Source organism: Acidobacteriota bacterium (assembly GCA_016208495.1).
Taxonomy (GTDB): Bacteria; Acidobacteriota; Blastocatellia; order Chloracidobacteriales; family Chloracidobacteriaceae; genus JACQXX01.
In genome coordinates, this window is the sequence record JACQXX010000074.1 from 1 (window position 1) to 48,501 (window position 48,501).

The window sequence follows — 48,501 nt, forward strand, 5'->3', positions numbered from 1 at the left end:
CCGATGGTGGCCTCAGCGGTCGTCGGGCTGATTCAATTTGGGCGGATCGTCGGATGACGATCCGCAAGGGCAGACGTGTGCCTACCGACAGGTAGGCAGCGGGAGCTTACCCCATTTTTACTTTATCGGATTATCTATTGGATATAAAAAGAGGGGAAATTTGAAGCACGCGGAAAGCAAATCCGTTCGAAACGAGACAAAGCAAAATTTACTTTGAAGGTAAGTCAAACACCAGTCGTGAACACCGTTGGACCTGGATCGTCAGGCTTGTCTACTGATAACTCCTGCTGGTGGCTCCCCTCGCGCGTGACCTCCTTCGTTCCTGGGAAAAACCCATTCTCCCTTCCCCCATAAACGCCAGGATAAGAAAAATTGAATTCCTTCCGTGGGTATCGAGCGACACAATTACCGGGGTTGGGTTTCGTCCTGACCGTGGCCGTGGGCTGGAACACCAGGGTTATTCAATGGCGACTTGCGTGCTTGAACCCTTTAGCTTGATACCTATAATGCGAATGAAGAGTTGAAATTGAGACTTCAAAATCAACAACTTACAGACAGCAGATTGAACGCCTGAAATTTGAGATTTTGATAAGCCCTTTGTTTTCAACGAACAATTTTTTCAACATTGAACTGGCATCTATAGGGTGACTCCAGCACTCCAGTCACGGTTGTTCTGGTATTAATGACACTGGAAGTTCAGCCTACATTTGCTGCCAAAAAACTGATATAAATTGAGAAACAGTCAGCAACTGGTTGGTGAACCAATCAAATTTCTTCGCGTGCAGAAAATCCAAAGGACTCACGATTTATGAGCCACGGCGTATTTGGTTCGCTCGGGGGAGGTTATTTGAAGGCATGTACCAGCCTTTTCCGCTATTCATCGCAGCAACGGTGGTTTATCCAGCCGTTTACGATGATGGTAGCGGTGATCTATGCTCCATTGCTCTTTATTGCCGCACTTGGATTCTACCTGTTTTTGATTTTTGATCTGCTTGGAACCCTGCTGGATCAGATTCGATCAAAACTGCTCAACCTCATCACCAGAATGGCTGACCGCACCGGGCACACCTTCAAGTACTTTTTCTGGGGGCCAATCGTGATATGTCTGGTGGCCCCACTGTTTTTATTGAGCTTGTTTATCCCGAAGTTCTCTTCCGAAGTCACGGTCGGGGTTTTAGCTGAATTTACTGATTTAACCGGAAACGGTGCCTTCAAAACCATGAATCAAGCCTGCTGGAAAGCCTCAGGTGAATTGTTCCGGTACATTGCACGCAAGCCATTTTATGTGATGCCGGTTTTGGCCATCATTGCCACGCTCTATTCATTCACCTTGCTGGGCATTGGATTGTGTTTTGTAATTCTGATTCCACTCGACTGGATCAGTGCCGTGATTGAAATGACCCGCCAACGGATTGTGGCCATCACCAATCGTTTTGGAAGCGAGATTGATCAAAGCCTGGGCCAGTTTCTTTATGTGCCTGTGGTACTGATATTTCTGGCACCGATTTTTCTCGCGGTATTGTTGATCCCAAAATTTGCCAGCAACTTTGACCCGGATTTTTTGTAAGACCGGATTGTGTGATGCCAGTTAGGGTTCAGGGTTCAAGAAAATACAATTCTTTCAATGGTTTAGCTTTCCTCTCTGTGTGCTGCGTATATTCCGGGGTTTCTCATTCTGAAAATCTGTGGCGCGGGGAAGCCAGCATTAGAAATTCCATATTTGATCAAGCGGTGTGCCACAAACAACACATTCAAACCACTTATCTTTGACGATATTTTTAGTGTGGCATTTGGTGCATAAACGAAAGACAAATTCGGTTGTGAACCCAGGTGGATGGGAAATCCCAGCCCGGTTCAGTGCTTCATCCACCGCTGGCCAGGAATCAGGTTCCGGGCAATATCCGAGCGATTGATTGCTGACTTCTGAAACAAAGATTTCTGTTTGGGAACAGTCGAAGGTTATTTCCCCGGCTGAACGCACATCCCTCCCGGCGGCACAGGCAAGGTGTTCGGAGTGACGATCTGCAATCCAGAACCATCCGTCTGTATCAATCACGAACGTAACGATGATTATTTGGCCCCAATCTGGCTTTTGTCTGGTTTGGCGAAGCCAGTTCCGCACATCTGAACTGGATGTAATCCGTATCCGCGTCGAATGCTCTGGATGGGCTTCGATGGCCTCTGGGTTCAGATGGCGGTAAATACGCATAAATAAAACGATTATTGCAAAAGTTGCCCTTGTTCGACCTGACCCGGTTGGGCAAACAGAACATGATTCTTGCCTTCAGTTTTGACCTGATACATCAAATTATCAGCCTGGTGGAGCATCACTTCGGGAGAATCCGGCGGACAGATAAACGAAACGACACCAATACTGAGGGTGACGATTGAATACTGCTCGGGGATTTGATTGAGAATGACTTCCCGAACCTTCAATATTGCTGTTTCGGCTGCGAGGTGGTCAGTTTCCGGGAGCAAAATCGCAAACTCATCTCCGCCCAGCCGCGCCAGGGTGTCTACTTTTCGGAGCGATTGGCGAATGGTACTGGCAATAAACTGCAACACTTCATCTCCGGCTTGATGGCCAAACTGGTCATTGATTGTTTTGAAGTTATCCAGGTCAAGGTAGGCCAGTGAAATCGGATGATGGTAGCGTTGCGAGCGGATGATTTCAGCCTGGAGAATATGGTGAAATTCGCGGGAGTTGGTCGCACCGGTCAAATAATCAGTTCGTGAAAGCTGACGTTCCCGGTCAAGCGTCGCTTTGACAATCTGGAGTAAGTTGATCGTCAAGGCAAAAAAGGCCAGTCGGAAAATGGCATTCCAGATTCGGATGACTTCGGATGAATACTGTTGACCCGCCAGCCGGTTGGAGATAACCCAAACGACAATGGTGAGGAGTGCCATAAACAAACCTGACCGACGGCTGGCATACCAGGTGACAAGAAAGACTGGTATCAAATAAAAGAAGGAAAACGAGATTTCGTAACCGGTAGCATAGTCAAACCAGCCCAGCCCCAAGGTTGCCAGCATTGAATATATCCAAATGCTTGCCGGGCGCATGGCGGTCATTTTTTGATCGAACTGGGCAAGGAAACGGTCCATGGGCATTATCTGTCGAGAAGGTCTGATCGGGTTGGCAGGAACATCGAAACTGGATCAAGATGAAGCAGCAGGATATGAAGCTATGGTAGGCGAGTGAGATAATGAAAGCAAATTCAACTGTTCTCGGGCCACTCTCCGGTTGAGTCGGTTGATTAACTCAAGTGAAGTCCTGTTCCAGGAGTTTATTGAGCTATTGAATTTGATAAGTGTTTGATTTTTTCCGTGTTTTCTGTGTTTTCCGTGGTTACAATGTCTGGAAACTTTCGGTGAGGTCCTTCAACTGGTTTGTGGAAACAGGCAGGTTGTTTTGATGGGAGGTTCCAAATGGCACCAACCTTGATCATTCGCCAGGATCATCCGGCCAGACGCTGCGAAGTCTGCCACCAGACCGATCAATTTGACCCGGACACCGGCCTCTGCACGCGATGTGCTGGGCTTTCGCTGGCGAATCTTTCCACACATGCTGATTCAGGGACGAAAAAGAACCCCAAATTTTTATATAAGAATGTTGATGACTGCCGAATGAGGGACCTGATGGGGTTGTGTTTTCTGATTTTGCTTTTTGGCGGTGCCGCAGTCCTGGCGTTCTCATCACAATACTGGATCACGGGTGCTTGTTTCGTGGTGTGGTTGATTGCCGTTCTTTTTACTTACCGGCAAAGCATTGAAGAAGTTGTCAGCCCAGATGGTCAAAATGTTGAAATCAAACGGTACTTCTCACGTGAATTCATTGAAACTGCCTCGATTGTGCGGATCCGACAGTTTCTATGGGGATATGGTGGCATAGAGCTTGAACTGAAATCCGGGAAGATCATTGCTCTTGACCTGGACCGGGCGGATCAGCAAAAACTGATTGAAGGTCTCAGACAAATCAACCCAGAACTGGAAATCCGATAAATCGGACCAATGAGGGGTCAGGACCATATGCGCCAGGATACCACAGTAAATGTACCTCGAAGAGGTCGCCAGAGGGTAGCCTGGGTGGCTTGTCACCCCCGTGCCATGAGAAAAAGCATTTCGGGCACTGCTTCGCGGTCGGCGTCCTCGCCAGCGCCTGACAGCGAGGGCAGGAGTTCAGATAGTGCTTTTCGTCGTTTTCCCGAATAACCCGCTCTTTGAGACCGACTCGATAAACCCTTCGTAGCCTTTTCCCACCAATGCCAACACTTCAGGGTCGTTTGAAAGAAGCGGTGCTCTGAGATTCAGAGTTTCCCACCTATACAGAGAATCTGCTCCCCGTGGTGGTAAATTGTTATTGGACCATCCTCTGAGATTTTAACTGCTATGCCAAAAATACTGGCATTCCATGCGGCCCTTGATCTAGCTCCAGAGAATGGCTTACTTTCGGTGTTTCCTGTGACAGCTTTTAGCTTTTCTGTGGTCGGCTGAGAGACCAAACAGCCCACATCAAGGAGTTTACCGGTTTTTGACAGAATTGTTGCGCCGTCAACTGATGCGGCGGCGGTGATAAGTTGTCGGCTCGACCACTCGTGTATGGATAAGTTCTTGAGACTATCACGAAGTTCACCATTGGCGCGTGTTTCAGTCTCGTGATCGGACACCATTTTGCCGATCTCAGAGTCTTCATCAAGAATGCACAAGAGTGCTCCTTTACGTTCGAACGAAAGATCGATTGCTACTCTCAGAATCTGTGTCACAATGGATTCACCAATCTGCTGTTTGGTAAGAAAGGTATGGGCATGATGGAAACTCAGATAGAACCAGGTCCCTTGGCTCTTCACGAATAGGCTTTCATTGGCAAATAGCCATAGATCGCCAGCAGGGGACACTGTCATGGCCACGCCATCGGAGCCAAGAAACCCCTGAAACCGGACAAGAGATTGGTGAGGTGCATAGGGTACTTTAGGGGATTCTTCTGGTAATCCTGAAAAAGCTAAAAGTCCCACGACGTATCCGCCAGGCTTGCTTGTCTCACACTCTTTGGGATTACCTATCGCAACGAGCGCGACGCGCTGGGAGTCAACGGCTTTGCGGATCCACTTCTGATGGAGTAGAGCATCATCTATTCCTAGTGGATTTGGGAATTTGACGAATAGATTTTCATTTTCAGGCCCAAGTCTATTCATTACGTCAGTTAAGCTTGTTGCGAAGAACACAGTATAACGGACAGATGACCCCTCATATGTTAGACTCATTGAGCTTTCGAGAAGGCGTAACCATTGTGATACATCACGGCTTGAGAATTGATGAACTGAGCGTGATATTGCTCTTGCGGTCCTTGACTCGGAGAGTATCTCCCAAAGCTCATCGCCTTCGGAACAGTTACAACGCACCAGATCCAGATTAAAAACGTCAGCAAGCTTAGTACAGAAATTCACGTCATTCTTGAGATCATCAGGTAACAAGTTGATCTGAGGAAAATTGACGCTTAGTCTTTGAACTACCTGCTTAGTCTCAGGGTTACGCACAAATACCACTATAGAATGCCCATCCAGGATGGCATTCTGATTATCATCAGGATAACTTATCTGCTGGATATCAGCCTTGTCGCTCTTGAGAACTTCTACGGTTGCACCCGTGGAGTGACTAAGCTCTTTACGAAGTGTGTCAGTTGCTTCTTTCATACAGTGATTTTCCATGTAATAGCCTCTCCGATTGGTTGTTTAACTTTTCCAAGATACATCCTTCACCTTTGTTATTGTTATATAATGAGTTACAAGGTTAAGAATGTATCACACCCCTCTCCCAAAAAAGCAACCCCCAGTCAACCCTGAACCCTGAACCCTAAACCCTAATGCCTTATGCTTGAAATTCGCCGAGCCGTTGAAACTGATTTTGATCAAATTTGGGAAATTTTCCATCCGGTCGCCAAGCGTGGCGATACCTATATGTATGCTCCCGACATTTCAAAAGACGATGCCCGTCGAATCTGGATGTCAAAAGATATGGCGACCTATGTGGCCTGTGACGGAGCGGAAATCGTCGGCACCTACATTTTAAGGCCCAACCAGCCGGTGCTTGGCGCCCACGTAGCCAATGCGGGCTATATGGTTAAGCCCAACACCCAAGGCAAGGGAATTGGGCGGGCAATGTGTGAACATTCGCTCCAGGAAGCTCGCCAAGCTGGTTTTCTAGCGATGCAGTTCAATGCCGTTGTGAGCACCAATGAAAACGCGGTCGCGTTGTGGAAAAAAATGGGATTCTCAATTGTCGGTACCGTCCCTAAAGCCTTTCAGCATAAAGAGTTGGGGCTGGTGGACATTTTCATCATGCATCGGTTTTTAGATTGAGGGCAGGTTCAATAGTTTCCTTGGTGGTGAGTTTTGTTTTGCTGAGTCACTGTTTAATGATATAACTAAATAATAAAAATGAGTTTTGTTGTTGCTGATGAGAAAGGTCCGGCTTAACCCAGTCCCAATGTCTTCAGCCCCAAGCCCCAAGCCCTGAGCCCTGGTATTCAAGCCCTGCTATGAAACAAGCCGCCTTGTTCAACTTTGCGCCTATCCCCTCGGTCATCGAAGTCCGGGAAGCTGTTCCACTGCCTGAATACCGGTATGTGAATCAGGCCGCAGCGTTGATTCCATTTCTTCCTGATTTATGTGCCGCGCCAGTGCTGGCGCTTGATACTGAAACCACGGGACTTGACCCGCTGACAGACCGGGTTCGGTTGCTCCAGGTTGCGGCGCCGGGGTTGCCGGTGCTGGTGCTGGATCTGTTTCAACTGGCGGAATTGGAGCCGGTTCGGCAGGTACTGGCGTCAAGCCACGTCAAAGTATTTCAGAATGCCAAATTTGACCTGAAATTCTTGTCCCGCGCTGGCCTGGAGGTTGGCGGGCAGCTTTTTGACACGATGCTGGCCGGACAAATCATCAGTTGTGGGTTATCCAATCAACGTCACTCGCTCGAAGCCCTGGTGGCACATTATTTAAAACAATCACTTTCCAAAACCGAGCAGATCAGTGACTGGTCAGCCCGCGAACTTTCACCCGAACAACTTCGCTATGCGGCGCTTGATGCGGCAGTCCTGTTGCCGCTCCGGGAAGCGTTGATTTCAAAGCTCAAAGCGGCTGACGTCATCAAATGCGCCAAAATTGAATTTGACTGTGTGCGAGCCGTTGCTGAAATGGAACTGGCCGGAATCAGCCTGGATCTGGATCGGTGGGAAGCGCTCCGCACACAAATCTCAACGGTTCGTGACACCCTTGCCGTTCGATTGCGCGAAGCCTTCGGCGGCGGGTTTTTAGGAGAAATCAACCTCGATAGCCCCACCCAGGTTCAGCGGGCGCTTGCCTTGCGTGGCATCCAGGTTTCGGGTACCAGCCGCTGGGAACTCTCACGCTTTAGTGACCACCCGGAAGTCCGGTTGTTTCAGGAATATCGCAAAGCGTCAAAGCTCTGCAGCGCCTTTCTGGACACGCTGCCGAAGTTTATCCATCCGCAAACCGGAAGGCTGCACCCGGTATATGAACAGTGTCTGGTGGTATCGGGACGGTTTAGCTGCCATTCGCCAAACTTGCAACAATTGCCGCACGACCGGGAATTTCGGGCTTGTTTTATCCCGGCGGAAGGTCATTCGTTTGTCATTGCCGACTATTCGCAGATTGAACTCCGGGTTGCGGCGCAGTTGAGCCAGGATGAACGGATGATGGATGCCTACCGCGCGAACCAGGATTTGCATTTGTTGACGGCGAGTTTGATTACCGGCAAACCGATAGGATCGGTGACTAAAGCCGACCGGCAGGCAGCCAAAGCCGTGAATTTCGGGTTGCTTTACGGGCAAGGCGCGCAAGGATTGAAAAGTTACGCCAAACAGAGCTACGGCGTAGATTTGACGCTGACTGATGCCGAACGCTTCCGTGACCGGTTCTTTCTTGCCTATCAGGGCATTGCTGCCTGGCACCGGCAGACAGCACACAACCAGAAGAAAATTCGTGAAACGCGGACATTGATTGGTCGAAGACGGTTGATTGAAAAACCGCTGGAACTCCCGACGCTGCTCAACCTGCCTGTCCAGGGAACGGCAGCCGACATCACCAAGCTGGCGCTGGCCAAAATACTGCCGCAGCTTGCACCGTTCGGATCGCGTATTGTTGGGTGTATCCACGATGAAATTTTGCTTGAAACCCCGACCGACCGTGCCCAGGAAGTCGCCCGGTTACTCTCTGACGCAATGGAAGCCGCCGGAAATGAATCACTTGGCGAAGTTCCAGTTGTCGCCGAAGCCAGCATTGGCCAAAACTGGGCGGAGAAGGGGTGAGAAAACCAGGGCTGAGGAAAGCGGGCTCAGGGCTCAGGGCCATAAGCGCCAGGATAAGGATTTCAGGCCCGGAGGGTCGTCGTGTAATAGCCGTGGTGCGAAGCCCACGGTCACGGCCAGGACGAGACCCAAACCCAACAAGAACATCGTTCAACACCAACGGAAAGGACACAGGGTTTCTTATCCTGGCGCTTATGGGGCTCAGGGCTCAGGGCTGAAGAATTGGTTTTCTTTCATCCCTTCTCCTTCATCCCTCATCCCTTCGATTGCTCCGAGCTTGCGAGTCTTTCTGCCCCAAGCCCTGAGCCCTGGTATTTTCAGCCCCAAGCCCGCTTTCTTCAGCCCCAATCACATCAGGTACAGGGTCCCGAAAACCGAAGAATTGAAACCTGCTTGCCGTGTTTGAATTTTAAAAATGACAGGAATTCATTTTCAGCGTCAGTCGGCGGGTTTTCCAAGCCTTGACCTGGAGTCAGTTTGACCGAACTCTTTAACCGAAACGCAATACCCGATTCTGAGAGTTCAAGCAACAGGTTGTCGACTTCGCATTCCAGATACACTTTGGTTTGATCAGGGGAAATACCAACTGGAACTGCCTGGAAGGGCATCACCCAGGTTCGCTGCACCTTTTTCAACGTCGGGTCAAGCAATGCCACCTCTTCAAAGAAAAAGTCCTGATTGCGTTTGATTGTGTAAGTTTGGCCCTGGTGAAGCAGATGGATTTCCTGTTTCGTAACGTTTGAACAGGAGATGGGAAAGAATTGCTCATCACACAAGCTGGTGGTTGGATCAGGGTCAAACTTCATCTCCAGTTTTATTGGTGCTCCGCTCTTTTGGGTTGCTTGATAGGTGACCAGTTTCTTTGAACTGCCTTTGATTGAGGTCACACTGCTCTTTTTGTTTTGATTCTCAACCATTCGCCAGCCGTCAAATTCGTAGGTAAACCCTTCGGTTTGAATGAGGGTATTGGCATACTCAACCAGATCTGCCGGGTTGAGTTTATTTTTCCCGGTTGCTTTTGCCTGAACCAGATCCATCGTGGATCGTGGCGCAACCTTGAGTTTGGTGATTTGGAGCGTCCCGGAAAACGTTGGTTGGATCCCGAATCCAAAATAGGCCAGCCCCAAAATGATAATCACACCAGTGATAATTCCAAAAGTTTTCGTCTTCATCGAAGTTCCTCTGTAAAGTTAAATGAGTTCATGGGGATTAAATTGCTTATACCAATTTGCACTGAAATCTTTGTATTAAAAAACAGTCAAGTGATTCAACCAAATAAACTTAGTGAACTACTGATTCCTGACTACAAACTGGTATTCGTTAAATTCAAATTGAATTGCATTTGGCTGGAGCCACACCATTCAGGTATTGAGCCGGGTCAATCGCGCGGCCTTTGTAGAAAACTCCAAAGTGCAAGTGAGGCGGCGTATGTTTGGCGTTTCCCGTATCACCAATCGTCGCAATCTGTTGCCCTTGTTTGACTTGTTGTCCGGATTTAACCCATTTCCTGAAATCGGTATTGCTGCAGTGGCAATACACCGTCGAGACATCTCCATGATCAATTGTAATCTGATTCCCACCTTTGCCTTTCGCTCCATGAAAGACAACTTTGCCGTCACGATGGGCATAGATGGGCGACTGGTTCAGCACACCACGGATGTCCAGCCCTCTATGGGGTCGTCCACCCATACGTGGTGCTTTAAACTCACCCCGCCCATTGTTTGATTCTCTCAAGTGACCTGTTTTCCCAGCGGGATGAGGGTTAAATCCTGGAGTTCCCGTAATTGGGTTGATTCCAGCCCCCGTCGCTGGCTGAGAAGCCGAAGTCGTTTCTTGACTGGCCTGGGTTGGGCTGGCTGGTGCAACGGTTGCGTCCTTTCCCGAATACTGGCGGACTTTGTGCGCAGCCAGAGCGGCATCCACCTGGGTTTGAAACTGACGGGCAGCTTCACATAATGAAAAGAATGTCCGTCCTTGTGGGTCAACGCGTCCATCTGGGGCTGGAAATCGCAACACATTTTTTTGATAGGCACGAATCGCGGCCCTGGTGTCATCATTGATCGAGCCGGTGGCAAGAATTGGCCGGGAATAAAAGCTGAAATTTGCGCCAGCCATTGAGAAGAGTTTTTGGGCACTTTGGAGCAAATGTTGAATTTTTTTGACATCGTCAGATTTATTTCCAGTTTGATTGGGTAAAAGCGTGCCAACTGGAAAGCGGATTGCATAACTGATGCTCATGAATACTCCTTCAAAATTAAATTAAATTTGTTGGAGTACCCTCAGGCAATCACAATGCCAGTCGTTAACTCTGGCGAAAAAGAAAGAGGTTTGACCAATCAAGTGAAAGCATTTCCACCTCATCCCGTATTCGATGAGTTTGACACTGGAAAGTCCTGAAAATCATCTGGAAAATTGTGAGCAAAGGAGTGGTTTTGGGCCAAATTGGGGGCAATTGGAGGACACCCTACCTACTCAGGTAGTTGTGCCCTCGGTATTCCTCAGTACTATAGCCGCGTGTCTGATACCTTTTTTCAAACACAACTTATAAAAATTATTTATTGCAACACCCCAAGGAGATTCTATGTCACGATTGCTGATGTGCACGATACTTGCCCTGTTCCTGACCGCCTGTAGCGGAGGAGAAGCCCCAAAAACTGGAACTGAACCTGGCAAGTCCGAAACCAAAACCGAAGCTCCAAAAACGGAAAAGAAAGCCGATGCGGTGCATCCGTGGGCAAAATTTAATGTTGGATCGTCTTCAAAAATGAAAACCTCGGTCACAACCACCGTGGCTGGAAAACCAGTGTCAACTTCGACCACGATGAAACAGACGCTGCTTGAAAAAACAGCGGATAAAGCCATTGTGGAAATTGAAACCAGCGTGATGGGGACTTCGACCAAAACCAAAACCGAAATCCCGCTCACCACAACGGGAAATCCAGCTCTTGGCAATGTTACAAACCCTGCGAACCTGAAAGAAGGTTCGGAAGATGTAACAGTCGGCGGCAAAACGCTCAAGTGCAAATGGGTCGAATTTGAATCGTCCCAAAATGGCGGCACGGTGTCATCCAAAGTCTGGACATCGGAAGATGTCCCTGGAATGGTCGTCAAGTCAGTCACCAAAGTCACGGGCAGCGTCCCCACCGAAACCACGACCGAACTGGTTGAATTTGAAGTGAAGTAATACCGTTTAGGGTTCAGGGTATCGGGTTCAGGGTTCAGGGAAAAACAGTTATTTCAATAACTTAACTTGTGATAAATCGAAAGTGAGTCGCCTGAAAGACCCCCCCAATGATTTCAACCTGCCACTCTGTTGAACATCCATCTGGTACTTGAAAAAATAAGCCCTCTCTCTTTTTGGTAACCCTCCAAATGTCAGGTTGCCGAATGCTGGTTGAAGACCACATTCGGCAACCTTTTTTTGTTGTTCAATGCTCACGTCTTGCTGTTTTCTAAAAAGCAAGGCACACTTGGGCAGTGTGAGACCATTTCCTACCTGGAAAAACCGGTCAATGCCTCAAGACGATTTTTTAGGGTTGCCACCAGAACTATTGGAACGACTGCACTTGGTGCCGGAGCTTCCACTCAACTACCTGAAGCGTACCAGCGAACTCGACGCATTGAAAAAGCTGGTGCTGGCGGGCAAGGATTCGTCCGTTGTGATCGCCGGGAAATCGCAGCCGGTCACTTCGCGGATTGGCCTCTACGGAATGGGAGGCATCGGCAAATCGGTGCTGGCAGCGGCGGTCGTTCGCGAACGCGACCTCCTGGAGCACTTCCCGGACGGGCATCCTCTGGTTGAACTGCGGGCTACAGCCTGAGTTGTCGGAATTTAGGGCAATGGGATAGGATACAGGGCAATCAGCACACTTATTTTCTCAGGAATCAATTGCCATGCCTCAGACAAATTGGAAGGAAATCAGAAATGCATTTTCGCCGTTTGATTCGATACCACCGGGTAAACTAGATAAGTGGTTTGTGACAAGGCCCGATAGCCGGGTTGAATTTTTGGCACGCCAGCTTTCATTGGAAGAACTCCCCGCTCGTCGCATTCTGGTTGGACAACCAGCCAGTGGCAAAAGTTCGGAGTTAACCAAACTGGCCTCTGAACTCAAACGACGCTACGACGCGATGGTGGTACGCTTTGACCTGAGTGATAACCTGGATGTTGAGCGAGCCAATCCGGTCGAAGTCATTTTCTTAATGGGCACGGCTATTTTCAAAGTTGCCATGGCTGAGATGCCTGTTGATTTGCGACCTGACAAAAGTTTGCTGGAAAAACTCAAAAAAGGGTTGGAAACCGTTGTCCATACCGAAAAAGAAAATAAGCAGTTTACGATTGACCTGGAAAAAATACTTTCGGGATTGATTGTGTTTGGTGGGTATGCACTGGCAGGGCCACCCGGCGGAGCTGCCACACTGGCTGCCAGCCCGTTCATTGAAAAACTCAACCCATTTCGGTTTGCATCTGGAACAAGCGTGGAACTGGTCAGGCAATTGAAAGTGGAGCCGAAAATCGAAGAGTTGCTTGGGTCGCTCAATGCCATTATTGACGATGTGCATTCGAAAACCGGTCGCCGCTTGATTTTGCTGGTGGATGGATTGGACAAGCTTCGTGATACGGATGTCATCAGCCTCAATTTCCTGGAAAAGAAATTTTTAAATGGGCCGAAATGTAATGTGGTTTATACGGGACCGCTTGATTTGTACTATTCAACCAAATTTGGCGGAGTTCGCTCCCTGTTTGAGATGGTTCCCTTCACCCACGTCAAACTTTATGATCCTGTCGCCCAAAATACTTCAACTCAGGGGTATGACTTTATGCGCGACGTTGCCCGTCGCCGGATGATATCTCTCAATTTGACCCCCGATGATGTGATCAAATCTGATGCGCTTGATTTGCTTATTCAAGGAAGCGGCGGGGTCATGCGTGATTTTATTCGACTGGTAAAGGCAGCGGCTCTGTATGCAGATATCAGCAATAAAAATCAAATTGAAGTTCCGGAAGCAACTGATGCGTTGAATGAACTTCGCCGGCAACTGAAAGCGCAACTCACACCGGAATTTGACACTGTTCTGGAACAAGTGAAAATCAGTAGGAAGCGAATTGATGGTGAACAATGTGATTTGTTGCTGCGAAACGATATTGTTTTGAGTTATTTCAACAAAGATGTCTGGTTTGACAAACATGCGGCGTTGACTGACCAACCCTGGTAACAACTGGCGAGCTACGATGACTCCTGATGTACCCGTGCGGGCACCTGAAACTCAACTCAAGATGATGGCGCTCCAGTTGCGCACAGATAGTCCCAGTCTGCTTTTTGTAACAACGCCTGATTCCCAGGCTGAAACGAGTCTTGTCAATGAGCTTCGCACCTGGCTTGGCCAGGGAGTCACGATTGTAGAAGCGACTCTGAGTCCTGAACCCATCGAGCACCTGAGTATTTCCCGATATCTGACAGCTCTCCCAAAATCATCAGGCCAGGCGGTGTTATTTGTTTTTGGATTGGATGATCTTTCGGAACCTTCCCGAACCATTGCCATCAACGCGATGAATAAAGGCCGTGACCAGTTACGGTGGAGTGACTATTCGGTCGTGGTTTGGGTCCGTCCTGGCACTCCGCCTGAAATCGGAAACCGTGCCCCAGATTTCTACTCCTGGCGAAGTGACGTCTTTGATTTCGAGGTTCCAAAAGATGATGCCGAACGACAAAAATATCTGTCCCGGCTTCGGTTGTTTGCGCCGACTTCATTGGATGAACTACGGCAGCACTATTGTGAATATGTCGTACAAACGTACCGTTGGCTTGATTTCCGAGGGCTATTGCAAGTGCGCAATGTGGTTCGGCTACCGCTTGAGGACGTGTTTGTTCCACCAAAATTGATTGTGCCTGATATGTGGAGAAAAGACGATCAGCTTTTCAAAGGTCAAGATTTTCTTAAAACACATTCTGAAGAATCCCCCAATCCTCCAGTTCCAGTTGAGAATGCTGTCAGCCTTAAAGATGCGCTACGCTCACAGTTACGATTTGTGGTGTTAGGTGACCCTGGCGCAGGGAAATCCACACTGTTGCGGTTTCTGGCTCTGGTTTTTGCCCAGGGAAAAGAACAGGTTCAAAAAGTGTTTGGACTTGATGAGGCAAGATTGCCAATTTTGGTTCCGTTGTCCGTATTTGCTGAAAAACGCAAAACCCAACCTGAATATCAACTGGTTGATTTCTTCTCGCAGTATTTCAAAGAGCAAACATTGCCGGATTTTTCAGCCTTGTTTCAGGATGCTTTGCAAAGTGGTCAGGTGATTGTCTTGCTGGATGGGCTGGATAAAATGTCGGCACCATCTGAAAGGGCCGATTGTGTGCAGGCCATTACCGAATTTTCCAGGATTTATCCAACTGCACAAATCATTGTAACTAACCGGGTTGCAGGATATGTTTTTGATATGTCGTCTGCCTCATTTGAGACTTTTACTTTGGCTCCATTTGATCGGGATGATCTGAAACGTTTTACGGTCGCTTGGTCACAAGCACTTGAAGTCATTGGGGGAATTGAGCATGTGTTAGGACCTGGAGCAGCCATTGGGGGAATTATTGGGCATATGTCAGCAGATGCTGCAACTCAGCGGAGGGTGGAGTTACGTGCGAAAAATCTCTTTTCAGCCATAACCGAACATCCTGGAGTCAAGCAACTGGCTACCAATCCGCTTCTGTTGACGCTCCTCGCATTGATATATCATCAGGGCACCCGGCTCCTGAACAATCAGATTGAACTTTATCGCCTTTGTATTGAAGTTCTAACTGAGACATGGAATTTGGCTCGAAGTTTAACCGGGAGCCCAATTGATCTCTACCTTGGCGAACGACGACTGACTGAACAGTTTGTCGTGCGAATGCTGGCACCGGTCGCCTATTGGATGCACCAGCATAAGCCCGGCGGGGTGATTGACCGCCAGGAATTAGAAACATTGATTGCTCGAAACTTTGAAGAAGAAGGGAAATCGAAGGGAGAATCCCTGGTTCTTGCCCGTGATATTGTGAGGGTGGTCCAGGAACAACCCGGTTTGCTTCTTGAACGTGCGCCAGATCAGTTTAGCTTTAACCATCTTTCTTTTCAGGAATTTTTTGCTGCTCTTGCAATAAGTAGAAAAACAGAGACCGAGATTTTTAATTTTGTTTGCCAATTTGTACAAAACCCTCGGTACTTTGAAGTATTGAAATTTCTTGTTAGCATTCTTCCTTTTCCTGAGCAAGAGGTAATTCTAAAATATATTGAAGAAAACAACCTTTATTTGCTAAATCAGTGCCTTAGAGCGGGCGGCGATGAAATTAGTAACGTTTCTGGAGGAGTGGAGCCAATTGATGAGTTTCGTGACCTCCATCGTTTTCGTGAAAGTTATTTGAGAATTATTAATACTCATTTCAGGTCAGTCAAAGGCATTTTTAAACCTTGGAATGTATTAGGAGATGCATATGCGGAAGTACAAGGTGTCCAAATCTCAGAATTTGAAGCTGTGCTTTATGGAGCAATAGTTGGTAAAACACCAATAGCATCAATGTATTATAGCTGGGTTCCAGTAGAGCAATCCCTGAAACCTACACAATTTGTTATCCACAAAACCCCCAAAGAATTAAATGAAATGCGAGAAATAGGTCAGTTGTTTTACTTCGAGATGTGTAATGTAGAATGTTCTTCTCCGCTTTGGCCACACAAAAAAGCCTTGAATGACATTAAGAAAAATTTATCTGAAGGGTTAGCTTCACGGGATTTTTATATGGCTGAGGATCATCACCTTGCAACAGAATATCTATATCACTATTTTGGTAGCATTAAGGAAACAGTTGAAAATTTATTAAAGATCCTTGACTCATACAAAAGAGATAATGAATTTTTTTTCCCAGAAGGTGATGTTGATGAATCTTCCGCAAAAGCTTATTTTTTCCTTTTGCGATTTCAACAGGAGGGACTACATCCTCTTGAGTTTCTGTTACCTCAACGTGATCGAGATTTGGCTGATCTTGCTCCTGGTGAGCCTCGAAATTCTTGGAATTTATGGACTGACAAGCAAGTGTGCTTGAGGGTGAAGCATCTTTATGACGCTTATCAAAAATCATACCGATGGATGGTTGAACATGCCTTCCCAACACTCAAAGACCACCTTGCTTTTTACCGGCTTGGGCCAGTTCAGTTCAATATCCAGGTTTGTATCAAAAGAAAGGCGCTTGAGCACTTCAAGGGCTTACTTTCAGGTGGTAGCGTTAGTATCGAGTGGAAACCCGTTGCAACCATGGCAGAAGCCTCTACAAGCGTGGAACTGATTCAAGAAGAACAGCTTGAAAAAGAAAGCGACATAAGGACTACCTTTTCAAGGTTAAGAACTCAACTTCAGGCACAAGGGCGAAATCCAGATTGGATAAGCAAAGGTTTTTGGGGGAGACACTTCGCAATCATAGACACTGTTCTTGAAGATAATCTCTTGCATAAAATGGTCTATGAACAATTGAAAAATGACCTTTCTAAAATCTTGGGGGATTTTTAAAGTAGGGTTAACAATGAGCTGAACCCGCTTCCTGAAATTGGAAGAGCATTAGCCTCCGTTTCCCATTGAAAAACCTGAGTTTATTGCAAAATTCATAAATCCGAATTCCAGGTTTGGTTTTCCGCCCGGATGGGCGATGGAGAGTAGCCGGTGTGGCAGCCTGCTTTGAGGCGCACCCACCGGAAACCGTGTTCCACCCCAGGTTCGCGCCCGGATGGGCGCTGGAGAACACACCATGTCATCAACCCATTTTAGTTTGCATTACCACATTGTATTCAGCACCAAACACCGCCAGCCGGTCATTGCCCAGGATTGGCGGCCTCGACTTCATGCATTCATCGGTGGCGCAGTACGAACTTTGGGTGGCATTCCGGAAATGGTTGGAGGAACTGCTGACCACTTTCATCTTCGGTCAGCCCGACCACCATAGACAAGGTAAAAAGCTACATTGCCAACCAGGAAGACCACCACCGAAAACGGACATTCCGCGAAGAGTATCTGGATTTGCTGAGAATGAGTGGTATTGAGTTTGACGAAACCTTCATTGAATAATCTGGTTCCAGCGCCCTACCGGGCGCAAATCGCAGACGGCCTGATTGTTCCGGTGGGTGCGCCTCAAAGCAGGCTTCCACACCGGCTACTCTCCGGCGCCCTCCGGGCGGAAGCCAGGTATAGCATTTCAGAAAATGATTTCAGTTCAGAGTAACGCCTTCAGGCGTGAGACGTAATGCGTGGGACAAAAGAAAAACGATCTCGTCTAAAGACGATACTCTGAACCTTTTTCTGAAAATCTATAGCTTCCGGTTTTCGCCGAAATACCAAATCTTTACAAAGAAGTTGCTTCTTCAACTTCTCGTGGGAGCATCATGGCTGACCAGAATGCCTGATACTTGCCCTGGTTTTCGATCAATTCAGTGTGCGTGCCTTGTTCGACGATTCGGCCCTGGTCGAGCACCACGATGGAGTCGGCGTTCATGACCGTCGTTAGCCGGTGGGTAATCAAAAAGATCGTTTTCCCAGGGCAATGCGTGCGGATGTTCTCCATGACTTTGCGTTCGGTCTGGCTGTCGAGGTTGCTGGTCGCTTCGTCCAGGATCAACAACGCCGGGTCGCGCAGCAGCGCCCGGGCAATCGCAATCCGCTGGCGTTGACCACTTGAAAGCGCAACGCCCCGGTCTCCGATCTCATAGGTGTACTGTTTGGGCAAACTCATGATGAAATCGTGCACTTCGGCCAGTTTGGCGGCGGTTTGCACGTCTTCAAGCGAAGCCCCAGGCCGTCCAAGCGTGATGTTGTCAAAAATTGTGCCGCTCGTCAGGCTTGGATCCTGAAACACAACACCGATTTGGCGCCGGATGGCCGTTCGTTCCAGTTCGCGAAGATCAAACCCATCAACCAGAATTCGCCCTTCCGAAACGTCATACAGCCGGGTCAGCAGATTTGCCAGCGAGGTTTTCCCGGAACCGGTGGCACCTAGCACCGCAGTGGTTTTCCCAGCCGGAATCGAGAGCGTGAGGTTGGTCACCACGGGCGTGCCTTCGCGATACCAGAACGAGACGTTGTCAAAGTGAATGTCCCCGCTGAGGTGGATTCCCTGGAACGTTTGCCCGGTGTGCGCATCTTCGGGCGTGGCTTCATAGGCATCGTTGAGGCGTTCGATTCCGATGAGCGCTTCCTGAATCGCCGTAATCGAAGGCGCCAGCCGATCAACCGGCGACAGGAACATCCCCAGGAGCGACGAAAAAAACATCATTTGACCCACCGTCAACTCTGATGTCATCACCAGACGGGCGCCTACCCACAGCAGCACAATCGAGACAAAACCGGTCAGCAGGGAAGACGCCGTGGCAATCGTTGCCGCCAGCAGGCCACGGCGAAACTGTGCGGCTTCAAGCAATTGATATTGCTGGAGTATTCGTTCGTAAGCCAGCGGTTCAGCCGTAAACACTTTCAGGATGCGGATGCTTTCCAGGGCTTCGATAAACCGGTTTGACACCGTTCCAAAGTAATGCCGGACCGCCCATTGCTGGCGGACAAACGGAGCATGCAGCGCCCAGGTCACACCGGCCAGAATCGGGACAAAACACAGCGTCAGCAGTGTCAACTTGAGGTTAAACCAGGCCATCAATGCCGCCATTACCAGCAGCAAGGCCAGATCAATACAGACCGAAAGCACTCCGTTGGTGATCGCCGACTGCACCGAGGTCACATCTGTGGTTCGCGAATAGATATCGCCGGTCTGGCGCTGGTCAAAGAACTTGATCGGCAATCGGAGCACCCGGTTGACGTAGCCCGGCCCCAGCAACAGCCCGTACTGCATTCCAAGGTAGGCCAGCAGGTACTGCCGTAGCCAGCCAACCAGTGACCGGATGCCAAGCAGCGCCAGGACGCCAAGCACCAGCAACCACAACAAATCCCGGCTGGCGGATGGAATCACCCGGTCAATCACCATCTGGACAAAAAACGATTGCGCCAGACCCAGGACCGTGACCACTCCGGCACAGGCAACGGATTGCAGCAGGAGCTTTCGTTCACGGAAGGCAAGGAGAAATAGCTTGTGAAGCGGGGATTTCTCGTCTTGATTGGGTCTGAAGTCAGCGCCCGGAGTGAGCAGCAAAATCGCATTGCTCCAGCGGCGGGAAAATTCATCGCGTGAAAGCGTCACAATTCCGCCTGCCGGGTCGGCAACCACAACTGACTGGGAATCAACCTGATGCAGCACGACGAAATGGCCGGCAGGTGTGTCGTGGAAATGGACAATCGCCGGCAAGGGAATCTGGCCCAGGACTCCGGGCCTGGCTTTGCCGGCTGAAGCGCGAAATCCCAGCTTTTCGGCGCCTTCGCGCAGGCTGGTCAGGCTGGTACCCTGAGTGCCGGTTTCAAGGACATCCAAAACCCGCTGCAGGCTCATTCGGAGTCCGTGATGGCGTGCGACCGTCGCCAGGGCTGCCGGTCCGCAATCATTTGAATTCTGTCCACGAACGCAGGCAAATCGTTGGCGCATATGGAATGAGGGTTCAGGGTTCAGGGTTTGGGGAAATATCAGATTCAATACAAATTCATTGTGGACGGGATGGTTTTCACCCGGCTGGGGGAACGCTGAACTCTTTTCGAAATTTACGCCGAGAGCGCCACCGGATCGGTATACAGCGCCGTTCCCTGGATCAACATTTCAGCCAGGTTCTCACAGATCGGCAGTTGGGTCAGTTCTTCGATCCAGCCCCACTGACCATTGGGATTAATTTCAAGAAATACATAGCGGTTATCGGGAGTGATAATCATATCAATACAACCGAAAACCAGCCCGAGTTCACGCACCAGTTGCTGGCATTTGATTTTGATCGCTTCCGGGAGTCGGTGCCTGAGATAGGGTGTGTTGGCAATATCGTAGCGCCGCCAGTCATCTTTGGAGCGCTGGCTTTGTTGCGAGTGAATTTCGGCGGCAAAGATTTTTCGTCCGACGACTGTAATCCGCAATTCCACCTTTTTGGGGATATATTCCTGAAATAAACAAGGCGCATGGGCGACCGCTTTGAGGCGTTCCAGGTCTTTTTCCTGAACTCGATTGGTATAAATGCCTTGATTGCGAATCCCGGCTTGCGGATTTCCCCGCCGCAGGTACTGAGAAACCGATTTATAGATCATGTTTTTGCCGGTCTGGCAGTAAAACTTCTGGACTTCATCCGGATCATTGGTAATCAGAGTGGGTGGAATTTCGAAGCCAACCGCCTGGGCAAGTTCCAACTGGTAGGGTTTATATTCGGCCAGACGGACATTTGCATGTGGATTGACCCAAAACCGATCCTGGAGGGTTTGTAAGATACCGTGGAAAATAAGGTCGGTTTCGCGTTTGGCAAATTCCCGATCTTCGGGGGCCATGGCGTCGGTCACCAGCGGTGGCTCCATCGAGCGATACCAGACTGCATAAACATCATTGAAATCAATGCGTTCCCCGTCAATTTCAAGCTCATTTCGGGAGATACCATTTCGTTTGTAAAACCGATGAATCGCTTTTTGGGGAAAATCCTGTGAATTATACCGAACATAACGGACGTTTCTTTGATGAAGATGTTGAATCAGGTCATCGGCGGTTGTGTCATCGGGGCGAGTAAGAATGAGGATCATGACGATTGGGAGAGTTTCTGAGGAAGTGATTGACTGGCCTGAATGAACTAGCCTCACCCGGCCAGTCAATCACCTGTTTTAAAGAAAGAAAGACATGCTTTCAATTTTTTATAAATCACTGGCTGGGTTGAAAAAGCGTTTCCAGCCACCCTTTGCCCTGATGAAACCAGCAAAAACCTCAACCTTCTGATTGGAGGCTCGTGGGTGGTTCACCAGCCACAGGGAAATTGATCATTAGCTTGTGAAGTCAATAAACAAACCATCGGAATCAAAGGTTGGTCGCTTGCGGGTCAATTCAGAGGTCATTCCCCAGGCTTCGTCAGCCTGCATTTCTTCTAAAAATTCGATTCCAAATGGTTTTACTGTTTCCTGAGACATTATTCTTCTCCAAATGACGGTTGGTAGTGAAAAAAGGTGGGAGTATTTCTGAGCCATCCCAATCGGAAGCCGTTTTCGAATCGTCACCGTCTCTGCGATGAAAGTGGCTTGCCGATTTGATTTTGGGAAAAAGGATAGGCGGTGTGTTTACTGATCTTCGTCTGGAAATACCTCAAGAAAAGCTCAAGTTTTTCTCAAGATTTCATGAGCGAAAGTATAGTGATCAATAGCCAATAGTTAGTGGTTAGTAGATTACTAAAATCAATTTTTTGAATGAGCTAGTGTTATTTCCATATGAGAAAATTTGATCAATTTGAGGTGAAAGACAGCCTGAAGGAAAAGCCGCTGGATTGGAACATTTGATCTGGGAGAGGTGTCAAAATCGAGGGATCGAATTTTGGCTGACCAGCCGTGAGGAACTTCAGTATGCAAAAGAGCCAGTTCGTACCGTGGGTTCATCTGACAAACTTTTTCCTGATGGTGAGCACGCTGGGGAGTTTTCTGCTGCTGAGTTATATTGCCATTCAGCCGATTCACTGCGGAGGCCCACCGATTGAGTATCGTGTCGCCGCATTTGTATCGCGCAAAGACAAACGCTGTTCTTTTAAGGTCAACCTGGAAGGGAAGTTCGTTCAATTGAATGATGGGCCGGCTGTTTGCCTTGAATCCCTGATTGCCCACATCAGACCGGCGTTGATCACCCACCCAAAACCCGAGCGAAACGTAGTGATTGTGACCAGTCGCGAAACCGCCTATCAGCAAGTGATTGATCTGGTTGACCAGTTGAAAAAGGCGGGGGCGACAACCATTGATTTGGCACTGGCGGAAAATCAGGTAGAGTCCAGGCGACAGGTAAAATCTTGTTGGTGATGATATTTCGCGAAGAGCAAAAGCGATAAAGGATAAGTACCTTGTCATAAATTTCCTGAGATATTGGATTTGGTAAGTGTTTGATTCTTTTCGTCTATTTCGTGTATTTCGTGGTTCAAAATGTCTTGGAATTTTCAGTAAGGCACGTAAGAGTTCAATGTATTTGGTACCCTGTCATTTTGCTCCATTGTGGATAGCCACATTTTCGCTATGATGCAATTCACTGAGTCTTCTGCGTTTGGCAACCCCGCTGGATCAACGCTGAAATTGGATAGAAGGAAAGAGCAATACGTTCGTGATACAAAAACAAACCTCCGTTCGTCTGGTCCAGGTAATTTTTTTCTTTACCTGTTTTCAACTCAATGTGTTTCTGGCTGCCGGACAAACTCCGGGAGCCTCTCAGGCTCAATCTTCGGAAACACTTGAAAAAGCCAGAAAATTTCGTCAAAACAATAATTTAGCTGATCTCCACGCCTCACTGGCGTGTTATGAAACGGCGATTGCTGACGCCCGCCAGAGCCACAATTCGACTAATTTGGGGCGATTGTATTTTGAAGCCGGTCAAGTCTATTTCCAGTGTGGCAAGGTTGATTCAGCGCTTGAACGGCTGGGACTGGCGCTTGAGCAATATCAGGCTGTGAATGACAAAACCACTCAGGCCAGGATTTTAAATTATCTTGGGTCAATTCACATCTTTCGCGGGGAATTTCAACCTGGGATCGAGAACTTCAATCAAGGGTTGAAGTTGTGTCGCGAACTCAATGAAACGGTTGGGATTGCCTATGTTCTGGTCAACCTTGCAACTGCTCACCAGGGAGTGGGGAATTATCAGGTTGCGATTGATTGCCTGGCCGAGGCACTGATGATCAGAAAACAAGTGGGTGATCTGCGCGGTCAGGCGATTGTGCTGTATAGCCTTGGGACACTTCGTTTAGAACAGGATGAAACTGCCATCGCGATTGAATATTTTTCCCAGGCGCTTGACCTGCATCGGGCAGACCTCAAGGACCCAGGCGGGAAAGCCATTGTTTTAACTGGGCTCAGCACGGCGTTTTGGAAAGCTGAGCGATACGAAGCGTCTTTAAAATATGCTGAAGAGGCCCTGGCCATCTTTCAACAAATCGGCGACCAAAAAGGGAAGATCCAGTTACTGATTACGATGGGGAGTGTGGCCCTCAAGTATGGCGAATACCAGAAAGCCTTTAACCTGGCAAATCAGGCACTTGAACTGGCCGAACAGACCAGTGATGTTCAGTCACTGATGTATTTATATCAGCTCCTGGGAAACTATTATGTCAGTGTGGCCGACCTTGAAAAATCAATTCAGTATTACCAGGATTCATTGCGGTATGCTCAAAAGTTAAACAATGTTGTTCAGCAAGGCATTTTGATGAGTTCAATCGGCTCGGTCTATTTTCGCCAACAACAGTACCCGGCGGCTCAACGTGCTCACCAGCAAGCGGTTGAGCTGCTTCGAAAAACTGGCAACCGGTTGAATTTGGGGCAGACGCTTCAAAATTTGGGCGCCGCCCTGCATCAGCAAGGCCGCCTGGATGAGGCACTGGTTGCCCTGGACGAGGCCAGGTCGCTTTTACAGGCGATTGAGTATAATTCAGGGCTGTCTGGGGTGTATGTAGAAATTGGGCAGGTCAAGCTTGCGGCTCACAAATCAGATGAAGCCTATGCTGCATTTCAAGCTGCCCTCCACATTGCGCGCAAGGCAAACGACAATTATTTAGAGGCCCATGTTTGTTTTTGTTTAGCCAAACTCGAACGATCACGGCAAAATTTTGATGAAGCGGTCCACCTGATTGAAGAAGCGATTGCGAAAGCCGAATATGCACGGGGAAATATCAACGACCCATTTCAGCGAGCCACATTCTTTTCTCAGGTTCAGGAGTTCTTTGACGTATACCTCCTGATTTTGATAGACCAGTATCACCAGCACCCGAGTCCAGCCGTGCTTGTGAAAGCATTTCAGGTTCACGAACAAGGGCATTCGCGAAGTTTGCTGGATAGTCTGTCAAATCAAAAAGGTTCCGACCGGTTGGCAGATTCATCACTTCTTGGTCAGGATATCAACCTGCGAAATCAGATTGCGTTCAAATGCGCCCGGTTGACCGAACTTTTGAACCAAACACACACGGCTGACCAGGAACGTCAACTGAAATCTGAACTTGAGGAACTCCTCACCCGACACCAACAATTGAAAGAAGACCTCCGACAGTCACGCGATGTAAAAACGGCAGCTATCGCCCCAGTGCCTCTGGACTTAAAAGACCTCCAGGCACGGCTCGATTCTGAAACTGTTCTGGTCAAATATGCGATGACCAGGGAAAAAACATTTGTTTGGGTTGTAGACCGTGAGTCGTTCCGGATGGTTGAACTGGCTGACCGGGCCACACTGACGCCGTTGATTGAACGGGTCCATCTGGCTTACTCGCAGAGTGACCAAAGCCGCAATTTGACAAAGCTGAACCAAAAAAGCGTGCTTGAAAGCCAGTCGCCAGTCTGGAATCTCAGTCGCCAGCTTCTTGACCCGATCCGACCGTTCCTTCGTCAAAAACTGTTGATCATCCCGGCAGATTCCATGTTTTCCATTCCATTTGGAATCCTGCCTGTTTCGGATGCAACGAACCCAAACCAGACACACTATTTCATTGAACTTCAGGAAATCAGCATTCTTCCCTCGACCTCACTGATGAAATATTTTAAGCCAACTCCCTTGAATGCTGATTCCATTGAACACATTGCCGTGTTTGCCGATCCAGTGTTTAGTTTGAACGATACCCGAATGAAGGCCATTTCACGCAACATCAACCAGAAACATGGATCCAGCCAGCGGACGCTGATTCTTGGACGTGATGACTCGACGAAACCCATTCAAACTACAGAGCCTCTGACTATCAATCGGTTACCCTGGACAGAGAAAGAAGCACAACGGATTCAACGATTTGCTCGCAATAGGAAAGTACTGGTTAAATCTGGAGCAGACGCCACTTTGTCGGCGTTGCAGGCACTCGATCTGGAGGAACTGCAAATTCTCCATTTTGCCACTCACGGGCTGGTTGACCAAAATCACCCTGATTTGTCAGCCCTGATTTTGTCGCTGGTGGATAAAGATGGGAATTCGATGGATGGGTTTCTGCGCGGGGCCGATATTGTAAATCTGCGGCTCAAAACAGAACTGGTTGTGTTATCGGCCTGCCACACTGGCACCGGAAAAGAGATTCCTGGCGAAGGAATTCTCAGCCTGACCCGAAATTTTCTGATGGCCGGGTCACAGCGGGTGGTTTATACCTTGTGGGCGGTCAATGATCAGGCAACGACCCACCTGATGGAGCGATTTTATTTTCATCTATTAAAAGAGAAGCGTACTCCGGCAGATGCGCTGAGAAAAGCCCAACTTGATATGCTCCGCACCGAGCGCTGGAAAGACCCATACTACTGGGCTGCCTTTCAGATCCAGGGGGCGATGAACTGATTGTAACGCGAAAGATTTGGAGTGCGGTGGCTTGACATAAGGTTGGAGCGAGATTCTCTGGCAGACGGGTGTCAGATAACCCGCAATGACTGGAATGGTTGAGATAAACACAGGTCGGTACCCGGCCACCTGGATATTGAGTGAATACAATCCCGGCTGAAGGTCCACAAACTGAAATTTACCCTCCACATCAGTCCTGGCTTTGATCCCTTCTTTCCACGAATCCATTCGAAGTTCAACTGATTCTTCGGCCAGGGCGGCTCCAGTTTTATTGGTGAGGATTCCGACTATCAATCCAGCTTTCCGTGGTTGATGGTCACTCAGCCGACGATTTAACTTTGAGTGAAGTTTGACACTGGGAAGGATCGGCTCTTCATATTTCAAAGCGATGAAATCATCAGCCGTTCCAGGCCGCCGATCTGGTCCACTCGACGAAAACGAAACCACAGCTTTCCGAATGGACATTGTCCCGGTTGGAATCAACGGCCAGTGAAACGACGCAAGATATTCGGAATGTCCAGGTTGAGCGTGGGGAATCTGGAACACTCGATCTGGTTTGACTTCAAATTTTGGTGAAAAGGGGCGTCCCAGGGATCAGTCAGATTTTTCGGCCTGCGAGGTAGTTGAAGCGCCTGATTCCATTCAGCACGGTTTCTTGGAAAGTGCTTATGCTGATGGCGATACGCCCAGCCGATATCATCTACTGGATCAGCCAGTTGGTCGAGTTGCTCAACTGACTCGGCCCAAACTATGAAATCATCGCTCGTAAGATCGCCTGGCGATTCAAACCGACCATTTGGCCCGGCGCTTTTGACGATTTTGGAGTTGATCGGATGTGACTCGAATTTCATAGTTGCCCAGAGGGTCCGCCACCGGAATTTCCCAATCAAACGCAATAATTCCATTTGCCGAAGCCGTGAGTGAGTGTTCCACAACCTGTTCCTGCTTTGGGTTTGTAATAACCAGTGTCACTTTTTCATTGGGCAACGCATGATTGGTGAGATCAAAAAGCTGAGCCCGGATGTGCATTGTCTGGCCAAGCTGATACAGTGGTTTATCAGTGTGCAGCAAAAATTGGGCTGGGGTCTCGACCGAGATATGTAAGGTCGTTTCGGTTTGATACAATCCATCGTCAGCTTCCAGGTCCAGTTGGGAGTCATAGTCAATTGACTTTTCAAATCGAAAGGTCAGCATTGCCAGACCATTTTGATCAGAAATAGCTTCCTGCCGGAGTTGACGATCAATCGAGTTGTCAGGTGTTTCTTCCTGATATTGAATTGTTCCTGAAATTCGTACTCCGACGATGGGTGACAAAGTCGTTGGATTGAGAACTTTAACGGGTAAATGAAAGTCAGTGCCGGTGCAGGCTGTATCCGGGCTTATGAACGAGATGACAAACGGCTCCGGATCAGGTCGGGCAAGTTCAATCAAACCACTTTGGAACTGATTGCTGTTTGGAAGATGAACCCGATAGGAAATTTCCTGCAAGAACGGTTTTTTCCATGTGAACCCCTGGGCCGGCAACTGGTCCTGGTCAAATTCATAGGAGAGTTTCTGCAGTCCCGGTTTGAGTTCAACGAGTTGTGTGGAGGCCGGCTGGGAGTGATTATTTTCATCGTCGAGTTCATAAAAAACCTCGATGGTCAGCGGTTCAGCCGAATGATTTACCGCTATCACAGAAAATTTCGAGAGATTTTGTTCCCGGTAAAATCTGGCGGAATAGTTTTGGATTTCAAAGAGTGGTTTAGGTGATTGGGCCAATGCTGGCACACCCATCCCAAGACAGACCACGACCAGCAGGTTTGCGAGAAACTTCGGCATATCAGTTCCCCTGAAATTAAGTGATCGTTGCGGATAAAAACCGTTTGGGACACGCTCTCAGATTTGAACTGATCAACCCACGAGCGCAAGGCTAGAACCAGTTTAGGCTTGAACGGGAACTGATGGCAATGGCGGAGAAAGACAAATACCCTGCTCGACGGCTACGGCAATTTAAAAAACTGTCGGGCTGGAACCTCAAAACCAGGAAACAATGGAGATTTCAAGGTATCCTCGTCTTTCAAATGTGAAACAAGATGCAGGCTCTTTCTTTTGAGCCGGTAAACTTCAATGGATTGGGTCTCAGGGTCAAAAATCCAGTACTCAGGAACATGGTATTTGGCATACAACTGACGCTTAATTTCACGATCACGCAGTGCATTGTCAGCTCCAGGAGAGATGATTTCAATGACCAGATTAGGACTTCCCGTGATCTTTTCACCCGTTGCGATTTCTTTTCGTCGGTCGTGTGTCAGATAAACCAGGCCAGGAATAACACCACTGAAGTTACTCAACAACACTCCTGGCCCAGGAACTAAAATCCCTGATGGAGTGTCTTCCAAAAACTTTTCAATGATCACAATAATCCGAGAGACAATTTGCTGGTGCTTGAGTCCAGGAGCACGAGACACAGTTAATTCTCCATCAATGAGTTCATAGATGTTACCGTCATCGGGCATGAGGTCGAGAACTTCGACCGTCAGCAGCGGTTCGAATCGTGCGACCATACCAGCCTCTCAATAAAAAAGATAAACAATGGTCAAGGATAATCAGTGGAAAGTCAAACTGCATTGATGGCAAGGTGACAGGGTGACAAAGTGACAAAATGACAAGATGACAAGGTGACAAGGTGACAAGGTGACAAGGTGGCAAGGTGACAGGGCATAAGCGCCAGGATAAGGGTTTTAGGCCCGGAGGGTCGTCGTTTAATAGCCGTGGTGCGAAGCCCACGGTCACGGCCAGGACGAGACCCAAACCCAACAAGAACGTCATTCAATACCAACGGAAAGGGCACGGGCTTTCTTATCCTGGCGCTTAAGTACCTTACCGAAAATTTCCAGACATTTTAACCACGAAACACACGAACTACACGAAAAGAATCAAACACTTACCAAACCCAATATCTCAGGAAACTTATGACAAGGTACTTATGACCCTAAATCCTGACCAGATGACCAACTGACAAGGTGACAAGGTGATTTCTTTCATCCCTCATCCCTCATCCCTCACCCCTTCCGAAAACCCTGAACCCTGAACCCTGGATTTCCGTCACTTCACCCCGATATAGGGCAAATCCATATCTTTGGCCAATTTATTGATGGCGGCCAGGTCGGTTTCAACCAGTGATTTCATTTCACCCCGGTACTGGGCGAGTTCGGCTGAAAGACCCGCGTAGACTTCACGCATCCCTTGAGTCGGTACGCCGTCGCTGTCTTTGACCCATTCAAGCAACGGACTCAACTGAGAATACAATTTTGCTCCGCCTTTTTGTGCCAGAATGTCATAGGTGACCTGGGCTTTCGGGTTATGGAGTTTGGCTTCGAGGGCGTCGAGTTTTTCAGTCAATGCTTTGGCCGCCTTGACCAGTTCGGCGGCTTTTTCATTGTCTTTCAAAAGCTGAGTTCGAGCCGCGAGTTGTTGTTTGAGAGAGCGCAGTTGCTCGACGGTTTCGGTTAGCGTTGAAATATCATCTCGAATTTTAAGGGCAAACTGAAGCTGTTCAACGAGTTGAGCCTGAGTGAGTTGAACGCGTGGATCGGGCTTGATCACCAGTGGCGTCGTTATGGCCTTTCCATCAACCAGAAGGCGGAGCGTGTAGGTGCCAGGCACGGCAGTTGGACCAACTTTCGGCGTTCCCGCGTCAACTTTAGCACCTTTGATCAATTTGGCACCGGTGTGGGCTAAATCCCATTCTACACTTTGCAAGCCCGGTTCAGTTGAAAGCACATCTTTGGGCTCGTCTTCATCGCCTTCAGAATATTCAGCTTGGTCGGCTTCTTTGGGTTCCGGAACACTGCTCAAAGTGCGAATTACCGTTCCTTTGTCATCCAGAATTTCAAGTTTGAGTTCTTTGGCTTTTTGCTTGAGGTGGTAAAAGATAACCGCCCCGGTTGCCGGATTGTCGCCCGCGTATTTGTCTGGAGTTGAGTAATGATACCGCCAGCGGTGAACATCAGATGTCGCGAAGAGAAATACATCCTGACTTGTTATCTTGTCGCTCATTTCGCGAATCGGTGTCAAATCATCCAGAATCCACAGCGAACGTCCAATTGTACCTACGACCAGGCTGTTGTCTTTAACGGCCAGATCACACACGGCTACGGTTGGAAGATTGAATTTGAGCGGTTTCCAGTCGGCGCCGTCGTTGGTCGAATAGACGACACCACATTCAGTTCCGACATAGAGCATACCTTTACGTTTGGGATCTTCGCGAACGGCATGCAGGTACACATCTTGTGGTAGCTTGTCGGTCAGGCGTTTCCAGGTTTGGCCGAAATCTGAAGTTTTGTACAAATAAGGCCGCATATTATCGAGCCGGTGGGCTTCGACGACCACGTAGGCGGTGCCGGCATCATGTGGAGAAGCTTCAATACATTTCACCGTGCCCCATTCAGGGAAATCCGGCATCTTCCCGGTGATATTGGTCCAGTTTTTGCCGCCGTCACGCGACACGTGAACCAGTCCGTCATCCGAACCTGCCCAGAGCAGGTCTTTTTGTTTCGGAGACTCCGCCACGGCAAAAATCGTGCAGTAAAACTCAACCCCGGTATTATCGCCAGTGATCGGTCCACCCGACCATTTCTGTTTGGTTTTGTCATTGCGGGTCAAATCCGAACTGATGGGCGTCCAGCTTTGGCCGCCATCAGTGGTTCGAAAAAGCACATTGGAAGCGTGATAGATAGTTTTTGGGTCATGCGAAGAGATCAAAATCGGGGAGGTCCACTGAAACCGGTATTTTAGATCTTCGGCGCCGTGGCCGGAAGGATTGGTTGGGTAAATCGAGACATTTCGGGCCTGACGGGTGCGATGGTCATAGCGCGAAATGTAGCCGCCATATTCACCAGCATACACAATATTTGGGTCAGTTGGGTCGCTGGCGGTGTGGCCAGCTTCGCCGCCACCAACCGTGTACCAGTAATCGCGGGTAATGCCACTGCTGCTCAGACTGTTGCTTGGCACCAGTGCCGTGCCGATGTCCTGCATGGCGCCTGAAACCGCAAATGGCACCGCATTGTTGACATTGACGCGGTAAAACTGGGCGATAGGGAGCATCGGGGCATACCAGGTTTCACCGCCATTGGTGGTAATGTCTACGCCACCGTCATTGGCGGAAATCAATCGTTTCGGATCCGCCGGGTCAATCCAGATATCATGGTGGTCGCCGTGATGTGGACCTTTGACGGCTTTGTAGGTCTTCCCGCCATCAATGCTTTTCAGAAGCGACACTTGCGGACAGTAAATAATGTCGGCATTGGTCGGATCAACTGTAAAGGTGCTGAAATACCAGGCTCGTTGCCGGATACCCTTATAATCGCTGGCATAGGTCCAGTTTTCGCCGCCGTCATCTGAACGGTACATCCCGCCTTTTTCAGCTTCGATAATGGCATACAGTCGCCGACTGTCAGAAGGAGCCACGGCCACACAAACCTTGCCCCAGATGCCTTCCGGCAAGCCATTTCCAGTCAGTTGTTTCCAGGTTTCACCGCCGTTTCGTGAGACATAGAGCCCGCTTCCTGGGCCCGCCGTGGTTAACTCCCAGGGCTGGCGACGAGCCTGCCAGAGTCCAGCAAAGAGAACGTTGGGATTTGATGGATCAAAACACACATCCGAAGCGCCGGTGTCGGCATTTTTCTTGAGCACCTGCTTCCAGATTTTTCCTCCGTCGGTGGTTCGGAAGACACCGCGTTCGTCATTGGGCCCAAAGGCATGTCCGAGCACCGCCGCGAAGGCCACATCCGGGTTTTTCGGATGGACGATCATGGTTCCGATTTGGCCTTCCTGTTTCCAGACGTGCGACCAGCTCTTTCCAGCATCGGTAGATTTGTAGATTCCATTGCCAGCCGCCACATTGCCACGGATGTTGGCCTCGCCAGAGCCGACATAGATGACATTTGGATCAGACGGCGCCACCGCAATTGAACCAATCGAAGAAATCGGCTGATCGTCAAAAACAGGTTTCCACGTGAGGCCACCGTCAACCGTTTTCCAGACGCCGCTCGCGGCCCCGGCAGCATAATAAATGGAAGGATCGCCAGGAATGCCAGCCACACGGGCGACACGGCCTCCGGCAGCCGGACCAATGGAGCGAAACTGGAGGACTTTGGATTCTTTTTTTTCGGTTGATTCTGATTGAGCACTGACTGGGAAGGGCTGAAAAACGATAAGAAGCAATAAACTGCACAAAAGGCGGTACAGGGGCATTGATGAATTCTCCTGCTGAGTGAGAGATGTGAAATGCGACGGGAAGGAATGGGGTAAGGTAAAGGGAAAGCAGGCGAGAGTGCAAGCAATTTAGGGCTTGGGGCTTGGGGCTTGGGGCTTGGGGAAATACAAATTCAGCAATGGTTTAGCTGGTACTCAACCAGGGCTTGAGGATGAAGGTAAGGATGTGGTTTGATTGAGGTAGGTCTCAATGAAAGGAGATGAAGATGCCCGAAGTCCAATTGAATCAAGTTTTATATCAAGCGCAACAACTTTCTCCCCAGGACCAGCTTGAACTGATCAAGCGCATAGCTGCGAGTTTAAGTGAGGTGATGGGTGCAAAAGAGAATGTGGAAAACCTTGAAGGGAACCTCAGAATGTGTGATTCAACCGCTGGCAATGAATTCCTTTCTTCACCTCGCATTCCTGGCTTACACGCAGGAGAAGTCTGGATGAGCGAAGACTTTAATGAGCCACTTCCCGATACGTTACTGAGATTAGAGTTAAGAGTTCCGCCTTCAGGCGGCTCCCGCGTTCATTGAGACCATCTTTGGGATACCAAACCCGCCTGAAGGCGGAACTCTTAACTTTTTCCTGCTTGATTGAAGACAGGTATGCAGTTAAGTAACTCAATCAAATAAGCTTGGTGAACTACTGACTACGGACTACTGACTAAAAACTCATTCTGGCTCCCTATCCAAAAAGACTGAGCGTAAAACTCAACAATCCCCACAGCAGCAACACGAACGCGCCGTGGACCAGCGTATGTGCCGAAATGGTAATTGCTTGATAGAGACGTGGTTGAAGTTTGAGGTTGGCTGGTTCTTCCTGGATATTCATCTGGTCCAGAAAACGCTGTTTCCTCTGATTGACCAGCATCCAGAGTAAAACAGTGAAGGGGATCAGATAGAGGCACGATGTCACACTCCAGAACCATTCCGACCATCTCCGGCTAAACTCAGGCAGGTTCAACACATAGCCTTTGTACCATTGCCAGAGGCTTGAGCCAAAACCAATGACGGGTTCGCTCCAAACAGCCAGTTTTTCAAAGGCCCGTTCACCTCGTGATTTGCGTGGTAAGGGTTTGGGTTTGGGGGCAAATCCGGGGCCGCCGTTGACTGTTCGGGTTGACGGCTCCCATCCAAATGTTCCGCACGGCAATTGATAAAGTGGATATTGACGCCGAACATCATCATAGGTGACCCATCGGTTCCCGGCGTGACGGCCTGTCTGGGACATTGCCCGCCAGTACGGGCTGAAGTTGATCAGTCGTTCGTCACACACCGCCGCTGTATAGAGTGCATCTGGTGCCGCCGGGCTCCTGGGATAGGCGTCAACGATGGCCAGAAACATGGTTTTGGCCTGCGCAACGGCTTCGTGGTTGAGGTGATAGTCCCAGAGTTGTTGTTCTTCGTTCGGAAGCGAGAAGTCATTTTTGACGGCAATGCTCGAATACCGCATCCCCTTCCACGCCGCCGGGTTGTACAACAGAAACGAACCGCCTTGATACACGTAGCTCGCAAACTGGTACATCGCCTCAGCCCGCTGGGTGTCATCCTGGGCGGAATCAATTCGGGATTGCAAAAACTCAAGATCATCAATGGTTTGCAAATCCCGATGGAGCCAGCGGCTGCGGATTCCTTTCACCTTCCAATCAATATCGATTTCGGTACTTTTTGGACTCGGCTTCAACTGGGTTTCAAGATTCTGGTAATCGTACTCAGTCATGATGTTCCAGTGATATTGTTCATCAATGTAATCGCTAATGGTTCTGACGTTGGCAAAGGCTTCGCGAGCCTCTGCCCACTGGTGGTTGCGAAGATACCGAATACCCAGCCCGTACCAGAGTTCGTTCAGTTCAGTACTTTGAGGATGGGTAGTGATGAACTTGTGCAGTTCCTCCGGGGTCATCATGACATCAATCAGGTAGGCCACATCAAGCTGATAATCGAGAGCGAGGTATTGTTCAAGCGCGACATCCCGACGGCCAAGTTCTTCGGCCAGCATTGCCAGATGGCGGCGAGTGCCTTCGACGAGGTTTCCGGTGGGAAACTCCTGGATCAGTTGGGTGAATGCTTTGGCGGCAGCATCCAACTGGTGATGGCGGTATTGAGCAACCCCAAGCACCCACAGCCCGCGTGCCCGCTCCATTCCATTTAATCCCAGCCGCAACGCCTGACTTGCCAGTTTGATAGCGGCTGTGTGATCACCGCTTTCCAGATTTGCCATGGCTGCTCGCAACGCAAACCCGCCAGACAGTTTGGATTGCGGGAATTTGTCCATCATCCTGGCTGAAAAGCCAGCAATGCGCTGGTACTGGTTTTGGGCCCAGGAATCGTCAATGTCACCTTCACTGCAGCCGCAGTCTCCTTCAATAGAATCAATTGTTTGCGTGTAGTTGTACAGCTCGTGATAGGTATAGGTCAGGGCGATTTCAGGATCAGTTGAAAGCAATTGCTGCAACCGGTACATTTCGACTTCGGTGGTGTCCTGACGAGTGAGTGCGAGTGACCGCACCGCCTGCCGCTGGATGATCGGATCATCAATTGAAAGTTGTTTGTAATAATAAACCAGGGCTTGCGGACGATTCCCAAATTGCAAATTCATAAAGCCCAGCCAGCCGAGCACATCGCCTTTGTAACGACCGTTTGGGTATTCGTTCACTACGCGCTGAAAAGCCCGGCGAAGGTCGGCCCAGTCTTCATCAGGCGTTGGTGAATCGGTTTCAGGATCGGAGGTCCAAAAGGCAACCGTACATTTGGCTTCGGAAAGAGCCGCAAGGTAGAGTGCGGCTTCGCGTTTTTCACTGGTTGGATACCGCCTGGCCAGCTTACGAAAGGCGGTGGCCGCTGCCACGTAATCTTGCTGGGCATACAGGACCGCCGCCGACAGGAACGCGACATTATCGCGCAAATTGTGATCCAGTTTTTTCAATTTTGGTTCTTCTTTTTGATCCTCCGGCTGGGTATCAAAAGCCTGCCGGGCCTCAATGTAGTTCCAAACAGCCTCACTGGATGATCCCTGTGTGCGAGCGGTCAACGCGTCCAGTTGGTCAATCGCCGAATTACGTCGGGTCTGGACATCGGTTGTTTCCTGGTAATCGCTGAAAAAATCAACTTCGGTCAGTTCAAGGTAGCGCTCTAAAATTCGCTGATAGGTTATTTCGTTACGGGTTTCAAAGGCTTCATCAAGCTCGGCCCACGTGGTATCGGCTTCGCCTGCAAGCTGGCTGAGATCATCGGAATCGTCTTGATTGGGCCAACTTCGACCGGGGTGTGCTTTTCTGGTTTCTGACAGTACACCCGGTTTTTGAGCCTGAATTCTGGGGAGCAAGCCGAATTCACGAACGCTTGAATAATTAAACCTGACCGAATGCTCGTCTCCGCCAAACCATCCGCAGCCAATTGCCGCTATTGAGGTTACTGACAGAATACTAAGCAGGGTGAAAAACAAGCGGGCTGATACTTTGGATAAAATCTGAGCAATGAAGTAACTAAAGATAGAATCAAATCGGTGTTTCATAAAAACTCGATAAGAATGGAACAATAATGAGTTGTTACGGGGTGGAAGTAATAGAGGTGTTCGTCTCAAATCGGCTCCCATCGCTGGTTCGGGCAATCAGGCGGACAGGCAAGGAAGGCAGGGCATTTGAAAACTCAATCTGGACGGAGGCGGTTTCACCTGGGCGCAAAATACCTCGAGTCAATCGCACCAGATTGGACCGTCCTTTGGAGCCTGGCACCAGGGCTGGCGGCGGGCCAGGTGTTGCCATTTGAATGACGTGCAGGAATCGAAACTGTGGAAAATCAGAGTTTGTCAGGTTTTCCAACTGGCCTTCCGGGTAGGCAATTTCAAGTTCGAGGGCATTTGGGTCAGCCAGTAAACTTATGTTTCCAGTATTTTGAACTGTGACTATAACTGATTTTCTCCCAACGGTTTGCATGGTAACTGTGAAATGTGGGTGTGAAGGCAAATCAGAAAGCGCCGGGTTGAGTTCTTCGCCCGGCAGCATTGTTGTATCCAGTTGGCCTGGAAACCGAAACAGGCATATTCCTAACAATTGATCTCCGGCATACTGACGAACCAGCCGGGCAGATTCGCGCAAAACCTGGCTGTTGGGAATTTCAAGCACCAGAGAATCGCCGGAATACAGCGTGATGCCATCAATGGTGCAATCGGTTCGGGGGCGGAATTCATAGCGCCAGTTGGAAGATGTTTTGACGCTGTAGGTTTCGCGGTTGACCAGTTCCAGATTCGAGTTGGAAATGATCTGTGTCGGGTCAAGATCGCCGTACAAACCTTGCAGGTTTCCTCTGGAATTGTAATGAAGCGCATACCCGTACGCGGCCAGTCCAGCCCAAAATGGATGCCCAATGGACCGCGCTTGCTGGATGGCTCGGGCCACGGATGCCGGAGAGCAAATCGGAATTCTTTCCGTTCGTTTTTGAGGGATTTTGCCGCCGTAACACTGTGGAATCCAGAAATCGGTTTCGTTGAGCAGTTTGCGCAACTGAGCCGGCGAATTCATCCACGTCGGAAGCCCCGTGACTGAAAAAAATGTGCCGTGCGGAAGTGTGGACCGCACGGCACGTACCAGAGACCCGTAGTGAGGGAGTAACCGGGTTGGAGCATCAAGATCGAGTTGGATTCCGACCACCTGCGCTCCATCGGATTGAGCGCGACGGCAATCGGTTTCAAAGGTTGACTGAACTGCACGGGCAAAATCGGTTTCGGAAAGTGTTTCAAATGTGTTGAGGAGCGCCGGCGTCGCGTTATAAACCAGATGAAGGTTGAGGTCTGATGGAAATTGACCGACCGCCGGGCGAATACGTTCGATTCGATTCTGGTTCAGGTCAAACTGTCCGGCGCGAAGAAAAACCGTTCGGGTGTGAAACGGTTGAAGTGTTTCGTGGACTTCAGTGGCTGGTGGCAGGTTGGTTTGCCAGAACCAGAACGCAATTTCGACTTCGGCTGGCTGCCAGACCTTGTGGCTGGCGGTGTGCCACCCGAATGCCACAAAACCTGTGAGCACGATCAAGCACAAGACCACAAAGGGGTTTCTAAGCCACCTTATGGCGCCAACAGCCGGGACTTGTGTTTCCTTTGTGACATTCAGGGTGTTCATGCTGGCCAGTTTCGGCCAGTTTTACAAATGAAAACACCCGACGTTCAACAGTCGCTTTGGCAGGAAAATACAACCTGCCGTGAGAGGAAATGACACCCGTTGGCTGTGGGAATCCCCCTGGAAAAGAATTGAGGAATTGATTGATTACTTGCGCGAAGTTGATTGGATTCAAAGCTTTATGTACGCATCTTGAAGCTGTTTTGACGAAAAAAAACTTGAATATTTGCGCAAATTCCTTTCAACTGAACATTCTTGCATGTCGCAGCCTGCCCGCTTGCATTTCAATTCCCACCGACGGTTAGTGGACCGTAGCGTAAGTTTTTGAACAAATTGCCCTCATTCTGAATTTCCTGCTCCATTGGGTGTGGTAAGACGTTGTCAAGTGATCTCAGTTCATTCAAAAACTTACGCTACAGCCCACGGTGCTCCGGGCGAGCATTTCCCCAAGCGTGTCTTTTTCAGCCATCCCAAAAAATCGGGAACCCCAAGCAGGGAACAGAATGACCGGAGCCGGTCGGGCTCTTCAACCATCAAACTGGCATACCAGGTCGCGAAGCCGGTCGTTTCGCCACGGGGTCGTTGACGAGCATCCACTGGTCATCACGATTTCTCACGCCCAAATAGCTGGAGGGGTACCGCCGATTCACAATGATCCGTTTGATCGTCTGTTCATTGCCCAAGCACCGGTCGAGAGATTCACCCTGGTCACGCGGGATAAAAACATAAAACTATATTCAGTGAACATCCTTGAAGCCTGATTGGTGGTTGCTGGATTGACATTGCTTCAATGTGTCATAATTTTTTCAAGCTGATCTCTTGCGGCTTGACAAACCGGAAGCAGAAGAAATTTCCTCTAAATCTATCTCTTTTTTTCTTGAAACGGACCTGTATTTGTGAAACAGTAGACACACTCAAAACTTTTACCCATTTTTCCAAATCATCTTGCTTATCTTTTGAACAAGAATGAGTTGTATTCCACTGATCAAATAGTTCCGTTGCTGTAATCAATACTGTTTGTGGTTGTTGGCGTGCCAGCCGTTATTGAATATTCACGGTTTCCCGTTTGAAAAGGAAGTTATGGGGTGCATCTATGTGGAAATGATCGTGTGACTTGAATTTGATTTGCTCCCTTTCAGGATTTTTTGGTTTGGCCAGAATGGCAATATTTTTACCTGACAGGTTATCTGGACAAGGTAGTCAAAAAAAATTCAGGTCGCCCAACTGATAGGCTATGTCTGGTTCACAAAGTCTGAACCACTCTTGAAAGTGGGGAAAATTCCAAACAGTGCTTCCTTCATTACTACGAGGTTCAAATGACGCTCCCAAAACTGCAATTAACCTTGGAAACAGTCACTCCTCTTTTTTTAGGCGGGGCAACCCAACAGCCAGAACTCAGACCGGCTTCGGTTCGGGGCCAATTACGTTTTTGGTTGCGTGCAGCCCTGGGCGGAGTAATAGGTGATCACAATTGTAATTTGCTGTCTCAATTAGAGTCTAATGTCATGGGAAAAACGGACCATGCTTCATCTGTGGTCGTAAGGATAACCTCACCTTCAATAATTCCTGGGTCCGAACCGCTTTTACCACACAAGGTTGGAAATCAGGGGGGCATCGTTCAGGCATTTCGCCCAAATACTTCGTTTGACTTAATTCTCTCTTCCAGATTTGGTGCCTCACCAGACGCACTTGAGAGTGCTGGTTGGAGTTTGCTGCTTTGGGCTACGTTAGGGGGATTAGGCAGACGTTCAAGACGTGGTGCAGGGAGTATCCGTATTAAAGAGATAGTATCAATCCCAACCTCATTTTCAGAGAACTTGAAACAATGTTTGGAATCCTCGAAAGATAGATTTGATACAGGAGAAGAACTGGCTGATCATATTAGGACTGTAATTGAACAAAGTCGTATTGCTTTTGCCGCGTTTTCTTCGCCAGGCATAGTCAGCTTTTCTGAAAATCTTCCTGTGTTTTCGATTTTATTATCCCAATCCCGTGTTGTTGTTTGGACACCACTCAATACGGATCTCAGTGATTACAAAACAGTTTTAAGCAAGCTCATGAACCAGATGTCTGATCAAAAAGCGAAGCTTGGAGGATTAGAATTTGAACAAGCTTTTGGTGGGATTTCTCCACGCCGCCGTGCATCGCCTTTAGTCATTACAGCTCACAAGTTAGAAAATGAGTGGGCACTTGTTCTGACATATTTCAAAGCTGAAATCACGAAAGGTCAACCTGGTAAATCCTGTCATGTTACTTCGTTTTTAGACTCTTTAAGCCCCAAATGGGAAGTCAACTCAACGGGAGGTGCCAAAAAATGAAATCTTCACTATTGGCTTTTCACCTTGGCCCCATCCAGGATTTCATCTCAACAGCCAGACGAACTCAAGATTTGTGGATTGGAAGCTGGTTGCTATCACATTTGAGTCGAACTGCCATTAAGACAGCCCAAGGCAACCAGGCCATCCTGATTTTGCCGAAGCCGAAAATGTCATCGAAGTTTGGTGATCCAACTGAAGCCGATACCCCCAATCATTTTTTGGTGGAATTTGAAAGTGATGAACCATCAAAAGTTGCTGAGAACATTGAGGCAGCCGTCCGAAGTGAATGGAAACGAATTGCAACTCAGGTGAAAACAGAGTTCTTTAAAGAAGTTACGGATGGATTATGGGACCGGCAAATCAATACATTCCTGGAAATTTATTGGGTAATTCTCACAGGTCCCGATTTATCTCGAAATGATGCACTGGCAGCATTAGACGCCCGAAAAAGACTGCGTGATTTCCAACCAACGGAAGAGCCCCATATCAAATGCACGTTGTGTGGGACTCGCCAGGAACTCAGCGGGAAATCATCAGTCTATGACGCCCGAAAGTGGTGGTTTGAAAAAATAAACCAGGATCCGGGTCGTTTACGACTTCGAGAAGATGGTTCGGAACGACTCTGCGCCGTGTGTGTCGTGAAACGAACTGCCCTGGTAGCCAAAGCAGTGAACTTGGACAAACAAGACGGTTCTTTCCCGTCAACCAGCGGTGTTGCTGCCGCACCATTCAAAGCGAAACTATTAAAAGAAGGTGAGGCAGAACCCCTGTTGAAACTTCATTTTCAGGCTTTGGAAGATGTTTTTCTCCCTGCTCAAGTGGATGAAGAGTGTCTTCCGGAACTGGTTCGAATTCACACGGGGTTTTCACAAGCAATTCGGAGGAAACTTCTTACCTACGACGGAGATGTGTTCTATCCAGAACAGTTTGTTGAAGAGAAATTTAAGAAGGAATTTCCTAAATCCTTCAATGATCTGACAGCTCTCACTCAGCAAAAAGCAGATGAACTTACTTTTTCGAAAGACGATTTAATGGAATATGAACAATCTTATGACGACGAAGAACTCTTCAAAGAAGAAGTTTATACTCTACAGGCTCGGCTTCGTAAAGTTCATATTCAGCTTCGGAATCTCGTGAAAAAACTGGAAGTAAGTCCTTCAAAGTATTTTGCGGCCCTGATGATGGACGGCGACCACATGGGAGCTTTTTTTGGCAATGCCAGCACCGAACAAGCCCAGGAACTCAGTGAGTGTGTTTCCACCTTTGCCCGTGAAAAGTCCAAAACTATCGTTGAGGAACATTTCGGGCGGTTGGTGTATGCCGGGGGGGATGATGTGCTGGCGTTGTTACCACTGGAAACAGTCCTCCCTTGTGCCAGAAAGTTGCAGGAAGAATTCAAATCATCCATCAAAGATATTTCCTTACCTGAAGGAGTGGCTCATTACCCAACCCCGAGTGCCGGGGTTGTGATTGCGCATCATCTTTCACCGTTGGACCGGGTGTTGTCTTCTCTGCGAGGTGCTGAGAAAACCGCCAAAAATCGCTACGGACGGGATGCTCTCTGCGTGTATTTACTCAAGAGGTCCGGAGAGGAAATCCAGGTTGGAACCCATTGGAAATATGACAATCCAGGTCCGGTTGATGCGGTAGCCATTATGGCCCAGGTTATCAAGGCGCTTCGAGATGAGACGTTATCTATGAAGTTTCCCTATGCGGTTTCAGAAGAAGTTCGGGGGCTTTGTGCCACGACTTTACCGGCTGAAGCGAGGGGTGCTGCACTCAAAAGACTGGCCAAACGCCATAGCGAGCAGGGTGATGAGAACAAAACGAAGGCAAAGGAGATTGCCACTTTGTTGGCTGCCTGGTGCGAAGGAAAAAATCCTGATGATTCCAGGTCTTTAGGATTTGAAGAAATAAGCCGATGGATCCTGGTCGCCCGCTTTATTGCTGCTGGAGGGAGGGATGAACGATGAGCCCGAAAACAATTTTTATTGAACCTTCTGATGTGTGGTTGTTTCGTGATGGACGTCCCTTTGCTCCAAATGATCGAGCCCAGGCGGCCAGTGTATTTCCTCCAACCCCGCAAACTATGCAGGGTGTGATTCGATCAGCCCGATTGTCAGAAAGTGGAGAACCGTTTGATTACAAACAATGGTCGCCAGCACTCGTGGCTGAAATTGGTCAACCTGATAATTTTGGGGCTATTCGGTTGCGTGGCCCAATCCTGGCCAAACGCGACGGAAACCAGATTCAACCCTATTTTCCCTGGCCACAGGACGTCACCAGGCTCAAAAGTGGCTGGCATGTACTTTCTCCGGCTGAACAGCAATTCAAAACCAACTGGAATGAAAACTTGAAACCATTGCTCCCACCCAAAGGAAGCGAGCCCGAAAAATTTGAGTCTGGCTGGTTAAGCCGGGAAGGGGTGCAAGCTTATCTTTCAGGTCAAATATCAAATGACCACATTCAAGAGACCCATAAAATTTATGCTCGGGAAGCCCGCAATGGTGTGCAGCTTGAAAGTCATCCCAAACGCCCGGCAGAGGGCATGCTCTATCAGGTTGAATATGTTCGAGTACAGACAGATGTCGGGCTTTTGCTTGAAGTGGATGGTGTGAACCTCAAAGATTCAGGGTTGTTACAGCTTGGGGGCGAAGCACGAGCCGGACGGTATTCAACTATTACTGGAACAGTGGATCTGGCACGAAATGAACGGCTCAAGGAGACAACGCCGCTCCGGTTTAAATTGTACCTTGCCACGCCTGCCTTTTTTCAGCAGGGCTGGCTCCCCAGAGACATTGATGCCCAAACACTGAAGGGAAACTGGTGTGGGGTTCACGTCACACTTATTTCGGCGGCACTCGGGAAACCACAACCGATTGGAGGCCGCAATATTGCTCACGGTGATGTGCAACGGGCGATCCGCCGGGCGGTTCCTGCCGGGAGCGTTTATTTCTTTGAAACCAATCAGTCGGTTGATGATGTGTTGCGGGCATTTGACGGAAAGTGTGTTGCGGATTCCACTGCCGATGCCCAAATTGGGTTTGGACTTTCCTACATAGGAGGCTGGTAAAATGTTTGAGAAATCTGAAATGCTCTATCTGTATGTTGAAACTCCGCTTCACGCCGGAAGTGGCAGCAGCGTCGGAGTGATTGATTTACCGATTCAACGCGAACGAGTCACCGGGTATCCTCTGGTGCAGTCATCTGGGGTCAAAGGAAAATTGAGGGCTGAGGCACGAGAGGCCCTCAAGAACAAAGAAGAAACCGACATTGATGAAAAAATTGCTCTTGTTTTCGGTCCCGAAAGTGATAGCGCGCAGGAACATGCCGGTGCCCTTTCGCCGGGTGATGCCCGGTTGCTGCTGTTTCCAGTCCGTTCCCTGGTTGGTGTTTTTGCCTGGACCACCAGCCGTAATGTCCTGGCCAGATTCAAACGCGATTTGGAAGCTGCCGGGAAAAAAGTTGACTGGGATCTCACAAACCTTCCTGATAATGGAAACGCCTGGACCGTTGACCAGATAAGTGCTGTGGCTGGTGGAAAAGTGGTTTTGGAGGAGTTCGCGTTTACCGCAGCGACGCACGCAGATGTAAAGATAATTTCTGACTGGATTGCCGAAAACGTCTTCCCTGGGTCAGCGGAGTACACCTACTTTCAAGAGAAGGTCAGGACCAATCTGGTGATCTTACCTGAAGATGCCTTCCGAGATTTCGCTCAGTTTGCCACTGAAGTCATCACCCGAATTAAAATTGACCAGGAAACCAAAACCGTCGCCCGAGGGGCGTTGTGGACGGAAGAACATCTTCCTTCCGACACGGTTTTATATTCGCCATTGCATACAACTCGGCCTCGAAAAATCAAAGAAAACAAAATCAGGACGCTTCAATCCGCAGGCGATGTGTTGCAATTCGTTCGTGATTTAGGGCTGGAGCGCATTCAACTCGGCGGAGATGAAACGGTTGGCCGTGGAATTGTCAGGCTTAACTTGAGTGGAGGTAACGAATTATGACTCCAGAAAATAACATTTCCCGGCAACGAACGATTGAACAGGCACGAGCAACCGCAGCCTGGAACAATATTCAAGAAGTGAAAGGTCAGGATTTTGAGGCGAAATACAGTTCCTGGGCAAAGAAATTTCCAGCTCTGGTTTTGAACAACGGGCTTGGACAGGCACTGGCCTTTTTACGAGCCAAAAATAAAGATGAACATCAGGCTCTTTACAGCCATTTCTCAAGATGGGTCACCAGCCAGATTTATCGCACCAGTGATAATGAATTACTTGAACGTCTGATTGGGTCTCACAGCAACAGTTTGGATTACCGACACGCAACCACCGAAACCCTCGCCTTTGCCGGCTGGCTCAAACGGTTTGCAGAAGCTGAATTGAAATCTGAGGAGGATCAATCCCAATGAGGTATCCACTTCCTAAAGATACAGCAAGTGTTTTAACCATCCACAATCACCCAGGTCTGGAGTTGGATCGGTATTTGCAGATTTCTGATGACGGATGGGACCTCACGCTTGCGACCAAGAAAAAATCGCTTCCTCAGTGTAACTCCCCATTACTCAAGGCAGTGAATGCGCGATACACAGCCATGATCGAAAGTTACAAAAAAACGGGCCATCACCCAGGCCAGTTCACGGCTGTCACTGATTATCGCCTGGTCGTAGGATTTGGGGTTGAACACGTCCTGGAAACCAGTCTAAACCTGCATCGGATTTATGGAATTCCACTGATTCCCGGTAGTGCCTTGAAAGGTGTTGCCCGCGCCTGGGCATTTTGGGAAATCGCCCAGAAATTGAAAATTCCAGCAACTACCCCGGAAGAAAGGGCACAGCGGACGCAGGACCATAAGAGAACCCCCCTGCAACAATTAGACGACCTGCTTTCAACCGGTGAAACGCAAGAACAGCAACGACTTCTCGACCGCCTGAAACACGATGAACTTTGCAGGGAAGTTGAATCCATTCAGTCATTAAGCTTAGAACTGTGGCTGGAAACAGCCGGTCTGTTCAGTCAAGTTTTTGGAACAACGCGTCACCAGGGCGAGGTGATCTTCTTTGATGCTTACCCTAAACAGGCACCCAGGATTGAACTCGATATTCTCAACCCGCACTATGGTAAGTACTACAACTCACACAACCCACCCGCAGATTATGACAAGCCAATCCCCACCTTTTTTAGAGCTATTGGTGAAAATACTGCTTTCCATTTCGCCGTTTCAGCTAAAAACATAAACCTGGTGGAGACAGCAAAATACTGGCTGGTCCAGGCGGTGACTGATTTAGGTGTAGGTGGAAAAACGTCTGCTGGATATGGGTTTATGAAGAACATCCAGTGATTTAGTTCAGAGTTCCGCCTTCAGACGGGTTTCGTATCCCAAAGTTGATCTGAAGGAACACGGAGGCCGCCTAAAGGCGGAACTCTAAACTTTTTCCCGAAGAAAATGGCTGAAATCAAACAAATGGATTCAAAGGAGTCAGAGTATGCACCGAAAGCCATATTTTGTGTTGTCACCTTGTGGGACGAGCCTTTTCACAAACGTGGTCAGCAATGAAGAACGTCCGCTGGTCGCCAAATATGCCAATACAAAATCTTTTGACCAGATTCCTGAAGCTGATGCGGCTGTTTTGTCAAAGATTTTAGCCAGGGCGAACGATAAGCTGGCGGCTGCCGATGTGGCGGCTGTCGTACGGATTTCTGCTGAGTTAAACAGTATTGTTCGGCTGTATGGATCAATCATCAAGGGTCCCCAGGATGTTCACGTGCTGTTATGTACGGACACCTGGTTGGGGAATCAATCGGCTGAACTGGTAAAAGCCTGGCTTGAAAAGCACGAATTGCAAAACGTGCAGGTCAGACGCCAGACTGATTTGCAGACGGCCAGCCTTCAGGCATTTCAATGCGCACTTTCAGGGCTGGTGGAGTGGTGTGAGGAAACGGTGACCGGCTATCAACTGGCAAACTACCACGTGGTGTTTAATTTGACTGGTGGGTTTAAAAGCGTCCAGGGGTTTTTGCAAACCCTGGCCATGTTCTATGCCGATGAAACAATCTATGTATTTGAAACTGGAAATGAGTTGTTACGGATTCCACGACTCCCTATAAAGATGGATTTTGAAGCAACGATTTTGGGTCATCTGAATGTATTCCGAAGACTGAGTCAGGGGCTCAAAGTTACGGATTCTGAACATATTCCCGAAACGTTGTTGATGCAACTTGATGGAGACTTGACCCTTTCAGCCTGGGGAGATCTGGTTTGGAAACGATCCAAAAAGGACATTTATGAAAAGACACTGCACCCTTCCCCGTCTGAAAAGATTGTTTTTTCTCCCCAGTTTGAAAAAAGCATTGAGAATCTTCCCACAGATCGGCTTCTTCTCATCAATGAAAGAATTGACCAGCTTGCCAGATATCTGGAAATTGACCGGCCTCAAGGGCGACCTTCCCTCCGTGGTCTTGACTTCAAAGACGTGCAGAGAAACCCAAAACCACCCTCAACCCACGAACTAGACGCCTGGTCAGATAAAGACGCCAGGCGGATTTTCGGTCATTTTGAAGGACCAGTTTTTCACCTGGATAAATTGGATAAAGGACTCCATTAGAGGTTATAGATACCTTGTCATAAGTTTCCTGAGATATTGGATTTGGTAAGTGCTTGATTTTTTTCCGTGTTTTCCGTGTTTTCCGTGGTGAAAATGTCTGGAAATTTTCGGTAAGGTACTTACCATTTCGGAATAAGCACAGCGTATTACGAAAAAGCTAAGTTATTGAAAAAATTGAATTTTTCTGACCTCCAACCCCTGGCCACTGACCCCAAAATGGTATCATATGAAACACATCCTGCTTTGTGTGGCGGGGTTGACACCCCAAATCGTAACCGAAACCCTCTATGCTCTCACCCAGCAACGTGGCGAACCGGTTGACGAAATCCGCATCATCACAACCCTTGATGGGCGAGACAGGGTAATGTCTACCCTGTTGACCAATCCGGCACAACAGGAAGGCAAATTCTTTGACTTCTGCCGGGATTTTGGAATTGCTCCGGAACGCATTGCCTTTTCTGAAAGCCATATCACGCTGCTCCAGGCCGCCGATAAAACCCATTTGACGGATATCCGTTCGCTCGAAGACAACGAATCCGCCGCCAACCAGATTTGCGAAGTGGTCCGAGAATTGACCAAAGATGCCAGCACCCAATTACACGCCTCAGCAGCGGGTGGCCGAAAAACGCTGAGCATTTACCTGACGGCAGCAATGCAATTGTTTGGCCGCCAGCAGGATCGCCTCTCTCATGTCCTGGTCAGCCCCGATGAACTGGAAACCACGTTTGGTCGCAGCTTTTACTACATTGCCCCAGGTGAGTTTATGGATTTGGAGGACCGTGCCGGCAAACTCCATCGTGTTGAAACCAGTAAACTGCGAATTGATCTGGCTGATATTCCCTTCATCCGGCTCCGGGGGCTGGTTGAAGGGTGGAAAACTGGCGTTCAGGGGAATCATTCCAGCCTGGTAGATCAAGGACAGGAAAATTTAAACCTGCTTGAATCGGCCAACGATCTGGTCATTGATTTGAAAAAAAGGACAGTCCAGGTGGGAAGGCATACCGTAAAATTAACCGAACGTGAGTTTTTTGGGTATTTGCTGTTTCTCCGAAAATATTGTGCCGGGCAAGCTTCCATCCGGTTGGAGGACATGACACCTGAGTATCTCGAATCAACACGCGAGCACTGGGAAACAATTTTGGGGAAAAGCGAAGGTGAAATTTCCATTGATCTGTTTTCTTCGCGGTTCAATGATTTTTTCAAAATGTTGCTTTCTGAAAGCAAAAGCACCAGTCTCAGCGCCAAAGAATCGTACCGAAATTCGTTCATTGAAATGCTGTCCAAAATCAAAAGACAGTTTTTGAAGAAAGGGATTCCTGACCGATATTTGTTCATTGCCGACCACACCACCTCTACCGCTCGTGAATACAAAATTGGGATTTCCCTGGACCAGATTATTGTGTTTCCGGCAGGTGTTTCCTTGCTGGACCGATAAAGGGGTTGTTGTGTGAAGGGACAAATTGGACGAAGGAAACCCAAGGGACAAAAAAGGCAGAGTACCCTTTGGGGATTGGTATTCAAAAGGGGGTGGAAAGACACTTTCACAGAAGCATTACAGGTGAATTAAAGTATTGATAGGCATAAGTTTAATCAATAGAATGATTTTAAAAAATTATTGACTTTCCGCTTCCATCAGGGTACTGTGACCAGGTCACACACTCGCTTTTCGGGCTAACCTCAAAATTCCTCAAAATGGCCCAGGTTAGCCCAAACCTGTAACTCTAACTCAATCAACCAGTTTCCTTGAAAATTGAGGATTTTGAACCAGTCGAAACCCCGCCAGGAAAACCTGCGGAAGGCAGGTTAGCCGAACGGGTAGTTTAAGTAGTAGTTTTTAAAGGGGTTAAGACTGCCAGAGTCCTGAACACCTTTAGACCTGGCCGGGGATTGAAACGGCAGGGTCATTCTGCTCTGAGGAATATCCCCAGACCGGAAGGTCCTGAACACCTTTAGACCTGGCCGGGGATTGAAACTCGGTGGCGTCGTGAACCAGGCGGTAAAGTCTGAAACCAGGTCCTGAACACCTTTAGACCTGGCCGGGGATTGAAACGTCGACGGAGCCGACGGACAGAACGAAGTTGACGGACTGTCCTGAACACCTTTAGACCTGGCCGGGGATTGAAACTTACATTAACAATCGCGTAACAAAGAACGGCTAGCCCGTCCTGAACACCTTTAGACCTGGCCGGGGATTGAAACTCCAACTTTTTGAGTCAGGCATCAATGCAAAAAAAAAGTCCTGAACACCTTTAGACCTGGCCGGGGATTGAAACCAGGTGTTATTTCCTGAAAAAAACTGTATATCTGTGGGTCCTGAACACCTTTAGACCTGGCCGGGGATTGAAACACCAAGATCAGAAACCTCACTCGGCTCTTTATTTGTGAGACAGTCCTGAACACCTTTAGACCTGGCCGGGGATTGAAACCAAGGGTTGTGGCGCTCCGCCCGTGATGGTTACCGATGTCCTGAACACCTTTAGACCTGGCCGGGGATTGAAACA

At 48.7% G+C, this 48,501-nt stretch carries 34 protein-coding genes, 1 pseudogene and 1 CRISPR repeat array; of the genes and pseudogenes, 22 read left to right on the forward strand and 13 right to left on the reverse strand.

The window, feature by feature from the left end; genetic code table 11:
• The first annotated feature begins 808 nt into the window (after positions 1–808).
• Positions 809–1,567 carry a hypothetical protein gene (locus tag HY774_14455; GenBank protein MBI4749686.1) on the forward strand — a complete coding sequence of 253 codons (759 nt, stop codon included), beginning with the start codon at positions 809–811 and terminating at the stop codon, positions 1,565–1,567.
• Between the two features lie 138 nt (positions 1,568–1,705).
• Here the strand turns inward: HY774_14455 and HY774_14460 are convergent, their stop codons facing one another.
• Positions 1,706–2,209, reverse strand: a complete 504-nt coding sequence (locus HY774_14460) for a hypothetical protein (protein ID MBI4749687.1) — start codon at positions 2,207–2,209, stop codon at positions 1,706–1,708.
• A gap of 11 nt (positions 2,210–2,220) precedes the next feature.
• Entirely contained in the window at positions 2,221–3,105 is an 885-nt protein-coding gene (locus HY774_14465; protein ID MBI4749688.1) for a GGDEF domain-containing protein, read from the reverse strand.
• 324 nt (positions 3,106–3,429) lie between these two features.
• On the opposite strand from HY774_14465, the gene HY774_14470 reads away from it, so the two are divergent.
• Complete coding sequence (locus HY774_14470; protein ID MBI4749689.1) at positions 3,430–4,002, forward strand: hypothetical protein; 573 nt, start codon at positions 3,430–3,432, stop codon at positions 4,000–4,002.
• Between the two features lie 305 nt (positions 4,003–4,307).
• Here the strand turns inward: HY774_14470 and HY774_14475 are convergent, their stop codons facing one another.
• Positions 4,308–5,690: a hypothetical protein gene (locus HY774_14475; GenBank protein MBI4749690.1), complete on the reverse strand. Its 1,383-nt coding sequence runs from the start codon at positions 5,688–5,690 to the stop codon at positions 4,308–4,310.
• 177 nt (positions 5,691–5,867) lie between these two features.
• On the opposite strand from HY774_14475, the gene HY774_14480 reads away from it, so the two are divergent.
• The gene (locus HY774_14480; protein ID MBI4749691.1) at positions 5,868–6,356 is read left to right on the forward strand and encodes a GNAT family N-acetyltransferase; all 489 of its coding nucleotides are present in this window, start codon (positions 5,868–5,870) and stop codon (positions 6,354–6,356) included.
• 179 nt (positions 6,357–6,535) lie between these two features.
• Entirely contained in the window at positions 6,536–8,323 is a 1,788-nt protein-coding gene (locus HY774_14485) for a bifunctional 3'-5' exonuclease/DNA polymerase (GenBank protein MBI4749692.1), read from the forward strand.
• Between the two features lie 353 nt (positions 8,324–8,676).
• Here the strand turns inward: HY774_14485 and HY774_14490 are convergent, their stop codons facing one another.
• Both HY774_14490 and HY774_14495 read right to left on the reverse strand, forming a co-directional pair.
• Positions 8,677–9,495 (reverse strand): hypothetical protein, encoded by an 819-nt coding sequence (locus HY774_14490; protein MBI4749693.1) that lies wholly within the window; start codon positions 9,493–9,495, stop codon positions 8,677–8,679.
• 154 nt (positions 9,496–9,649) lie between these two features.
• Entirely contained in the window at positions 9,650–10,561 is a 912-nt protein-coding gene (locus HY774_14495; GenBank protein ID MBI4749694.1) for a peptidoglycan DD-metalloendopeptidase family protein, read from the reverse strand.
• 343 nt (positions 10,562–10,904) lie between these two features.
• Here HY774_14495 and HY774_14500 point away from each other — a divergent pair, with 343 nt between their 5' ends.
• From HY774_14500 to HY774_14525, 6 genes and pseudogenes are all read left to right on the forward strand, one after another.
• Entirely contained in the window at positions 10,905–11,507 is a 603-nt protein-coding gene (locus tag HY774_14500) for a hypothetical protein (protein MBI4749695.1), read from the forward strand.
• 295 nt (positions 11,508–11,802) lie between these two features.
• A complete protein-coding gene (locus HY774_14505) occupies positions 11,803–12,144 on the forward strand; it encodes a hypothetical protein (GenBank protein MBI4749696.1) in 342 nt (113 codons plus the stop codon).
• Positions 12,145–12,217: 73 nt separating this feature from the next.
• Positions 12,218–13,540, forward strand: coding sequence for a hypothetical protein (locus HY774_14510; GenBank protein ID MBI4749697.1), 1,323 nt, complete (start codon positions 12,218–12,220; stop codon positions 13,538–13,540).
• Positions 13,541–13,556: 16 nt separating this feature from the next.
• A complete protein-coding gene (locus tag HY774_14515) occupies positions 13,557–16,856 on the forward strand; it encodes an NACHT domain-containing protein (GenBank protein ID MBI4749698.1) in 3,300 nt (1,099 codons plus the stop codon).
• A 235-nt stretch (positions 16,857–17,091) separates the two neighbouring features.
• Positions 17,092–17,408, forward strand: a pseudogene (locus tag HY774_14520) (transposase).
• Positions 17,386–17,562: a hypothetical protein gene (locus tag HY774_14525; GenBank protein ID MBI4749699.1), complete on the forward strand. Its 177-nt coding sequence runs from the start codon at positions 17,386–17,388 to the stop codon at positions 17,560–17,562. Before HY774_14520 ends, HY774_14525 begins: the two are co-directional and overlap by 23 nt.
• Before the next feature lie 120 nt (positions 17,563–17,682).
• Here HY774_14525 and HY774_14530 read toward each other — a convergent pair whose 3' ends face one another.
• The 3 genes from HY774_14530 to HY774_14540 all read right to left on the reverse strand — a co-directional run bounded on the left by HY774_14530 (position 17,683) and on the right by HY774_14540 (position 21,359).
• Positions 17,683–19,860 carry a peptidase domain-containing ABC transporter gene (locus HY774_14530; GenBank protein MBI4749700.1) on the reverse strand — a complete coding sequence of 726 codons (2,178 nt, stop codon included), beginning with the start codon at positions 19,858–19,860 and terminating at the stop codon, positions 17,683–17,685.
• Between the two features lie 113 nt (positions 19,861–19,973).
• Positions 19,974–20,981, reverse strand: a complete 1,008-nt coding sequence (locus HY774_14535; protein ID MBI4749701.1) for a hypothetical protein — start codon at positions 20,979–20,981, stop codon at positions 19,974–19,976.
• A gap of 234 nt (positions 20,982–21,215) precedes the next feature.
• Complete coding sequence (locus HY774_14540; protein MBI4749702.1) at positions 21,216–21,359, reverse strand: hypothetical protein; 144 nt, start codon at positions 21,357–21,359, stop codon at positions 21,216–21,218.
• Between the two features lie 426 nt (positions 21,360–21,785).
• Here HY774_14540 and HY774_14545 point away from each other — a divergent pair, with 426 nt between their 5' ends.
• On the forward strand, positions 21,786–22,229 hold the full coding sequence (locus HY774_14545; GenBank protein MBI4749703.1) for a hypothetical protein: 444 nt from the start codon (positions 21,786–21,788) through the stop codon (positions 22,227–22,229).
• A gap of 295 nt (positions 22,230–22,524) precedes the next feature.
• Entirely contained in the window at positions 22,525–25,713 is a 3,189-nt protein-coding gene (locus HY774_14550) for a CHAT domain-containing protein (GenBank protein ID MBI4749704.1), read from the forward strand.
• 783 nt (positions 25,714–26,496) lie between these two features.
• On the opposite strand, the gene HY774_14555 is transcribed toward HY774_14550, so the two are convergent.
• The 3 genes from HY774_14555 to HY774_14565 form a co-directional block, all read right to left on the reverse strand.
• Entirely contained in the window at positions 26,497–27,534 is a 1,038-nt protein-coding gene (locus HY774_14555; GenBank protein ID MBI4749705.1) for a hypothetical protein, read from the reverse strand.
• A gap of 161 nt (positions 27,535–27,695) precedes the next feature.
• On the reverse strand, positions 27,696–28,259 hold the full coding sequence (locus HY774_14560) for a Uma2 family endonuclease (GenBank protein MBI4749706.1): 564 nt from the start codon (positions 28,257–28,259) through the stop codon (positions 27,696–27,698).
• A 541-nt stretch (positions 28,260–28,800) separates the two neighbouring features.
• Entirely contained in the window at positions 28,801–31,953 is a 3,153-nt protein-coding gene (locus tag HY774_14565) for a glycosyl hydrolase (protein MBI4749707.1), read from the reverse strand.
• 227 nt (positions 31,954–32,180) lie between these two features.
• Between HY774_14565 and HY774_14570 the strand changes: the two genes are divergently transcribed.
• Positions 32,181–32,495 (forward strand): hypothetical protein, encoded by a 315-nt coding sequence (locus tag HY774_14570; protein MBI4749708.1) that lies wholly within the window; start codon positions 32,181–32,183, stop codon positions 32,493–32,495.
• A gap of 151 nt (positions 32,496–32,646) precedes the next feature.
• Here HY774_14570 and bamD read toward each other — a convergent pair whose 3' ends face one another.
• Both bamD and HY774_14580 read right to left on the reverse strand, forming a co-directional pair.
• The gene (bamD, locus tag HY774_14575) at positions 32,647–35,475 is read right to left on the reverse strand and encodes an outer membrane protein assembly factor BamD (protein ID MBI4749709.1); all 2,829 of its coding nucleotides are present in this window, start codon (positions 35,473–35,475) and stop codon (positions 32,647–32,649) included.
• A 34-nt stretch (positions 35,476–35,509) separates the two neighbouring features.
• Positions 35,510–37,003, reverse strand: a complete 1,494-nt coding sequence (locus HY774_14580) for a DUF3142 domain-containing protein (GenBank protein MBI4749710.1) — start codon at positions 37,001–37,003, stop codon at positions 35,510–35,512.
• 575 nt (positions 37,004–37,578) lie between these two features.
• On the opposite strand from HY774_14580, the gene HY774_14585 reads away from it, so the two are divergent.
• The 9 genes from HY774_14585 to HY774_14625 all read left to right on the forward strand — a co-directional run bounded on the left by HY774_14585 (position 37,579) and on the right by HY774_14625 (position 47,435).
• Positions 37,579–37,836 carry a hypothetical protein gene (locus HY774_14585; GenBank protein ID MBI4749711.1) on the forward strand — a complete coding sequence of 86 codons (258 nt, stop codon included), beginning with the start codon at positions 37,579–37,581 and terminating at the stop codon, positions 37,834–37,836.
• Positions 37,837–38,391: 555 nt separating this feature from the next.
• Positions 38,392–39,393 (forward strand): type III-B CRISPR module RAMP protein Cmr1, encoded by a 1,002-nt coding sequence (cmr1, locus tag HY774_14590; GenBank protein MBI4749712.1) that lies wholly within the window; start codon positions 38,392–38,394, stop codon positions 39,391–39,393.
• A complete protein-coding gene (gene cas10 / locus HY774_14595; GenBank protein MBI4749713.1) occupies positions 39,390–41,366 on the forward strand; it encodes a type III-B CRISPR-associated protein Cas10/Cmr2 in 1,977 nt (658 codons plus the stop codon). The genes cmr1 and cas10 overlap by 4 nt, the downstream gene beginning before the upstream one ends.
• A complete protein-coding gene (cmr3, locus tag HY774_14600) occupies positions 41,363–42,466 on the forward strand; it encodes a type III-B CRISPR module-associated protein Cmr3 (GenBank protein MBI4749714.1) in 1,104 nt (367 codons plus the stop codon). The genes cas10 and cmr3 overlap by 4 nt, the downstream gene beginning before the upstream one ends.
• Before the next feature lies 1 nt (position 42,467).
• A complete protein-coding gene (gene cmr4, locus HY774_14605) occupies positions 42,468–43,403 on the forward strand; it encodes a type III-B CRISPR module RAMP protein Cmr4 (GenBank protein ID MBI4749715.1) in 936 nt (311 codons plus the stop codon).
• Positions 43,404–43,417: 14 nt separating this feature from the next.
• On the forward strand, positions 43,418–43,807 hold the full coding sequence (gene cmr5, locus HY774_14610) for a type III-B CRISPR module-associated protein Cmr5 (protein ID MBI4749716.1): 390 nt from the start codon (positions 43,418–43,420) through the stop codon (positions 43,805–43,807).
• Positions 43,804–44,736: a type III-B CRISPR module RAMP protein Cmr6 gene (gene cmr6, locus HY774_14615; protein MBI4749717.1), complete on the forward strand. Its 933-nt coding sequence runs from the start codon at positions 43,804–43,806 to the stop codon at positions 44,734–44,736. The genes cmr5 and cmr6 overlap by 4 nt, the downstream gene beginning before the upstream one ends.
• A gap of 145 nt (positions 44,737–44,881) precedes the next feature.
• A complete protein-coding gene (locus HY774_14620) occupies positions 44,882–46,000 on the forward strand; it encodes a putative CRISPR-associated protein (GenBank protein ID MBI4749718.1) in 1,119 nt (372 codons plus the stop codon).
• A gap of 226 nt (positions 46,001–46,226) precedes the next feature.
• Positions 46,227–47,435, forward strand: a complete 1,209-nt coding sequence (locus HY774_14625) for a TIGR02584 family CRISPR-associated protein (protein ID MBI4749719.1) — start codon at positions 46,227–46,229, stop codon at positions 47,433–47,435.
• A 422-nt stretch (positions 47,436–47,857) separates the two neighbouring features.
• Positions 47,858–48,500: direct repeats of the CRISPR family, unit length 37 nt; unit sequence GTCCTGAACACCTTTAGACCTGGCCGGGGATTGAAAC.
• The last annotated feature ends 1 nt before the right edge of the window (position 48,501 follow it).

What these genes read in the sequence shown, in the direction of transcription:
- HY774_14620 (MBI4749718.1), top strand. Translation starts at nt 44,882, where the DNA reads ATGCACCGAAAGCCATATTTTGTGTTGTCACCTTGTGGGACGAGCCTT.
- HY774_14455 (MBI4749686.1), top strand. Translation starts at nt 809, where the DNA reads ATGAGCCACGGCGTATTTGGTTCGCTCGGGGGAGGTTATTTGAAGGCA.
- HY774_14490 (MBI4749693.1), bottom strand. Translation starts at nt 9,495, where the DNA reads ATGAAGACGAAAACTTTTGGAATTATCACTGGTGTGATTATCATTTTG.
- HY774_14625 (MBI4749719.1), top strand. Translation starts at nt 46,227, where the DNA reads ATGAAACACATCCTGCTTTGTGTGGCGGGGTTGACACCCCAAATCGTA.
- HY774_14530 (MBI4749700.1), bottom strand. Translation starts at nt 19,860, where the DNA reads ATGCGCCAACGATTTGCCTGCGTTCGTGGACAGAATTCAAATGATTGC.
- HY774_14500 (MBI4749695.1), top strand. Translation starts at nt 10,905, where the DNA reads ATGTCACGATTGCTGATGTGCACGATACTTGCCCTGTTCCTGACCGCC.
- HY774_14570 (MBI4749708.1), top strand. Translation starts at nt 32,181, where the DNA reads ATGCCCGAAGTCCAATTGAATCAAGTTTTATATCAAGCGCAACAACTT.
- HY774_14480 (MBI4749691.1), top strand. Translation starts at nt 5,868, where the DNA reads ATGCTTGAAATTCGCCGAGCCGTTGAAACTGATTTTGATCAAATTTGG.
- HY774_14560 (MBI4749706.1), bottom strand. Translation starts at nt 28,259, where the DNA reads ATGGTCGCACGATTCGAACCGCTGCTGACGGTCGAAGTTCTCGACCTC.
- cmr1 (MBI4749712.1), top strand. Translation starts at nt 38,392, where the DNA reads ATGACGCTCCCAAAACTGCAATTAACCTTGGAAACAGTCACTCCTCTT.
- cmr6 (MBI4749717.1), top strand. Translation starts at nt 43,804, where the DNA reads ATGAGGTATCCACTTCCTAAAGATACAGCAAGTGTTTTAACCATCCAC.
- HY774_14495 (MBI4749694.1), bottom strand. Translation starts at nt 10,561, where the DNA reads ATGAGCATCAGTTATGCAATCCGCTTTCCAGTTGGCACGCTTTTACCC.
- HY774_14470 (MBI4749689.1), top strand. Translation starts at nt 3,430, where the DNA reads ATGGCACCAACCTTGATCATTCGCCAGGATCATCCGGCCAGACGCTGC.
- HY774_14485 (MBI4749692.1), top strand. Translation starts at nt 6,536, where the DNA reads ATGAAACAAGCCGCCTTGTTCAACTTTGCGCCTATCCCCTCGGTCATC.
- HY774_14545 (MBI4749703.1), top strand. Translation starts at nt 21,786, where the DNA reads ATGCAAAAGAGCCAGTTCGTACCGTGGGTTCATCTGACAAACTTTTTC.
- HY774_14460 (MBI4749687.1), bottom strand. Translation starts at nt 2,209, where the DNA reads ATGCGTATTTACCGCCATCTGAACCCAGAGGCCATCGAAGCCCATCCA.
- HY774_14535 (MBI4749701.1), bottom strand. Translation starts at nt 20,981, where the DNA reads ATGATCCTCATTCTTACTCGCCCCGATGACACAACCGCCGATGACCTG.
- HY774_14515 (MBI4749698.1), top strand. Translation starts at nt 13,557, where the DNA reads ATGACTCCTGATGTACCCGTGCGGGCACCTGAAACTCAACTCAAGATG.
- cmr3 (MBI4749714.1), top strand. Translation starts at nt 41,363, where the DNA reads ATGAGCCCGAAAACAATTTTTATTGAACCTTCTGATGTGTGGTTGTTT.
- HY774_14475 (MBI4749690.1), bottom strand. Translation starts at nt 5,690, where the DNA reads ATGAAAGAAGCAACTGACACACTTCGTAAAGAGCTTAGTCACTCCACG.
- HY774_14585 (MBI4749711.1), top strand. Translation starts at nt 37,579, where the DNA reads ATGACCGGAGCCGGTCGGGCTCTTCAACCATCAAACTGGCATACCAGG.
- HY774_14540 (MBI4749702.1), bottom strand. Translation starts at nt 21,359, where the DNA reads ATGTCTCAGGAAACAGTAAAACCATTTGGAATCGAATTTTTAGAAGAA.
- HY774_14465 (MBI4749688.1), bottom strand. Translation starts at nt 3,105, where the DNA reads ATGGACCGTTTCCTTGCCCAGTTCGATCAAAAAATGACCGCCATGCGC.
- bamD (MBI4749709.1), bottom strand. Translation starts at nt 35,475, where the DNA reads ATGAAACACCGATTTGATTCTATCTTTAGTTACTTCATTGCTCAGATT.
- cmr4 (MBI4749715.1), top strand. Translation starts at nt 42,468, where the DNA reads ATGTTTGAGAAATCTGAAATGCTCTATCTGTATGTTGAAACTCCGCTT.
- HY774_14510 (MBI4749697.1), top strand. Translation starts at nt 12,218, where the DNA reads ATGCCTCAGACAAATTGGAAGGAAATCAGAAATGCATTTTCGCCGTTT.
- cas10 (MBI4749713.1), top strand. Translation starts at nt 39,390, where the DNA reads ATGAAATCTTCACTATTGGCTTTTCACCTTGGCCCCATCCAGGATTTC.
- HY774_14555 (MBI4749705.1), bottom strand. Translation starts at nt 27,534, where the DNA reads ATGCCGAAGTTTCTCGCAAACCTGCTGGTCGTGGTCTGTCTTGGGATG.
- HY774_14565 (MBI4749707.1), bottom strand. Translation starts at nt 31,953, where the DNA reads ATGCCCCTGTACCGCCTTTTGTGCAGTTTATTGCTTCTTATCGTTTTT.